We start from the raw sequence: 57487 nt of genomic DNA, 5'->3' as shown, positions 1-57487 counted from the left end.
CTCTTGGGTCCCGACTACGACGTGGAAATCGTGGAAGCCCATCATCGGTTCAAAAAAGACGCGCCCAGTGGAACGGCCCTGAAACTTGCCGACGCGGTGGCCCAGGCGCGAGGTTGCACATTGGAGGATGTGGGCGTGTATGCACGCCACGGCCTCATTGGAGAAAGACCTCGAGAGGCTATCGGCATACAGACCTTGAGAGGCGGCGATGTGGTGGGGGAGCACACAGTGTTCTTTTATGGTATGGGAGAAAGGATCGAAGTGACCCATCGAGCTCACAGCCGGGATAACTTCGCACGCGGGGCCATCACCGCCGCCAAATGGGTGGTGGGAAAACCGGCCGGATTGTACAGCATGTTGGATGTGTTGGGGATTGCAGACTGAGGCAGCGGAGGCACTCATGAGTGTGGATTTTGCGGATCGAGTCAAGAATCTTCCCCCTTACCTTTTCAAGGAAATCGACCGACTGAAGGCGGAGCTTCTGGCCAAGGGCGTGGACGTGATCAATCTGGGTGTGGGCGATCCGGATCTTCCCACACCGCCGCACATCATTGAACGTCTTCAAAAGGCAGCGCTCGATCCGGCCAACCATCAGTACCCTCTGTATTCGGGAATGAACGCCTTTCGGGATGCGGTGGCTCGTTGGTACAAAAGACGTTTTAACGTGGATCTGGATCCTTCTTCACAGGTCTTGACCCTGATCGGGTCCAAAGAAGGCATCGCCCACCTGCCTTTGGCCTTCATCAATCCCGGGGATCTGGCCCTGGTGCCCAGCCCCGCGTATCCGGTGTATCAGGTCTCGGTCATGTTTGCCGGCGGCACATCCCACATCATGCCCCTGGTTAAAGAAAACGGGTTTCTACCGAATCTGGACGACATTCCCGAGGACACGGCCCGGCACGCCAAGCTGCTTTTTATCAACTATCCCAACAATCCCACGGGCGCTGTGGCCGACGCGGCCTTTTTTGAAAAGGTGGTCGCCTTTGCCAAACGTTACGACATCATCGTGTGCCATGATGCGGCGTATTCGGAAATGGCCTTTGACGGCTACCGCCCCATGAGTTTCCTCCAAGTTCCTGGGGCCATGGACGTGGGCATAGAATTCCATTCCCTGTCCAAGACCTACAACATGACGGGATGGCGCATCGGGTTTGCCGTGGGCAATGCCCACGTCATTTCAGGCCTTGCGCAGATCAAGAGCAACGTGGATTCGGGCGTCTTTAACGCCGTGCAACTGGCCGGCGTGGAAGCTCTAGACGGGGATCAAAACTGCGTTCAGCAAATGCAGGCCATCTATCAGGAACGGCGCGACATTTTGATCCAAGGGCTCCGCCGTGCGGGACTGGATGCTCAGCCGCCCAAGGCCACCTTTTACGTATGGTGCCCGACGCCTCGGGGCATGTCGTCCGCCGATTTCACGGCAAAACTTCTGAAGGAAGCCGGCATCGTTACCACTCCGGGAAGCGGGTTTGGCGAGCCCGGCGAAGGTTACGTGCGCATGGCCCTGACCGTGGACAAGGAACGATTGCAGGAAGCCGTGGAGCGCATTCTCAAGCTTTCCTGGTAGCCCGGATTAAAAAGGGATGAATTTTGGGGCCGAAAAAGCGTTGAAGCCGATGGGTAAAGAATCGGAAATGCTGGAAGACGGTATCCCTGTGCTCATCGGTTTTGGGGCCAATGTGAGCACCCGCGCCGACGGGGTGGAAGGAACGTGCCGGGATGCGGTCAAAGCCCTCTCGCACATGAAAGGTTTTCGCACTTTGGCCGTTTCGTCCTTGTATCAAACGGAACCCATCGGCTTCAAAGATCAACCGTGGTTCATAAACGGCGTGGTGCTCGGAGAGACCATCTTGAGCCCTCAGGAACTGCTGAGGGCCCTTCTGGACTTGGAAACAATGTTTGGACGCGTGCGCTCGATGCGTTGGGGGCCCCGCCCTCTGGATCTGGACATCATTTTTTATGGAGATCGCATCATCCGTACGGATGGGCTCGTTGTTCCGCACCCTCGAGCGCATGAGCGACGCTTTGTTTTGGAACCAACGGCAGAAGTGTGCCCGCACTTTGTGCATCCCGTGCTGGGCATGACCGTGCTGGAACTGCTACAGTGCCCCGAAGTGCAGTCCCAAGACGTGCAGCGCTGGAAACCGCTATGATTCGCCTTCTCCTCCTTGCCCTCATCGTCTATGGCGTTTACCGATGGCTTAAACCTCGGCTGAGTCCTTCATGGCAACGTGACGGCGAGGCCGTGAACGCCCACGAAGCCGAGCTCATTCGGGACCCGGAGTGTGGGGCTTATTTTTTGAGAAATAAAGGGGTTTCCGTGCGCATCGATGGCGAGAGCGTGTTCTTTTGCAGCCCACAGTGCCGCGACACCTACCTTGAAAAACGAAAAAAGGAGTCCAAGAGAGCATGAAATTTTTTATCGATACGGCAAATCTGGATGAAATTCAAAAGGCCCACGCACTCGGCGTTCTGGACGGCGTCACCACCAATCCGTCCCTGATCGCCAAGGAAGGCATTCGTCACCGTGAAGCGTTTCGAGCGCACATCAAAAAGATCTGCGAAATGGTGCAGGCTCCGGTGAGCGCCGAAGCCGTGAGCACCACGGCGGAGGACCTCATCGCCGAAGCTCGAGAACTGGCCGCCATTGATGACCATGTGGTGGTCAAGATTCCCATGACCGAGGAAGGACTCAAGGCGGTCAAGGTTTGCGCCGATGAAGGAATCAAGACCAATGTGACGTTGGTCTTTTCTCCCTTGCAGGCTTTGCTGGCTGCCAAAGCGGGGGCAACGTATGTGAGTCCGTTTGTGGGGCGTTTGGACGACATCGCCGCCTCGGGCATGCAGATTGTTTCGCAAATCGTGGATATTTTTTCCAATTATTTGTTTGATACGGAAATCATCGTGGCCAGCATTCGTCATCCCATGCACGTTTTAGAAGCCGCTCGCATGGGGGCCGATATTGCGACCATTCCCTATGCCGTCATCGCTCAGCTAGTGCGGCACCCTCTGACGGACGTGGGTCTAGAAAAGTTCTTGAAGGATTGGGAAAAGGTGGAAAAGATATAGGCCGGTTCGGCATGAGACTGTGGAGGACAAAGATGGTGGATCGATCTGCGGCACGTTTTCGCCCTTCCCCAACAATCTTTGCCTTCCTGTTTGCCATGGCGCTGCTGCATGGAGCCACGGTGAGCGGCGCTTATCCCGAAGCCATCTACAAGTACGTGGATGAAAAGGGGGTGGTTCACTTCACCAATGTTCCGTCTAGCCGGAAGTTCCAAAAGGTGTCCCTGCCCCCTCTGCCCAAGATGGCGGTGCCTTTCCGAACCATGAGCACACCCTACGATGTGTACATTCACAAGGCCTCGGAAATCCACGGCATCGATTCCCGTTTAATTCGAGCGGTCATCAAGGCCGAATCCAATTTCAATCCGCGGGCAGTGTCTCCCAAAGGCGCCATGGGACTCATGCAACTCATGCCTCAGACCGCCAAGGACATGGGGGTGATCGATCCCTTTGATCCTATGGAAAACATCCTAGGAGGCACGCGATACCTAAAGGAAATGCTGAGACGCTTTGACAACAGTCTGCTGCTGGCGCTGGCGGCCTACAATGCCGGTCCGCAAACCGTGGAATTCTACGGCGGCATTCCGCCCATTCCGGAGACCAACGCCTACCTTCGTACCGTGCTGCGTCATTATAAGCAGTACAAAAGACAATGACACGAGATGATCTTTCCCGAAAGAATCTGACGGCGTTGCCCAACCTTCTGACCTATCTGAGGGTCCTGGCCATTCCCGCCATTATCCTCATTTTGATTCCTCCCACGTCGGGACGCCTGCAAAATGCGGCTTTTGCATTGTATGTCATGGCTTCCCTGACCGATTATCTGGACGGCATTCTGGCACGGCGGCACAACATGGTCACATCGGTGGGAAAGCTCTTGGATCCTTTGGCGGATAAACTCCTCACGTGCGCCGTGCTCATCATGCTCATTGAACTGGGCAAGGTTCATGGCTGGATGGTCTTCCTCATCATCGGCCGCGAATTCATTATCACCGGGCTGCGCTCCATTGCCGCGAGCCAAGGCCTGATTCTGGATGCCAGTCGCATGGGTAAGAACAAGATGGTGTCCCAGACCGTGGCCATCCTGTGCCTTCTTGTTCATGTTGAAGGTTATGAACGACCCCTTTGGCTCACAGGGACGGCTTTCCTCTGGATTTCTCTGGCTTTTGGGTATTGGTCGGCCGGAGCCTATTTCGTGGATTTTTACCGCAAGGCAAAGACCTTGGCACGGGGTGCCGGGGCGAGGGTTGACACAAACTGATTCTTGACACGAGACGTGGTTTGCGTTAAGCAGAAAGCACGCAAGCGGCGGCATACCCAAGTGGTAAGGGAGCGGTCTGCAAAACCGCTATTCACCGGTTCGAATCCGGTTGCCGCCTCCAAGAAAACCACCGAGGCCGATACCTCCAGGATCGGCCTTTTATTTTTCCGCTATAATCCCTGGGTGCTGGGGCTGAAACCGCCCCGCTGTCGAGTGGCTCCAATGGATCAACGGGGTAATCCGTTTTCCACCGCTCCGTTTCTCATCCTCATGACCCAACTTTGGGCATCACGACGGCCCGGTTTTTCCAAGGAAGGATGTCCACAACCATGCCATAGACGCGCTGCACCAGTTCGCTCGACCAGGGCGGCCTCTGAGGATCGGGGATGAGCACTCGGCCTTCGGCGAGGAAAAGAAAGTCGTCTCCATGCCAAAACGCCAGATTTGGGTCATGCACGATGGCCACCACGGTCATCTTAGGACACAGGGAATGTCGAATGAGTTCAAGAAGGCGGTTGGCGTTCACAAAATCCAGGTGTGCAGTGGGTTCGTCCAAGAGAAGCAATCGAGGATTTTGAGCCAGGACCCGCGCAATAAGAACCAATTGCTGTTCCCCGCCAGAAAGATCCGTGTAAGGCTTTTCAGCAGGATGGTCGATGCCCAATTGAGCAAGAGCTTCCATGGCCGCTTCACGGTCCTCAGATTTCGGAATCAAGCCCACATGGGCAGCTCGCCCGGTGAGGACCACATCGCGAACTCGAAACGGAAAGATGGCATGGTGCTGCTGGGGAAGAAATCCCAAAAGGCGCGTTCGATCGCGAAACCCAAGCCCGTGGAGGTCTCGGCCAAATACCCGAATAGATCCCCGCTGAGGTTTCAACAAGCCGACGATCACTCGAAAAAGGGTGGATTTTCCACTGCCGTTTCGCCCCAGGACCACGGTAAAGCGGCCTGGGGATACCCGAAAGCTTACGCCTTGAAGCACCTTAAGACCATCATAGGCAAAAGCCACATCCTGGACCCACAACGCATCGGAGGTCTCCTCTGCGCTTGTGCGTATTTTGGAAATTTTCATGCGTGCCAGCCCAGTTGGGTTCGACGAAGCAGGAAAATGAAAAATGGACCACCCACAAGGGTCGTGAAAATGCCAATGGGCAACTCAAAAGCTGTCAGAGACCGTGCCAAATTGTCCATCAACACAAGAAAGGCGCCTCCGAAAACCATGCACGCCGGGATGCCCAATCGGTTGTCCGGCCCAAGGATCATGCGAACCATGTGGGGCACTACGAGACCCACCATGCCGACGACACCGGCAGCTGCCACGGCCGCCGAGGCCGCCAAGGTTGCCGGAACAATCATTCTAATTTTTTCTCTTTCCGGATGAATCCCTACCGCCCAGCTTTCCTGATCCCCTAGAGCCAAAACATTCATTCGCCAGCGCAGAGCAAACATGCCTGCATATCCCAAACCCAAAAATGGAAGACTGCCTTTCAGACGGTGCCAATCGGCATTATGCATGTTGCCCATGGTCCAGTGCACAATAGACTGCAATTTGAAAGGATCGGTCAAGAATTGCACTAGCGTGAGCAATGCTGTAAAGAAGCCGGACACAATGATGCCGGAGAGCACCAGACTCACCGGGCTCACCGTTTTGCCCACTCGCCCCAGGACGTAACTGCAACCAACGGCAGTTAGGCTAAAGAAAAACGCTGCAGGATAAGCGGGAAAAAGCGATGAGGCCAAGGCTATAGCCGTGCCAAAAGCTGCGCCGGAGGACACTCCCAGCACATAGGGAGACACTAAGGGATTGCGAAAGATGGCCTGCAGTGTGGCACCCGAGGAAGCCAGGGCTCCGCCTACCAAGAAAGCGAGAAGAACACGAGGCACACGGATGTCCCACAAAATGGCACGCACCAGTGGTGCCTTTTCGGGCATGGGGGTTCCCAAGACCCCGGCTTTGGCGGATTCCAGAACGTCCTGAAGTGAAAACACGCCGGAAGGGCCCATCAGCATGGATAGGAGCAAAAGGGGCCACGGCAAGCCGAAAACGATCCAGCGTCGAATCTTAGGGGGCATGATCAGCCACGCGCCCGACGGTGTCAGAGTTATAAAGTCGCTCAAGAAAAAGACGGCGCCTTTGACGGATGTCTTCTTTGAGTGAGGTGTTTGGGTGAAGCCACTGGGCCACCGTCATCACGGCAATGGGATATTTGAGTGTCCACAAATCGCACAGAAAGATGTCCGGCAATTCGTGGACCCGCCCGGTCTGAACGGCTTTCACGGAACGCCATCGCGCGTCGTTGAGAATATGCCAAGGGTCCCGAGTGCTGTTGACCCACATGACCACCACGTCCGGATTGGCCCGAAGCAGGTTTTCCCATCGAACGACAGCGTGTTCGTGAGGCAGATCCTTGAAGGCGTTGCGCCCGCCGGCCGCCTCAATGAGTTCGTTCACGGTGGATGGACCTCCAGAGGTTTCCAAATCCCCCTGAGCCCACATGAAGTAGACCGTGGGCGGCGACTGGGCCTTGGAGTCCTGCAGCGTGCGCTGAACCCACGCCGGTTCTTGGGCCACCATGGCCTTGAGTTCCCGGGCTCTAGCCTCGGTGCCGGTGAGCATCCCCAAGGCTTCGATTTCCCGATGCACGTCCGAAAACCGTTGGATAAACACTCCAAAAACCGGAAGGCCTCGGCTCTCCAGAGCGCGAATCGCTTCCGTCTGATGCGCCCAAAGAATCACGAGGTCCGGTTCTAAGGCCACCACTGATTCCACATTGATAAAGTCCCAATTACCTGGAGCCGGCAAGGTCTTGGATCGAATCCGCGCATCCAACGCCTCATAATAAGGCCGCACACTGCTTTCATAAACATTGGTGGAAACGCCCACCACGCGATCGCCCACCCCAAGCATGTACAGCCCCGAGAGCGCACTTTCGATAAGGCACACGATTCTTTGAGCATGACGAGGCAGGATGACGGAATGCCCTCGAAAATCATAGACTTGCACAACTGTGGCCGAGGCACGCTCCACGATGCTTACGGTGCCTAAAAGACACAGGAGCATGAGGATGAGAACCAGTCCCAGGTGCCCCGACGTGGATCGCGGCTTTTGGCCCTCAAGACAAGTTTTGCCAAGCTTTTCAATCATCTTCGCAAAACGGAAAGGCGCTGCAAAGCGCCTTTCTTCACGTTGTCAGAACACCAACTTAAAGCCCCCCGTGAAGGCAAATCCCGGATCTTGGAATTGCCAGGGCATTTCAAACTCGTTGTCTGTGATGTTATAGAATTGGCCATAAAACGACACGCTGGTGGTGTTTTTCTTCAAAAGGGTTTTTTCCACGTAAGCGTTTAAGACTTCATATGCCGAAAAGCGGTTTCGATCCTTTTTTGATGTGCTGTCGTAAATCTTTCCGGCAAGATGGAGATACACGCTAACCTTAAAATCGTGGGGAAGATCCATATCCACGCCGATATTTGCCATGTTTTTGGGAACAAAAGGCACTTCGGCACCGTCCATATCCGGGTCTTTATTGTTATCGATTTCCGTGTCCGTGTACGTGTAATTAGCGAAACACCGCATCCAGGGGGTAGGCCTGTATTGGACCTCCAGTTCAAAACCCATGGATGTGGTGTCTCCCGCATTGATGTCTTGCGCTTGCGAAGGATTTTGGCTCACCACCACCTGAACAATCTGGTCATTGACCTTGTTGTAGAAGCCTCGAACACTCAAAGCCAAATTTGTCCACGGCTTCCAATCGAGGCCCAGGTCACCCCCAATGCCAGATTCCGGATCCAAATCGGGGTTGGGAAGTCGGCCGTCTTTTCCAGGAACACCTCGGTCGGAAGAACGCAGAGTTCCGCCTACAGAATGGATCGAAGGGGCAACAAAGCTCGATCCCACATTGGCATAGACGGCGAGATGATCCAAAACGTGATGGCGTACGCCAGCACTCCACAGCCACTTATTCCAAGATATGGAATCATCTTCCGGGACCGAACCTCCCAGCCGATCCACGTCGTGTTTTGTGTAGGCGTAGCGGCCTCCCAATCGAAAAATCGTTCGGCCCCACACCAGTTCTTCCTGAGCATAGAGACCGTACTGCAGCGCGTTCGCATCGTTGATCACCGAACGAAGCCCTGGATCCGTGTAAGTTTTGTAAGAGGCGGTCTGAAAATCGGTGCCTACCGTCAACAAGCTGCCTCCCCAATGTTCAAACGCCACCGAAAGATCGGCAGGAATGATTTCCTGTCGCACACCACCCTTCTCACGCAAGGACAGATCCGCGGGGTAATTGTCCTCCTCCCACGAACGGTCGTAGTTGCGGTACCCGATTTTGGCCATGGCCGTGAGCGTTTCGCTGAAGGGGAGTTGGTAGGCAGAATGGATCGTCCAGTAATCATGATCAAAGCCCCTCTTTGGGCGCCCCGCATCGCCGTGATGGTTGGTGCGGTTGACGAAAAAGGACGCCTTGTGTCGCTCGTTGCCGTCAATGAACCATGTGGTCCGGCCGTAAAATTTGGTCTTTTGATATTCGGGATTATCGATCATGTTGAGCCAAGAGTCTTTGGTGCCGTAATTGGTGTAGTCGGAGTCTTCCAGACTGGCGCCAAGGAAGAAATGGACATTTCCAAGCGATTGTTGGTGGAGAAAACGGCCTCCAAAAGTTCTATAGGAACCGTAGTAGGCATCGAGGATGGTCTGAGGCTCGGGAAAAGGCTCCTTAAGAAAGATATTGGTCGTCCCCGTGAGCGGGCTCTGATTGCCGGCAAAATCCATACCCAGGTAGTTGGGATAGAGGACCGCGGCTGGACCACGCTGCACCTCGATGCGATCGACGACCAGCATCTCCAGAGCTTGAGGCTCCACGAAAACATCGATGGGCAGCCCTTCCAGCATGTAAGTGTTATACTTTTTTTGAGAAAGCCCGCCCACGGAACCCCAATTGGCATCGTTGCGCGAAAGAACGCTGGAAAAAAACACCCGGCTGATAAATTAAGTAGTCGGCAAGATTTCGATGACCCGAAACGATGACCGAAAGATCCTTGGATTCCAAAATGTCCACCTTTTGCGTTACATTGCCGGCGGTGCGGGGCACCTTGGACGCCGTGACCACCACGGGTTCAATCACCTCCACAGCCCATGATGTCTTGCAAGACAACCCTGCTACGAGCCCTAGGACCACGACCAAGACCCATGTTCCACGAAAGCCCTTCTTGCCCATGTCTTCCTCCTCAACGACGCAGATATCCCTTTCCTGTCACCCGCATCAAATGAGGCGACCGATCGCGCCAAGAGGCCTTCGTGGCCGAATTATTTTCTCCAGAAAAGGAAAACGGGGAAACGGAAGAGCCCATATTCTTATGGGCACTGCGTGGATGCCACTTACCCGTTAGCGAAGGACTCCAACTATCGGGATAGAGGCTGTACTTCTAGCAAAGACGCCCGTAGGGGTCAAGACGAACATGTTGTGGCGTTGTTTTAAGAAGCTCTCATTCGTGACGCGAGGGGGCGGGAACGATGGCCTCGTCGACGACCGGGCGGACGTCGGCACGACATCATCGCCCGTTGGGTCGGCCGTGGACACACCGGCATCCGCCGGCTTTCTTATCCGAGAGTATTTTATCCAGCATGGTCGACATGCCCTTTTCCCGACCATCGCGCTTGATATTCTCGACCGTGTGCTCAAAGCCATCACAGACACGTTCTTCTATCCAATGGCTTCTGCCCTTTTGCCCTTCTCCTTGCCGGAAAGGATCAAAAACTCCCTGAGAGCCTTTGATCGTCGCCTGGCAAAGCGCTCGACGGCACGATCTGCTGCAAAGTTCCATCCACCACTTCATAAACCTGATCGGCCACGCGCCGAACCTGATCCAGTTCGTGGGAGACGACCACCAAGGTGCATTGATCTTTAAGGCTCGTTAAAAGCTCTTCAATGACCCTCGCCGCGCGTACGTCCAAGGACGATGTGGGCTCATCCAAAAGCAGCACATCCGGTTCCGCCGCAAGAGCTCGCGCGATGCACAGCCGCTGCTGCTGGCCTCCAGACAGGCAACGAGCGTCCTCATGCAGACGATGTTTCACTTCGTTCCACAGATACGCTCGGCAAAGGGCCTTTTGGACCGCTTCCGAGACGACGTCTCTATTCTGAATGCCCATGACGTTTAATGGAAAAGCCACGTTCTTGTAGATGCTCATGGGAAGGGGATTGGGCGTCTGAAACACCAGGGCAACGCGCCGTCGAAGTTCCGTGACGGGAAAAGACGGATCGGAAACCAGTTGTTCCCGATCGTCCAAGCGAATCCACACATGGCCTTGCACTCGAGCTTCTGGAATTTCTTCCCACAATCGGTTGATGGCCAACAAAAATGAGCTTTTGCCTCGCCCCGAAGGCCCGATGACAGCCGTCACCGTACCCTCCATAAAAACGGCATTCACGTCATGCAGCACCCTTCGACTACCGTAGCTAAAGCTCAAGTGCTCTACTCGAATCTTCGCAAGAACATTCATCGCAGATCATGCCCGATAAAGGGCTCGGTATCCCACGGCCCGGCGAATGGCATAAGCCATGGCAAACAACGACAGGCTTGTGGCCAAAAGGATCAAAGCTGCGCCAAATCCCCTTTCCAACTCTTCCGTCGACGCATACTGTGTCGAAACATAGTAGATGAAAAACGGCAGCGCCTCAAAGGGATCTAGCAACGATCGAGGAACACCGGCCGACACCACCGCTCCCGTGAGCAGAATGACGGCCGTGTCCTCGGCGCACCGCCCTATGGCCAAAAGGAGTCCGCTGGCTATGCCCCGAAGGCTATAGGGGATGAGAACCCAGGTTAGGTTTTGAACCCGATCGGCACCAAGACTCAGCGCGATGATTCGCACCTGGACCGGCACGCTTTCCAGGGCCGTCTGGGTAGCTCGAATCACATAGGGAAGGACCAGAATCATAAGAGAAAAAGCGGCCACAACAAGGCATGGCCCAAAGCGGGGCGAGACCATTTTGTGTCCAATGAGGGAGACGCTAAAGCCAAAAAGCCCCACAACGACAGAAGGCACACCGGCAAGGACGTCGAAAAACACGGTGAGCATTTCCTTTAACCGGCCTCGGGCAAACTCGGCCAAGTAAATTCCTGTAGCCAGCCCCAGTGGGGCTGCCAGCGTGACGGCTCCCACCACCAGGGCCAAGGTTCCCACAGTTGCCGGCCATAAGCCGTCGAACACGGGCACCGCGCGAAACAGAGCATCCCAGGGCGAAACGTTGCCAAAAAGGAGCGCCGGGCCGATATGGGATGCTCCTCGCCAGGTCACAAAACCGACCACCACACCCGCTCCCACAACGAGCCAGACGCCGCTGATCCAGCATCCCCAAGAAACCGCCCTCATCCACACAACTTTCACGCCGCATCCTTTCCTATGCCGGTTCGTATTTTCCATGCGTACAGGGCAGCGCACGCGGTTAAAGCATAGAGCACCATCCCGCACAAAAAGATGAAGGCGAATTCGAGGCTTCGAAAATCTGCAGCAATGACCAGAGCGATGTGCGCGGTCAAGGTTCTCGCGGAGTCCAGAAGGGAGGAAGGTATTTGTGCAGCATTACCGGCGAGCATGAGCGCAATGAGCGTATCGCCCAGGGCACGGCCAAAGGCAATAACGGTTCCTGCGACAAGCCCCTTTCCAGCGGAGGGAATAACCACCCAGACGAAGCGTTGGACGGCATCGGCCCCTGAGGCTGCTGCCGCCAAAAGGGTCTCGCGAGGTACGGCCGCAAAAGCATCGCAAAAGAAAAGGGTCATGGTGGGAGTGATCATCAAGGAAAGAGGGATGAGCGCGCTCAAAAGGCACCGTCCGGAACCCGCCTCAAAAACATGGCGGACCGCCGGAACTAACACAAAGACCCCCACAAAACCATAGATGACCGTGGGAAACCCGGTCATGATCTGCACCAGGCGCCTGAGCGGCACCGCCACCGTCCAAGGAGCCAGGCCATAAATCAATCCCGCACAGCCGAGACTCACCGGAAAGGCCACCGCAAGGCTTGTGAACGCCAATGTGAGACTTGCTGTCATCATGGGAAGAATACCGAAGTGGCCACGAATAGGGTCCCAGCTTCCGGTAAGAAGGTCTAGCAGGGGCAAAGTGGTGAAAAGGGGGCGGGCCAATAGGGCCATGAAAATCAAAATGGCCAAAGGAATGGCGGCGGCAACGAAAGTGGCCGCCGCCAGGACTTTTCGAATCCATCGTTCACGACGCGTCATTGGGTGACGGGGATGTATCCCTTGTCCGCAATGACCGCCTGACCTTCAGGGGCATACAAAAGGCCGAGAAAGGCTTTGGCCAGAGGCGACGGATCCCCTTTGGTGTTGCTGTAGAGCCCGCGGGCCACGGGGTAACGCCCGGATTGCACGTTATCGACGTTGGCTTCCACGCCGTCCAAAATCACTGCTCGGACCGACTCGTCCACGTATCCCACCGACATATATCCTATGGCGGCAGGGTCCGTGGCCACCGCCGTTTTCATGGCCCCGTTAGACGGGACCACATCCGCATCCTTTCGAATCGCCCCCTTATCAAGAGCTTTTTTCCAAAACACTTCACGGGTTCCACTGGCCTCATCCCGCGTGAACACGTGGATGGCTCTATCCGGCCCTCCCACGTCTTTCCAGTTCATGATTTTACCGGAAAAGATGTCCTTCACTTGCTGCACGGTTAGAGCGCGCACGGGATTTTGAGGGTGCACGACGGCCGCGACCCCATCCATGGCCCAACGATACAGCTTCAAACCATACGCGGCGATTTCCTCGTCCGTGGGCTTGCGTCCCGAGTTGCCGATGTCCACAAGGCCTTCCCCCACTTGTTTGATCCCCACGCCCGATCCACCTCCGGCAATGGTGATGCGAATAGCGGGATAGCGCCTCATCACCTCCTGGGCCAAGGTTTGCATGACCGGAATGTGGGCCGTACCCCCAGAGATCTTGAGAGTTCCTTCAAGCCCTCTGAAAGCTTCAAAACTGTCCGCACAGGCTCCCGAAGCAGTCGCCAGAACCCACAAGAACACTGAAATGAGGAGATAGCCTCGCCGCACCCGCATGGCCTTCCTCCATCATAAAAAAGAAAATGTGTGGACGGCCCTCTTCAGCGGAGAGATAGGAGAGGGGCCATCCCGCATCTTGTTTTGATGACGGCAAAAAGCACGAAAGCCGTCGGCGCTCCCAGTCGAAACAGACTCCTACTCCAGATCCCCCTCCATGTCCACGCCAAGCCGCTCCCACTGTGCCCGCGCTTCCTCTTCGGCCCGAGCCACCTCTTCATCGCTCCACGGTTCTAATACAAGAGCTTCCGCCACCAGTTGCCAAATGTATTTCACCTCGTACTTCGCGTCTTCCGGATAATATTTGGGCAACCGTCTCATCATCTGATCACGGCAGTTGGAGCAGCCCACGACCACGACATCGGCGCCGCTGTTTTTAATCTGGCGCACCTTGTAGCGCCCGTGAAAGGCCGATTCTTCCTCAAAGGGCGCGGGCCAATTACCGCCGCCGGCACCACAACAATAGTTGCAGCTCCGGTTGGGTTCCATGTCGACGAACTGGTCCACACACTGCTGAATGATCCAGCGGGGTTCTTCGTAGTAACCTTTACCAAAGTTGCGTTCCAACTCGCGGCCGTGTTTACAGGAATCGTGCCAGGTGAAGACCTTGCCTGCCTTGCGGCTCTTATCCAGGCGAATTCGACCCGTCTCTATAATTTCTTTCAAATAATCATACAGATAAATATAGTCGACGCGGTTGGTGGGGTCTTCCATTGAACAGACCTTCATCCCCTTTCGGCAGCCGTAGGATCCTCCGCCGCAATCGGGCATAATCATGCGCTTAACACCAAGGCGTTTCATGTGCTCAATCTTGCGTTTGGCCAAGATCTTGGTGGCTTCATAATTTCCCGTAAACAAGCCCCAGTCCACCGCCTCCCAATTCTCCAGTGGAATGGTCCAGTTTTCCTTGGCAGCATAAAAGATCTTCCACCACCACTTCATGTCTTCATTGTCAGAGAAAACTTCCTTACTGTTGGGAAAAAAGAGGATGTCAGCACCCGGCTTATCCACCGGCACGTAAAAACCGGGACACTCATCGGCGGCCAGTTCGGCACCCAAATCGGCCATCAGAAAAAGATAATCTTCCTGGGGAATGGCCATGTTGTTACCCGTTGCCAACACATTTTCAACGCCCTTGTGCAGAATGCCTGGAACTTGGTCCCGAGGCCGCAGATGCTTCATGTGACCAAGAATCGCCACAATGTCGATGCCCATGGGGCACGCATGGGCACAGCGGCCACATCCTGTGCACACCCATGGGAACTTGGACTGCACCACCTCGTCCAAAAGCCCCAAAGCCAACATGCGGATCACCTTACGCGTATCCCAGCCTTCCATGCCCGGCGTCCCCGTAATAGGGCAACCGTTGGAACAGGTGCCGCAGGTGAGGCAAAGATTGAGATCAAACTGGTTGAGATACTGGCGAACATCGTCTTGAAGCTTACGCGGTGTGAGGGCTTCCATTGAGGCCTCCTCCTTGTGTGCCGTGACTCACCGTGCCGCCCTGCGCGGCTCTCTTGGCATTCCTTAAGGAAATTTTGGTGTCGCACAAGGTGTAGACGTGTTGCTCTTTGAGTGCAAATAGGAAGTTCCGATGTTCGGAAGCCTTGCTTATAGGTCAGCTGTCAGCCAACGCGTGGGGATACCGGACATCCGATGGCAAAGGCAGTGAAAGTGCGGCTCCGTCCTTGATCTTTTTTGAAGCGGCAAAAACCATTCCCCGCTCTTTGGCCCCCAAAATCAGCAAGCGAGGCACCTACGATTCAAGACAAAACCTGCTCAAGCACGCTCGAAGGGGCAGGTCATAAACCTCCCCGCAGGTTTTTTGTCCTGTCTGCATTGCTCCCACATCGACCGGCCCCCTCGAGGCCGGTCATCACAGACTTCCGCCATCACCATGAGCCGGAGATGGACTTTGCTGGGCTGAAACGCACATCACCCTGACGCTCCGATCAAGGCGGCGCCCAAGGCGCCGATCACGTCGGGATTCTCGGCAACGATCATGGCCTCGCCCAGAGATTCGCTCAAAAGCCGGCACACGCAGGGATTGTGCGCCACGCCGCCGGCAAAAACCAAAGGCGACGCCCCGCCCACGCGACGCAGCATGGCCAAAGTGCGGCGCACGACGGCTCGATGCAGCGCCATGGCGATATTCTGAGGTCTTTCTCCGCGAGCCATCAAGGAGGTGGCTTCGGATTCGGCAAAAACGGTACACATGCTGTTGATCTCGACTTGTTTGTCCGCCTGCAAGGCAAAGTGTCCAAAGGCTTCCAAGGGAACCTGAAGGGATGAGGCCATAAACTCCAAGAACTTTCCGGTTCCGGCAGCACATCGATCGTTCATTTCAAATTTGGCGACAGAACCGTGGGCGGACAAGGCAATGACCTTGGTGTCTTGACCTCCGATATCCAAGACGGTTCGAGCCTGCGGATACAGGTGGTGGACGCCTCGAGCGTAAGCCTGAATTTCGGTCACGGTGCGCGCGCAAAGGTGTGGAAACTGTTCCGCCACCAGTCGGCGTCCGTATCCGGTGACCACCACGGAGCATCCATCCACATGGGCCAAAAGCCTTCGACACTGCGCCAAAGGATCAAAGGTGGTGGGGGCTTTCTCCCACGTCCATTTTCCAGAGGATTCCTCCAGAACCACCCGCTCAATGGATCGGCTCCCCACATCAAGGCCAATTATCGCCATGCCAAAAGCCAACCTCCCGCCGCCTCAGCACGGCGTCATCATGGTTTCTGCCGTCCCATGGGCTTCATTTTAACAATGCACCCTCAGCGAACCATTTCCACAAACGCTTCCACTCGCGTTTTTAACTGCTCCACATCTTCCATGCTATAGTCCGTCTCGATGGCCACCATGGGAAAACCCGCTTCTTGAAGGGCCTTTTCCACCTTGAAGCTTTCCATGGCATACGGCTGACAGAACGACAACCCATAGTGAATGACGCCCTTGACGTTGAGTTCCCGTGCCATGTCCACAATGTGCTCCAATCGCTCCGCATTGGGCGTAAAACAGGCGCAGTCGATCTTCATGTACCGATCCACGATGGCGTCCAGCAATTCATCCAAGTTGGAGGCGCTTTCGTCGACCAGGTCTCGCGTGTTACGGGACCCGATACAGGATTCCTCACCGACCACCACAGCCCCTGAGGATTCGATGATATAGGGAAGCTTCCAGTTGGGAATGGCCATGGGGCATCCCGAAAGCATGAGCCGCACGGCCCCGTCGGCAACCCCCTCGCCTCGACGAACCTTGTCCTCCAACTCGTCACAAAGTTCCTCAATTTTTTGGGTGAAACGCTTCGGATCGTCGTAGAAACTCACTTGGTTGATGAGAAGCACATCGCGACCGGAAATAGGCACCGGATGGGCGGCTCGCAAGCGATTCAGGCGCTGCAGCGCCCGCCGGCGCTGGTTGATAAGAACAACTGCTTCCCGCAAGCGTTCTGCGGTGATGGATCGACCTGTGAGATCCTCGACGGCCTGCTTGAACCGAAGGACTTCCGCTTTCCACAAGGCTCGGTCGGCGGCACATTTCATTTGGGGAATTTCCATGACGTACACCGGCGCATAGTCAGAAAAGATCTCATAGGCCTTTTTCTTACCGTCACAGGTGGTTTCTCCCACCACCATATCGCAGGATTCGATAAAAGGGCACAATCGCGCCAGTTTAAAACCCACAAAGGACTTGATGAGGGCACAGGTGTTGCGGGGAAGAATTTTTTCCGCCGCTTCGGTGCCGGCTTCCGCCCCGGCGCAAAGCCCTACCTGAATGGCATCGGCAGCCCACACGATTTCTTCGGGAACAAACACGCAAAAGGTGCCAATGACTTTGCGCCCGTTAGCCCGAGCTTCCTGAAGTTCCTGAATGCGCAGACCATGAATCTCTGAAAGCACGAAATCCAGGTACTCCATACCTCGAAGCCGGCCCTGCTGACTCATGTAAATGTCACCATAAAACTTTCCGAGGACCTCCAATAGCGATGCGTGGGCGTCTAGGTCCAAGTTCAACCGCTCCCACATGGCCTCGTAACGTCCCGTCATGGCTCTCCTCCCTATAGGATTGGGATGCCGCGTCGAGCACTGCCGCGTAGAACACCTCTTTAGGTTTTCCGAGGGCAGGCCTTGCGCCGCGTGCTTCAAATAGATGTTTAGCGCATTCACAAATGCTCTGTGTTTCTATGGCATGATCGCCAGAGGGACAAATAGGAAATGTCCGATTTTCCAATAGATAGAAATCGGTCCTTTCTATAGTTGAAAAGCTTCGTAGAGCCGATGAGCACAGGATACCCGGCTGAAAGAACTCTCAGAAAATCCGTACCTTGCCTTTGATGCATGAGGGATTGGATCATGCCGAAAAGGCCGAACGCAAACTCTCCGACGGCCATCTCACTTGCCAGGCCAAAAGATGATGATCTCACGGCCATGAGCATTCTTTCCGCACGCATTTCCGATAAAAGACCAAAGCTAGATTTTCCGTGACAGAAGAGACATCAGGATCGAATCCGTTGGGTGCAAAATCGCCAGAAAAGAAGGCTACGATGAACATTTGCAGCGGGCAATGCGCAAGGAGGGTTGGGCTTAAGAAATTCGAAGAGCCTCAAGATGAGCTTTAACCCATTGGTTTTATGGCGCGCCTGGGAGGATTCGAACCCCCGACCCGCGGATTAGAAGTCCGCTGCTCTGTCCTCCTGAGCTACAGGCGCCCACGATGGCGGTCGGCCGAAAGGCCGCTCCGACCCAGTGAAAATGTGGGCCCTACTTTACGTAAAGCCCCGGCGCTGTCAATAGCCTTGCCAAGGGCGCCATGGTGGCCCTTGGCACGGTGCGCCGGCGGAACCGATTCACGTTTCCTTTTTCTTTGCTTTGAAAATCAAAACTGGCTTAAGATTTCAAGCGGTCTGAATGCAATGGAAAGTCACTTTTTCGTTTTTGCCTGAATGAGCCGTTACAAACTTCGCGTTTTTGGGAAAAGGGTCGGATAAACACGGTCCATGGTTGGAGTGCAGCACCAAGGGTTTTCCAGGGGGAAGGGATGAGTCGCAGTACAGCGTGGATGTGTTTGGGAGGGGGCGTGATTCTTTTCGGGCTTGGCGTGCAACGGGTTTGGCACCACGGCGATTGGGCGCTTCTCATTTTGAGCGTCCTCATTGGCGCTTTTAGCATCTCGGCCCTCATGAAAGACAAAACCCGCAAATAGGCTCTCTCCACATGGCTCAGCAGGGTCCGTGCTTGACGCCACGGCCCAAATCAACTACGGTTCTCCCGCATTTTTCGGCCGATTGTGCGACTCTTCATCGCTGGAAAAGGAAAGGACACCTACATCTATGGAGGAACTCAGTCAGGTACTTCGGGAGCGCCTTGCCAAAGCGGAACAAATGGAACGGGAAGGCATATGCCTTTACCCGAACGGATACACCGTGGATCATGCCATCGGCTCCATCGTGAACGATTTCGGTCACAAGAGCCAGGAGGAGCTGGAATCTGATCCCCCTGCCCCTTTCCTTGTGGCGGGTCGAATCATGGCGTTGCGTTCTTTCGGCCGGTCCATTTTTATGCACATTCAGGACGGTTCCGGCCGCATTCAGGTTTACTGCCAGCAAAACACGCTGGGCAAGGATGCGTACGCCCTAGTCAAGAAGTTGGATCTGGGAGACATCATCCGCGTTCGCGGCACCCTTTTTCGCACCAAGACCAAGGAACTGACCCTTCTGGCCCAGGACGTCGTGCTTCTAACCAAGAACCTTCGTCCACTTCCCGAAAAATACCACGGCCTCAAAGATGTGGAGACCCGCTACCGCCAGAGGTATGTGGATCTTATTGTGAATCCTTCGGTTCGAGACACCTTTGTCAAGAGGACGCAGATCGTTCAGGCCGTGCGGCAATTTCTTTCCAGTCGAGGCTTTCTGGAAGTGGAAACGCCCATGATGCAGATCATTCCAGGAGGCGCCACGGCCAAGCCCTTCAAGACCTTTCACAACGCTCTCGGCATTGACCTTTATCTTCGCATCGCTCCGGAGCTTTATCTTAAAAGGCTTCTTGTTGGCGGCTTTGAACGTGTTTTTGAACTCAACCGCAATTTTCGAAACGAGGGCATTTCCACGCAGCACAATCCCGAATTCACGATGCTGGAATTCTACCAAGCCTACGCCACCTTTGAGGACCTTATCACCCTCACCGAGCAACTCTTTGTCCACGTGGCGCAACAGGTCAACGGCGGTCGCCTTCAGGTTACCTACCAGGGCGCTACCATAGATCTGACACCTCCCTGGCGCCGCTTTCGTCTGTCGGAAGCGTTGACGGAAATCGGCCAAATTCCGCCGGAAGCCGTGCACGATCCCGACGCCACTGCCAATGTAGCCCGTTCCCTAAACCTGCCAGTGGAAAAATACGAAGGCCATGGCAAGCTTCTCACCAAGATTTTTGACCTCGTGGTGGAGCCCAAACTGGTGCAGCCGACTTTCATAACCCACTATCCCCTTGAGGTGTCGCCGCTGTCCCGAAAAAACGATCGGGAGCCGCACCTGACAGATCGCTTTGAACTCTTCATTGCAGGCCGGGAAATGGCCAATGCCTTTTCGGAACTGAACGACCCTCGGGACCAAAGGGAAAGGTTTCGGCGCCAGCTGGAAGCGCGAGAAGCCGGAGATGAGGAAGCGCACCTGATGGATGAGGATTACATTCGAGCTCTCGAATACGGAATGCCTCCGGCCGCCGGAGAAGGAATCGGCATCGACCGCATGGTCATGCTTTTTACCGATTCGCCGAGCATTCGCGATGTGATCTTGTTTCCACATCTTCGTCCCGAAAAGAAGCAGTAGCGAAGCCCCTATGCAGTTTGAGCTTTTTGTCAGTCTCCGCTACCTGATGGCCAAAAGAAGGCATGCCTTCATCTCCCTGATCACCTTGATTTCGGTGGCCGGCGTGGCCGTTGGGGTCATGGCTCTGATAGTCGTTTTGGCCGTCATGAACGGTTTTCAGCACGATTTGAGGGACCGCATCTTGGGCATCACATCCCATGCCGTCATCGGTCATTTTCAAGGCATCTTTGACGGGTATGCTCATCTGGTGCAAGAAATTGAACGGGAAGACGGGGTTGAGGCGGCGACACCCTTCGTGCTCACCCAAGTCATGGTGAATTCCGGCAAGTTCATCTCCGGGGCCATTCTGCGGGGCATCGACCCGAAAACGGCCCCCAGGGTGACGCGGCTGGAACAAAGCCTTCTTCAAGGCACCCTCGCCTCCCTTTTATCGTCCCGTGAAGACGCATCGTTCACAGAGCGTCCTGCGCCGAGCATCATTGTTGGCGTCGAACTGGCGGCCCGCCTGGGCGTTCAGACCAACGACTATGTGACCCTGATTTCCCCCACGGGGCAGACCACGCCTGCAGGGCGCGTTCCCAAGAGTCGGCTTTATCGGGTGGTTGGTCTTTTTAAATCAGGCATGTATGAATACGATAACACTCTGGCCTATGTCCATATCAGGGATGCCCAGAAGCTTTTGGGAATCGGCGATGCTGTGAGCGGCATCGAAGTCAAGGTGAAGGATATTTATGCGGCCGCCTCCGTCTCTAATAAGCTGCAAAAAAAACTTGGCTATCCCTATTGGGTTCGAGACTGGATGCAGATGAACCACAATCTATTCTCGGCACTCAAGCTGGAAAAGGTCGTCATGTTTATCATACTCACTTTGATCATCTTGGTTGCCGCCTTTAACATTGTCAGTTCTTTAATCATGATGGTCATGGAAAAAACCAAAGACATCGCCATTCTCAAAGCCATGGGCGCCACCACGCATAAGGTTCGGCGCATCTTCGTTTTGGAAGGGTTACTCATCGGCGTGGTGGGCACCGTCCTGGGACTCGTGGGTGGCTTTACCCTATGCGAACTACTCAAGCGCTACCAGTTCATCGAGCTTCCCAGGGACGTGTATTACATATCCACCCTGCCGGTTCGCACGGAACCGCTGGACGTGGTCCTCATTGCCTGTGCGGCGGTTGCGATTTGTCTTGTGGCGACGTTTTATCCGTCAAAGCAGGCCGCCAAGCTTCATCCTGCGGAGGCGCTGCGTTATGAATGAGCGACCGCAGGGTCTGCAGATTCATGCCGTGGGCATTTCCAAAGTGTTCAACAACGGGCCGCAGCGGGTGGAACTTTTTCGAGATTTAGAACTGACCGTCTCTCGAGGCGAAATGGTCGCCGTGGTGGGCGCGTCTGGGGTGGGCAAATCCACCCTCCTGCACATTCTCGGTACCCTGGATCGGCCCACGGCCGGCAAGGTGCTTTTTGGAGGCAACGATGTCTTTTTGTGGCCGGAGGACACGCTGGCCGAATTTCGCAATCGTCATATCGGGTTTGTTTTTCAGTTTCATTACTTGTTGCCGGAATTTACGGCCCTGGAAAACGTCATGATGCCCGGTATGATCGCGGGCCTTTCCAAAAAAGCCGTTCGAGCACGGGCGGAAGATCTTTTGGATAAACTGGAGCTAAGCCACCGCCGTCACCACAGGCCGGCGGAACTTTCCGGCGGTGAACAACAGCGCGTGGCCATCGCTCGAGCCTTGGTTCTGGGACCTTCGATCCTGCTGGCCGATGAGCCGACGGGAAATCTGGACACAAAGACGGCCCGGCGGTTCCACGAGTTGCTGGTCGCTTTGAATAAAGAGTTGGGCCTCACCATGGTCGTGGTGACCCATAATCAGGAATTGGCCGCCGTCATGCATCGCACGTTGCAACTTTCGGACGGGCAACTTCGCCCGGTGGCGGCTGTCCACTGAGGGTCAGGAGGCGAAGGGGCTTTGGTAGAACACCCATGAGGAGAATCATGATGGCCAGAAAGCTCGGCTATGCTTTGGGGGTTTTGCTGCTGTGGGCTTTGAGCGCGCAGGGACAGGAAATGGCACCGGCTGAGCACCCACGGGTTGCCGTCGCCCCTTTTGCCGTCCACACGGCCCAGCCTCAACCTCAGTTAAGCACCGGAGTCCAAGAACTGATTGCTCAAAGCCTGCTCAACCTGGGTGTGGAACTGGTGCCGTTGCCCGAGGTGCGGCGCGCGGCAGGAAACCAACCCGTGGCAAGTGAGTCGCAAGCCCTGGACTTGGCACGGCGCCTCAAGGCCCGCTACGTCATCTGGGGAAGCCTCACACAACTGGGGGACAAGGCAAGTGTGGACGGACGACTCGTGGACGCGGAAAGGCCGGCGGCCCCACAAGTCCTCTTTGTGGAAGGGGATTGGGCCAACCTGGTCGATGCCGCTCAACAAATGGCTCAACAGGTCACCGTTCATGTTCTAGCCAAAGCCGTGGTGGCGGATGTTAGCGTGCGAGGCACCGAGCGCATCGAGCCGGACGCCATCTTGGTGCAGGTGAAAACAAAGAAAGGCGAACTGCTTAGCCAGGAAACCCTGCAGGAAGACCTTCGCACCATCTACAAAATGGGCTTTTTTGAAACCGTGGCCGTCGACGTTACGGATACCGATAAGGGAAAGCAGGTGACGTTCGTGGTGCGGGAAAAGCCTTCCGTGGTGGACGTCAAGATTAAAGGCAATGACAAGATCAAAGACAAGGATATTCTTGCGGCCATTTCCACCAAACCATTTACCGTACTGCGCATGAACGTGGTCAATGACGATGCCAACCGCATCGTCAAGCTCTACCATCAAAAGGCCTTTTTCCATGCAGAAGTCTCCCCGTCTGTCGAATTTCCACAGGATCCTCGAAAGGCGGTGGTCACCTTTCGCATCAAAGAAGGCAAAAAGGTTTACGTGAAGCGTGTAACGTTTACGGGCAACAAACATTTTTCCGACCGTAAGCTTCGAGGAATCATGGAAACCAAGGCACGCGGCTTCTTTTCCTGGGTTTCCGACAAAGGGGTACTGGATCGGGAAGTGTTGGATACAGATTTGGACCGGCTGACCGCTTTTTACCATGATCGGGGCTTCATGGACGCTCGAGCGGGCACGCCCTCGGTGGAAATGAAAGACGATGGTTTTCATGTGACCATTCCCGTGATGGAGGGGGAGCGGTACCGAGTCTCTTCCGTACAAGTTCAAGGCGACCTTCTGGAAACCACCCCGAAAGTGGCCGAAAAACTGGAACTTAAGGAAAAACAGTATTTCAGCCGTGAAAAACTCCGCAAAGACCTGGACACCCTCACCAAACACCTCATGGATGCGGGACACGCCTACGCTGAGGTGGACCCCATGGTGACGAAAAACCAGGAAAGCCATACCGCCACCGTGGTCTATCAACTACGCAAAGGACCCGTGGTGCACATCGAAAAGATTACCATCACGGGAAATACGCGAACGCGGGATAACGTGATTCGACGAGAAATTCAGCTGGCCGAAGGCGACCGCTTCAGCGTTTCGGCCTTGGAACGCAGTCAGCTGAATCTTCGGCGCGTGGACTATTTTGAAGAAGTCGACATTCAAAGTTCCCAGAGCTCCAGCTCGGAAGCCATGAACCTCAACGTCAAGGTGAAAGAAAAGCCGACAGGAGCGCTTAGTGTGGGAGGCGGCTATTCGTCGGAAGACGGGGTTTTTGTCGGAGGCAACATTATGGAGCGAAACTTGTTCGGCCGTGGCCAATACCTCGCTCTCAAGGCCTATCTGGGCGGGCAAACCTCGCGGTACTCGATCAGTTTCACCGAACCGTGGTTGTTCGACATACCCCTTTCCGCCGGATTCGACCTTTATGATTGGTATCGAGAATACAACGACTTCGACAAAGACGCTACAGGGGGCAAGCTTCGAATCAGCCATCCCTTTGGCACGTGGAGCCGGTGGCATTTGGCGTATGTTTTTGAAAGCGCTAAGGTGTCTAATGTGGCCGAAGATGCGGCGCTTATCATCAAAGACCAGGAGGGGCGCCAAATTAAAAGCAGCCTCATAGGGTCCATCGAACGGGACAGCACCGACCATCCCTTTCTACCCACGCGAGGATCTACGGTAAAGGTTTCGTTGGAATATTCCATTCCCTATCTAGGAAGTGATTCGGATTTCGTGAGTGTCGTTTGTGGAGTCGGCCGGTATGTGCCCTTGTGGTGGAAGTTTGTTGGCTTTGCGCACGTGAAGGGCGGCTACATCTTTGAGTTGGACGCGGACAAGCCGGCCCCCATCTATGAACGCTTCTTTCTTGGAGGCATCAATTCCATTCGGGCCTTTAGATGGGGCGACGTGGGACCCAAGGATCCGGAAACGGGGGATAGCATCGGCGGCATCAAGTTCGGCCAGGTAAACCTGGAACTGCTCTTTCCTCTGGTGGAAAAAATCGGCATGCGAGGCGTCCTCTTCTTTGATGCCGGCAACGCTTTTGCAAAGGGCGAAGATTTTCGCCTAAATGATTTTCGAAAGGCAGGTGGGATGGGTTTGCGTTGGAATTCTCCCTTGGGGCCACTGCGCATCGAATGGGGCTACAATTTGGATCGAAAATCCGGCGAAGATACAAGCAATTGGCAATTTTCCATGGGCGTATTTTTCTAGCCAAACGAGCGTGTTGCCCAAACTTAGACATGGGAGGTTAAGACACTCATGAAGTATCGTCTATTTTCCGTCGTTCTGTGCCTGGTGAGCCTTTGTGTGTGGAATCCATCTGCCCGGGGTGCTGATGTTAAAATCGGCTACTTTGATCTTCAAGCCGTTCTTGACCGCTCCCAATGGGGCCAGGAAGTAAAAAAAGAATTCAACACCAAGAAAGCGCAACTGGAAGCCGACGTGCAAGCCAAGGCCAAAGAATTTCAGGAAGTTAAGGAATCTTTTGAAAAACAACTCAAGATGATGGATGAAAAATCCAAGAAGCAAAAAGCTCAAGAGCTGCGACAGATGCAGATGGAAGGCGAAAAGCTTCTTATGGAAAGCAATGCGGAACTCAACAGATTGTCGCAGCAGTTGACCAAACCCCTGATCGATAAAATCATGGACATCGTGCAGACCATCGGCAAGAAGGGAAAATACGATTTTATCTTTGAAGCTCAAAAAGCCGGTTTGGCGTATGCCAACGAAAAGAGTGACTTAACCCAGACCATCATCAAGGAACTGGACAAAGTCAAGCGATAAGACTTGAGGAAAGGCTGTGCGGCGTGGAAAAAAAGCGTTATCGCCTTTCGGAACTGGCCCAATTGCTTGATGTGACCTTGAAGGGAAACCCCAATCTGATCGTTGAAGGGGTCGGGCCCCTGGAAACGGCAGGCCCCACACAGATCACTTTTCTAGCCAACCCCAAGTACAAAGCGAAACTGGAAAGGTGCCGCGCGGCGGCGGTGATCGGGGATGCCAGTTTGGAGGATGTGGGGCTGCCTGTTCTGGTCTCTTCGAATCCGTATTGGACCATGGCCAAAGCCGCCCAGCTCTTCTATTCCCCTCCGGTGTTAAATCCAGGCATTCACGCCAGCGCTCTCATATCCCCTGAGGCCTTCGTGGCCGAGGATGCCTCCGTGGGTCCGTGGGTCCATGTGGGTCCCGGTGCCTCCATCGGATCCGGCACGCGCCTCTACGGCCATGTGTACGTAGGGGCTGGCGTGACCATTGGCGCTCAGTGCCTGATTTATCCGCATGTCACCATTCTGGACGGATGCCGGTTGGGAAATCGCGTGATCATCCACTCGGGAACGGTCATTGGAAGTGACGGCTTTGGATTTGCCCAGGACGCTGAAGGTCGTTCCACGAAGATTCCTCAGACGGGCATCGTTCAAATCGACGACGACGTGGAAATCGGCGCCAATTGCACCGTTGACCGAGCCACTTTCGGGCGGACCTGGATTCAGGAAGGGGTCAAAATCGACAACCTGGTCCACATTGCGCACAATGTGACCATTGGTCGCCACAGCCTTCTTGTGGCGCAAGTGGGCATTGCCGGCAGTGTTACTTTGGGAAATCATGTGGTCCTGGGAGGCCAAGTGGGCATTGCGGGCCATGTGACGGTGGGCGATCGCGTGCGCATCGGGGCTAAGTCCGCCATTTCCCATTCGGTGGAACCCGGCCAAGATCTGTTGGGCATTCCGGCCATGCCTCAAAAGCAGTGGCTGCGCCACTACGCTGCTTGGCTGAGGCTTCCTCGATGGCAGCAGGAATTGGCGGCCCTTCGAGACCGTGTGCGCTCTTTGGAGGAGGCCTTGGGCAGGACCTCGAAACCATGCAAGGATGCGGGCCATGGAAATGAATGCTGAAGAAATCCTCAGAAGACTGCCTCATCGCTACCCTTTTCTCCTGGTGGATCGCATTCTGGAAATGAAAGAAGAAGAAATCACGGGGTTAAAAAACGTCACCCTGAACGAGCCTTTTTTTCAAGGACACTTTCCAGCCCATCCCGTCATGCCCGGTGTGCTCATCATGGAAGCGCTAGCCCAAACGGGTGGTGTTCTGGCTTTCGCTCTTCGCGAAACGGATTCTCAGGGCGTGGTCTATTTTATGGGCATGGACAAGGTGCGTTTTCGACGCCCTGTGCGTCCCGGCGACCAGCTCATCCTGAAATTGAAGCTTTTGCGCCGCAAAGGGCCCGTCTTCAAAATGAAGGGGGAAGCGTATGTGGGGGATGAACTGGCTGCCGAAGGCGAACTTCTGGCAACCATCGAACCTTAACCGCTCAAAGGAGGATGGAAACTTCACATGGATATTCATCCCACGGCCATTGTGGATCCCAAGGCGGAACTGGCCGACGATGTGGTCGTCGGCCCCTACGCCGTCATCGGCCCTCATGTGCGGATCGGCTCGGGAACATCCATCGGCTCTCATACGGTCATCGAGGGTTGGACCGAAATTGGTGCCAACAACCGCATCAGTTCTTTTGTCTCCATCGGCTTCCCTCCCCAGGATCTGAAATACAAGGGGAGCCCTACCCGGCTCGTCATCGGCAACGGAAACACCATTCGAGAATACGCCACCATTCATCGAGGAACGGAACACGGCGGTGGGGAAACACGCATCGGCCATCATAATTTGATCATGGCCTATGTTCACGTGGCCCATGATTGCATTTTGCACAATCGTGTGATCATGGCTAACGCCGCTATGCTGGCGGGGCATGTGGTCATCGAAGACGACGCGGTCATCGGCGGCTTTGTCGCCATTCATCAATTCTCGCGAATCGGGACCCATGCCTATATCGGAGCGAAAGCCGGCATTAAAAAGGATATACCTCCGTATATGCTCGCCACCGGTTACCCCGCAAAACTCTACGGACCTAACCTTGTGGGCTTAAGAAGAAAGGGTTTTTCCACCGAAGCCATCCAAGGACTGAAAAAAGCTTATCGTATCATTTTCCGCAGTGGCCAAACCTTGTCGAAAGCCATTGAGGAAGTGCGCCGAGAGGTGGGAAATGTGGCGGAGGTGGAAACCTTGCTGCGGTTCATTGATGGCACGCAAAGGGGCATCACCCGCTGAGGTGTCCAAGCCACGCGCTGAACACGATTCGCTCAAGAGACTTATCACGCCATGGTGAAGGGGACTTTGATCGGACTTATCGCCGGGGGCGGACAATTTCCGCTCCTTTTTGCTGAAGCCGCCAAGGAAGCGGGCTACCAGGTGGTGGCCGTAGGCTTTGACGGGGAAACGGACCTAGCCCTTGCTTCCCATGTGCACGCCTTTCATCTGCTCAAGCTGGGACAGCTCAATAAGCTCATTCGCATTTTTCATAAAGCCGGCATCACGCGGGTGGCCATGGCCGGGTCTATCAACAAGACGCGCCTTTACGCGAAAATTCGACCGGACTGGAGGGCCTTTCGGCTGCTGGCCTCCCTGCGCAACAAGAAAGACGATCATCTGTTGCGATCTTTGGCGGGGGAATTGGAAAAGGACGGCATTCGCGTCGAGCCGTCTACCCTGTTTCTGCCCGGGCTTTTGGCCCCGGAAGGCCTTCTAACGCGACGGCATCTCAACGCTCGGGAACAGCGCGACGTCCTTTTTGGCTGGGACATGGCCAAGGCCGTTGGCCATCTGGACATCGGCCAGTGCCTGGTGGTCAAGGACCAGGCGGTGCTGGCGGTGGAAGGGATGGATGGAACGGATGAAACCATTGTGCGAGGCGGGCGTTTGTGCCGACAAGGGGCTGTGGTCATCAAAGTGAGCAAGCCCATTCAGGATTTGCGCTTTGATGTTCCGGCGGTGGGTTTGCAAACCATTGAGACCATGCGCACCGTCAAGGCCCGGGTTCTCGTGGTGGAAGCCGGCAAGACGCTGATCTTTGATCGCGAAAAGGTTGTAGAAGCCGCCGATCGCTATGGCATGACCATTGTGGCCATGGCGGACCCTCCATCGGGGACCGAAACCAAAAGTCCTGAGAAAAATCTTCTCGGCTCTAGTTCGGCCGAAGCGACTTTAACCCCCAAACCTGTTCCGGTCATTCGTGCGGCCCAACCCGGCGCGTTGCGCACCGCCGTGATCGGTGTGGGATACCTCGGCACGTTTCATGCCGAAAAATATGCCCGCCTCGAGGAAGCGCAACTCGTGGGCGTTGTGGACATTGACCCCGCAAGGGCTGAGCGGTTGGCGCGGCGGCTGGGTTGTTTAGCCTACACGGACCACCGGGATCTCATGGGAGTGGTCGATGCTGTGAGCGTCGTCACCCCAACACAGCACCATTTTGCCATCGCTCGAGATTTCCTGGAAGCCGGCGTCCATGTGCTGGTGGAAAAACCCCTGACGAAGTCTCTGGAAGAGGCGCAGGAACTGGTGCGGCTCGCCGAAGCCAAGGGCATGGTCCTGCAAGTGGGGCACCTGGAACGCTTCAATCCCGCCTTCAAGGCGCTCGAACCTTATGTCCGCAACCCTCTTTTTCTCGAAGCACACCGGCTGGCTCCGTTCAACGAAAGAGGTCTGGAAGTGGACGTCATCTTGGATCTTATGATCCACGATTTGGACGTGGTACTGCATTTAGTTCGTTCCCCGGTGGTAACTTTTTCGGCCTCCGGCGTGCCGGTCCTCAGTCGGCTTCCGGACATTGCCAATGTGCGGTTGGAGTTTCGTAACGGGGCTGTGGCCAACCTTACGGCCAGCCGAATCTCCATGAAAAACATGAGACGGCTGCGCATTTTTCAGGAAAACCGATACCTGGTTGCAGACTTCAGCAATCGACGTGCCTACTCCTTCTTAAAAGAGGACGAGCTGGACGAAAGCGGCTATCCCGAAATTACCATGGAAGAACTTGATGTGGACAACCGGGATCCTCTAGAAGAAGAAATTCGATCCTTTCTTGAGTCCGTGCGAACGGGATCCGCTCCCGTTGTCAACGGCCGCCAAGGGATGGAAGCGGTGCGGCTGGCCTTGGCCATTTCCCAAAAGATTCATGCCCGGATTCAGTCACTTCAGGGCAAGGGCGCGGAATGAAAAGGCTGAGGATTTTTGTCAGTGCCGGAGAAGCGTCGGGAGACTTGCACGGCTCGCGCTTGGTGACGGCCCTTCGAAAGAAAAATCCTTGGACGCACATCGACGCCATGGGCGGCCCTCAGTTGCGGGAGGCCGGGGCGCATCTTTTGGTCGACTACCGCGACCTGGCCCTGATCGGTGTCCTGGAAGTCTTTTCCAAAGCCCGTCTTTTGTACCGGGCCTTGAGGAACGTTCGCCACTATCTTCGGCAGGCGCGTCCGGATCTTGTCATTCTCATCGATTTTCCCGACTTCAACTTCCGTGTCGGGCGCACGGCCCGTTCCCTGGGCCTGAAGGTTTTTTACTACATCAGCCCTCAAGTGTGGGCCTGGAGGTCCGGACGGATTCGATCCCTCAAGCGCTTCGTCGACGCCATGGCCGTCATTTTGCCTTTCGAAGAAGCCTTTTATCAACAGCGGGGCATGACCGTGCGTTTCGTGGGTCATCCCCTGGTGGATGAAGTTCGTGGCGTGGAAGATGCCGCCACGTGCCGGCGCCTCTTGGGTCTACACTCAGAACCCGTGATTTGCCTTCTTCCGGGAAGCCGATCAGGAGAAATCAGAACCTTTCTGCCGATACTTGTGAACGCGGCCGAGCGGGTGCGTCAAGCCTTTCCTTCCGCTGAAGTCATCCTCCCTGTTGCGCCCGGTCTGGATCGAACCCAGGTCTTGGCCATGCTGGAAAAAAGTTCTGTGCCGGTGCGATGTATTCATCAGGACACCCATCGCGCCATCCGCGCCTCCCATGTGGCCCTGGCTGTCTCTGGAACGGTCACCTTGGAATCGGCCCTTCTGGGCACGCCCTTAGTGGTCGTTTACAAGGTTTCGGCGCTGGAATATCATGTGGCTCGGCACGTTCTGCGCGTGCCCCATATTGCGCTGCCCAATGTCATTCTAGGGCGCCGCGTCTGTCCAGAACTTCTTCAGCATGAAGCGTGTCCGAAACGCCTTGCTGAGGAAGCCATGCTTTTGTTGAAAGATTCGGAACGCGCTGCCGATCAGCGCCGCTGGTTTGAACGTCTTGCCGACGTGTTGGGAGAACCCGGCGCGGCGGAACGCGCAGCATCCATGGCCTTGGACTTATGCTGAAAAAGGATTCTCAAACCCGTATGGCTTTGCGTCACATGGTGAGCCTTCTGCGGCCCCATTGGCGCCGCTTGGCATTGGCCGCCTTTTGCATGCTCCTGGTCTCCGGATCCACAGGCGTCACGGCTTACCTCATCAAACCGGCCATGGACGAAATCTTCATCAACAAAGACAGGTTCATGCTGAGCCTGTTGCCTGCGGTGTTTCTTTTGGTTTCGCTGGTCAAGGCGATCAGTGACTGGGGAAGCACGTATTTTTTGCAATCTGTTGGGCTTCGCGTGGTCGCCGGGTTGAGACAAGAGCTCTTTGAACATATCCAGGGTCTGTCTCTGTCCTTTTTTGACAAGGCCAGCACCGGCACCCTCATGAGCCGCATCACCAATGATATCAAAGAAATTCAGGTGACCGTGCATCAGGCGGTGTCGGGATTAATTCGTGACACCGTGACCATCATTGGCCTGATTTTCGTAGTCTTTTATCAAAATTGGAAACTGGCCAGCATTGCCGTGGCGGTACTTCCCCTGGCCTTTTTCCCTCTGGTTCACTTTGGCAAGAAACTGCGCAGGCTGGCTCGCCGAGGCCAAGAAAAGACGGCGCATCTCAGTGTGGTGCTTCATGAGTCCTTTACAGGCGTACGCACCGTCAAGGCCTTTGGCATGGAAGATCACGAAAAGGAGCGTTTTGCGCGACAAAACCGGTCAGTTCTGCAAAATCAACTCAAAACCCTGCGTATTGACGCCCTTTCCAGTCCTTTGATGGAATTCATTGGAGCCATCGCTATTTCCATCATCATTGCCTATGGCGGGTTTCAGGTAATTGGAGGAACCTCCACACCGGGCACCTTCTTTTCCTTTCTCGGAGCCCTCATCATGCTCTACAAACCGGTTAAGAGCCTGAATAAGCTCAACAGCACGTTGCAAAAAGGCATCGCCTCGATTGTACGCGTTCAGGAAGTCCTCTCGCAAAAGAGCGACATCGTCGATCGGCCCGGTGCCGTGGAACTTGCTCGAGTGCGCGGCGCCGTGGAATTTCGCCATGTGTCTTTTGCCTATGACTCCGTGCCCGTGCTCCATGACATCTGCCTCAAGGTGAACCCCGGGGAAGTGGTCGCTCTGGTGGGCAGTAGCGGGGGAGGCAAAACTACTCTGGTTCACCTCATTCCACGCTTCTACGACGTGACGCACGGTGCTATTCTCATCGATGGAATCGACGTGCGGGATGTGACCGTGCGTTCCTTGAGGCGCCATATCGCCATGGTGACGCAGCACAGCTTTCTTTTTAATGACACGGTGCGCAACAACATCGCCTACGGTGACCCGTCTAAATCGGAAGAGGACCTCCTTGCCGCAGCCAAAGCCGCCTATGCCTACGACTTCATCTGCCAATTGCCTCATGGCTTTGACACCGTGGTCGGAGAGCAAGGGGTGATGTTGTCTGGAGGCCAAAGACAGAGGATTTGCATTGCGCGGGCTCTTCTCAAGGACGCTCCCATTCTTATTCTGGACGAAGCCACGTCCGCTCTGGACAGCGAAGCGGAACTGGAAGTTCAGAAGGCTCTGGAAAACCTCATGCAGGGCCGCACCACCTTTGTCATCGCGCACAGGCTGTCAACGGTCAAGATCGCCCATCGCATCCTCGTGTTGCGTCACGGGCGCATCATCGAAGAAGGCTCGCACCACAGCCTGATGGAACGCCATGGCGAATACCGGCGACTTTACGACATTCAGTTTCAGCAAGCCGATTGAGAGAATTGCGCAAAGGCCTTTTATGGAACCATGGCGCTTTGTTTACAATGTGGCGCTGAGCGCTTCGTGGCCCCTTTTGTGGCTCTATTATCGCCTGCGTCAGGCAACGTCAGGTAAGTACGCCTCGTCCCACCGATATCGGCTCGGACTTGAGCTTCCACAAAACTTGGACACGCCTTCTTCACCGGTCTGGATTCACGCCCTCTCGGTGGGCGAAGTTCTTTCCGCCGCGCCCCTCGTGCACCAGATTCGATCCAGGCGCCCGCAAGGGTCCATCGTCTTTTCGGCGGCCACGGAAAAGGGCTTCGCCGTGGCTCAAAGGGAATTAGGCCCGCTGGTGACCACAGTGTTCTATCTCCCCCACGATCATATCTGGAACATGATCCGGTTGGTTCGCCGGGTGTGCCCGGCTGCTTTCATTCTTGTTGAGACGGACCTGTGGCCCAATCTTCTCAGGACCCTCAAGAAAAGGCATGTGCCTGTCCTCATGGTCAATGCGCGGCTCTCTTTGCGATCCTTTGCCCGTCACCGGCGCTTTCGACTGCTCAGCCGTTCACTAATGGCATTTTTCGATCGAATCTATGTACAGTCCACAGACGACGCCCGCCGATTTGCCGCGCTCGGCGTTCCAGAGCCGCGACTGCGCGTGGCCGGGAATCTGAAGTTCGATCTTGCTGTGTTGCAAAAACAGAAATATGCCCAAAGCGCTTTCAGACCAGCCTTGATTCTTAAAGAAGGCCGACCTTTGTGGATTGCAGGAAGCACTCACGACGGCGAAGAAACCACGTTGCTCAGAGCACACCGAAGCCTTTTGCGCCACCATCCAAGGGCTCTTCTGCTTCTGGCACCGCGCCATATTGAAAGAGGTGCGCGCCTGGCGGCGCTTTGCGACGCGCTGGGCTTGCGCTGGGCTCTGAGAAGTCGCGGGAATGGGGTCGATGCCGCCCAGGTCTTAATTCTGGATTCCATCGGGGAACTGGCTTCCCTGTATCCTTTGGCGCAGGGCGCCTTTATCGGCGGCAGCCTAGTGCCTTTTGGAGGGCACAATCCGTTGGAAGCCGCCGTTCACGGTGTGCCCTGCTGTTGGGGGCCGCATCTTGACAATTTTCGAGAGATTGAAAGCTTTCTTCTTCATCGGGGATGCGGACGACGCGTTGAAGGGGAAGGGGGCCTTTTGGGCTTTCTTCTCGAAGTGCTGGACTATGGAGTGTGGTCTCTGAGTCGGCGCAACCTATGCGCGCTCAGCGTGTGCAATCAGGCCGGAGCGGCCTCCGTGATCGCTCGAGATGTGATAGCGCTTACGGCCGAAGGCGGCGTCACCGTTGACGCGGTCAAGCCTTTGTGCTAAGAAGCACTCGTAGTTTCAAGACAATTCACGGCAACACATGGAGGCGCTTTGGAATTCGGTGGCCGAAGTCGAACAGGATTTCATCGTTCCCAACCGATTGGGTTTTCATGCGCGGGTTGCAGCCAAGATTGTAAGGGTGACCACCCAGTTCCAAGCCGACGTCTTGATCGTGAAGGATCATACGGCCGTGAATGGCAAGAGTATTCTTGACATTCTGAGTTTGGAATGCCCAAGAGGGACCAGGGTCAAGATCATTTGTCGAGGCGACGACGCCGAAGAGGCCCTTCGAGCGCTCGCGCATTTGTTCCAGTGTCATTTTGGGGAAACCTAGCACTTCAATTGATCCCCACGGGACGGCCCACCCATGAGTTTGACCGAGATGACCGAAGGCCGGGGCGCACTTAAAAAGCCCCAGCGGTCCACTCGGTTTTTTCTTGTGCGCGGGAACTCAGGGGAAGAGCTTGTGAGGATTTGGGCATAAGCATGGACAAAGAACCCATCCATTTAAGGGGATTTGGGGTAAGTCAGGGAATTGCCATCGGCAAGGCGTTCCTTGCCGAAGAAAACCACATTTCCCTTCCCCTTTATACCCTCACCGGCGACGAAGACGTGGAGCAGGAATGCCTTTTGTTTCAAGAGGCCGTCGCCAAGGTGGAACAGGACCTTGAAAAGACAAAGCAATCCATTCACGGCGAATTAAAGGAGCACGCCCACATCTTGGATGCGCATCAACTCATTTTGCGGGACCCTTTCTTTTACAACCAGACCCTAGAAACTATCCGTAAGGAACGCCTCAATGCCATGCTGGCTTTGAAGCGCTCCATAAGAAAAATTTCCGACCTCTTTGCGGCCATGGACGACGATTATTTGAAAGGTCGTGTGGCCGATGTGAAGAGCCTGGGAGACCGCGTACTGCGTCACCTGGCGGGCCAAAAATCCAGCGGTTTTGATGACATTCGAGAGCGTGTGGTGATCGTGGCCCGGGACATTTCGCCGGCAGACGCCATCCGCATTCAGCTGGAAAAGACTTTGGGATTTATCACGGATACCGGGGGCCGCACGTCGCATACGGCCATCATTGCGCGAGCCCTGGGCATTCCGGCCGTTGTGGGCGCGGAAAAAGCCACCAGGACCATCGGCACGGGCGATCTCGTCATTGTTGACGGTGCCAGCGGACGCATCATCGTTCACCCCACCGATCAGCAAATCGCTTTTTATTACGAACTCCAAGATGCCCTAGAAACGTACCTCAAGAATATTACCCGCAAGGCCCATTTGCCCGCGGTGACCTTGGACGGCCGAAAGATTCGCGTGGAAGCGAATATCGAACTGGTGGAAGAAGTGGTGTCCGCCAAGGATCACGGCGCCGAGGGGATTGGCCTTTATCGCACGGAATTCGCCTACTTGAATCGGGAACGTCCGCCGGAAGAGGAAGAGCTCTTTTTGGAATACAAGGAACTGGCCGAACTCATGGCCCCGGCTTTTGTGACAATTCGCAGCTTGGACTTGGGGGCGGAAAAACTGGGCGCGTGGATGCCGCCCATTGAACAGGAAAACCCCGCGTTGGGCCTTCGAGGCATTCGCTTGTGCCTGCAGCATAGGGAATTCTTTAAGACACAGCTTCGAGCCATTCTGAGGGCTGGAGCCGTTTCGCGAAATATTCGCCTCATGTTTCCTCTGGTTTCAGGCATGGGTGAGCTGCTTCAGGCTAAGGCCGTCTTAGAGGATGCCAAGAAGGAATTGCGCCGGGAAGGCAAGGCCTTTGACGAGGCCATGGCCCTTGGGGTGATGATCGAGGTGCCATCCGCCGTGGCGGTGGCCGATGATCTGGCTCAAGAAGTGGACTTTTTCAGCATCGGCACCAACGACCTCATTCAGTATACTCTGGGCATCGACCGCGTCAATCCGCACGTAGCCCACCTTTATGACCCGCTGCATCCGGCGGTGCTGCGGCTCATTCGGCACGTGGTGAGCACCGCTCATGATGCTGGCATCCCCGTCACCATTTGTGGTGAAATGGCGGGAGAACCCCTGTACATTCCTCTACTTTTGGGGCTTGAACTGGATAGCCTCAGCATGAATCCTCAGGCCATTCCTCGCGTCAAGAACCTGGTGCGACGATCCACCCTGGAAGAATGCCGTCGGTTCGTGCAACAGACTTTGACCCTTACCACGGCCGGCCATATTCGAGACACATTGCAGGAGTTGGTGCTGAGGGTTTTCCCAGAAGAGTTCAAGTTCTTTGATCCTCAGGCTGTGAGGCCCAATTCGCGGGCTGCCTGAGGAGCGGCATACAAGGTTTGGTCATGAAAAAGGCATTAAATGCCTCCAAGAGCGGCATCAAAATCGTTTGCCAAAACAAGAAAGCTTTCCATGATTATGAAATCATCGAAAGCCTGGAAGCCGGTATGGTGCTCACGGGTACCGAAGTCAAATCGCTACGCGAAGGCCGAGCTAATCTCAAGGATAGCTACGCTCGTATCAAGGGAGGCGAGATCTGGCTTCATGATTTTCACATCAGCCCATACCCTCACGCCTCCTACAACAACCATGAGCCCGAAAGAACGCGAAAGCTTCTTTTGCACCGCCGTGAAATTCGCCGCCTTGCCGGCAAGACTCAGGAAAAGGGGCTCACCCTCGTGCCCCTAAAGGTCTATTTTTCCAAGGGAAAGGCCAAAGTGGAAATAGCTTTGGCTCGCGGCAAGAAAGAATACGACAAGCGCGAGCGAATCAAGGCAAAAGAAGAAGCTCGAGAAATGGACCGACTTCGGAAAAAGTACAACATCGGGTCTTGACCCGGTACCTATCCCCCACCGACCCTATTATAGGTCCTTTTTGGGCTCGTTTTGTGAAAGCGCCGCACGGCGCAAAGCTTCTTGTCGGCTCGCGGAGATCCTCCATTTCCCTTTCTCTCAACTCTGTTCTCCACCTCATGGACGCCGACCGGATCACGGCCCCGGGACTTTTCCTTGACAGCATCAGGCTCCATTTCTTAATATGCTGTCGCCTCGCCGGAGTGGTGAAACTGGTAGACGCGCTGGACTCAAAATCCAGTGGGCCTCGCGCCCGTGAGAGTTCGAGTCTCTCCTCCGGCACCAGAAACTCCGAGGGAAGTGGGTATCCCCACTTTCCCTCTCGAATTTCCCCCACCAAAGCTGCGAACTCTTCAATAACAATCCGCCGTATTAAATCGTTTCGCTACGGGATTGTCTTTTTACCCTCCCCCAAGTGCGAATTATGGTGACCTCGAACTGGCTTAACCGCTCTTTCTTCCATCACACACCCCCTTTTGCTGACCAAATCGACTGCTTATGGCTGGTCCAGTCCAGGGTCACGATACCTTGACCTTCGATTTTCAGAACGGAGTGCTCGCACAAAAAAGTGCACCGTCCCGTGACGAAGAACAATTTTGTTTCACTTTCATCCAATCAGTGGAAATTAAAATCACACGACGATCCCTTCTTAGTATGTAACTTCGATAGCTTACGAGAATCTTGGCGATCATGGCAAGGGTTTTGCCCTGAAACTGGGCCACACGCTCACCAAAAGGGGAGGTTGCAGCCATGATCAAGATTGAAGCCATCATCAAGCCGTTCAAGTTGGGTGACGTGCAGCAGGCCCTGTTGGCTTTGGGCGTCCAGGGCATGACGCTCATGGAAGTCAAGGGCTTTGGGCGACAGAAGGGCCATGTGGAGCTGTACCGGGGTGCCGAATATCACGTGGATTTTATCCCCAAGCTGCTTCTGACCGTCGTGGTCGCCGACGAGCTCGCCCCGTCCGCGGTGGAGGCCATTCGGGAAGCGGGTCGTACGGGAAAGATTGGCGACGGCAAGATCTTCATCAGCACGATTCACGATGCCATTCGCATCCGCACGGGAGAAAACGGAATTCAGGCTATTTAATGGTTTGGGCAGAGCGTCTTTCATTGCTGAAGGAGAACACCATGTTGATCAAAGCTTTATTTTTTGCCGTATGGCTTGTCGCCTCAGTCACGGTCGAACCCGTTCTGGCCGATGAGCCCACGGCCGCCGATGTGCAGACCCATTTGAACTACGTGTGGACCTTAATAGCCGCGACCCTGGTCTTTTTTATGCAAGCGGGCTTTGCGCTGGTGGAAGCGGGCTTTACGCGGGCCAAGAACTCAGTGAACATCATGATGAAAAACCTTATGGATTTTGCCCTTGGCACCCTGGGCTTTTGGGCCGTCGGCTTTGGCCTCATGTTTGGACGCAGTCTGGGCGGCTGGATCGGCACCTCCGGCTTCTTCCTTTCCGATTACAGCCCGGGCGGTGATCCTTGGGTGCTGGCGTTTTGGATGTTCCAGGTGGTCTTTTGCGCGACATCAGCCACCATCGTCTCGGGAGCCATGGCGGAGCGCACCAAATTTGTCGCTTACCTGATCTACTCTTTCGTCATCAGTGCCTTTATCTATCCCATCTTTGGAAGCTGGGCATGGGGAGGCCTTTTAAACGGCAAAGGCTGGTTGGAGAATCTGGGCTTCATCGATTTTGCCGGATCCACCGTGGTCCATTCCGTGGGTGGCTGGGCGGCCTTGGCCGGCACCCTGGCAATCGGGCCGCGCATCGGCAAGTACGACGCGCAGGGACGCCCTCGAGCCATTCCCGGCCACAATCTTCCTCTGGCCACTCTGGGGGTCTTCATCCTGTGGATTGGCTGGTTCGGTTTCAATCCCGGATCCACCACTGCGGGCATCCCAGACGTCGCGTGGATCTTCGCCAACACCAATTTGGCCGCAGCTGCCGGCGTGGTGGGTGCGCTCCTCACTATCTGGTCCATCGCCAAAAAGCCCGACCTCACCATGACCCTGAACGGCGCCCTGGCGGGCCTCGTGGGCATCACGGCCGCGTGCAACAACGTGAATCCGGCCAGCGCCGTGTTGATCGGCTTGATTGCGGGTATACTGGTGGTTGTCTCCGTTTTGTTCTTCGATAGAATTCGCATCGATGACCCAGTGGGCGCCATTTCAGTTCACGGTGTGTGCGGCGTGTGGGGAACTATGGCCGCGGCCATTTTCCATATCGAAGGATTTTCGTTGGGGCAGTTGGGAGTGCAGGCTCTGGGAGCAGCGAGCGCCTTTTTGTGGACCTTTCCCACGGCTTACCTCACTTTTCAAATGATCCGTGCCACGGTGGGTCTGCGCGTAAGCCCCGAAGAGGAAATGGACGGTTTGGATGTGGGTGAACACGGGGAAAGCGCCTATCCTGATTTCGCCTTGGCGACCGGCATTTCGGCGGGCTTCATGCCCAAAGGCGCCCCAGGCGGCACGGTCTACGCCCCAGCGTCCACGCCGGTTCATGCCAAGGGCTGATCGCCCTGTCAAATGACCATGGCCGTTGATGACGAGGAGCTCAACGGCCATGGTTCGCACACCGGTGCGACCTTGCAAAAAATGCCACGAAATGGCCAGAAGACAACCGAGCTGCCCGTCACGCGGGCCGGTGAACTGAAGTTTTTCGGCCCGATCCTGACATGTCCTGATAGAGAATCAGCAGAGGGCTTGCGACAAAGATGGATGAGTAGGTGCCGATCAGAATACCGATCAGTAAGGCAAAAGCAAAATCATGAATGACGTTTCCGCCGAGAACAAAAAGGAAAAAGACCACGAAAAGCGTGGTGCTGGAAGTGAGCAGTGTGCGGCTGAGGGTTTGGTTGATGCTGCGATTGACTAACGCTTTGAAGTCAACCTTTCGGGATGCTCGACGATTTTCCCGAATGCGGTCGTAGACGATAATCGTGTCATTCAAGGAATAGCCCACGATGGTCAGAAGGGCAGCCACAATGGTGAGGTCAAATTCCTTGTTGAGCAGGGCAAAAACGCCCACGGTAATGAACACATCGTGAATCAGAGCAACCAGCGCGCCCAAGGCATACGAAAGCTTGAGGACCCAGCAGAGCACCAAGGTAATCATCAGGGCACCGATGATCAAATATGTCATGGACAGACCCGTCAGTCCCAGAAGATTGACCCCGAGCAGCAAGACCGCGGCCATGACCCCGCTGGTGCCCCATTTCAATTCAAAACGGCCGGAAATGTAGAGGGCAATAAAGAGCAAGGCATAATAGATGGCGAGCAAAGCCTTCTGCCGCAGGTCCTGTCCCACTTTGGGGCCCACCATTTCCACCCGTAAAATGGTCGCCTTGCCCGGGCCAAAGACTTGGTCCAGGCGGCTTTGGACGTCGTCACTGACCCTTTTAGCCTTTTCTTCACTGATATCCGAGCGAATGATGAATTCGTTGTCGGTTGCCGTCCCTACCCGCTGAATGGCGCTTTTGCCGATGCCCAAATCCTTCAGGGCGTCTCGTATGGCATTCGGTGTCGTCCTTTCCGAGAACTTAACTTGAATAAGGGTGCCTCCCGCAAAATCAACCCCCATATTCAACCCGCCACGCGCCACAATGGCGGCCAGTCCCAAAAAGATCAGAAGGCCGGAAAAAATCATAGCCTTCATTCGCATGCCTACAAAATTGATGTTGATGTCCGGTCGAATGAATTCCATAGGCGGTCGAGCCCCTCGCTAGATACTCAGTGTCCTCATGCGTTTTTCAATGAACAGATAGTCGAACAGGAGCCGTGTCACGACAATGGCCGTAAAGAGACTGGCCACGATTCCAATGCTCAGGGTCACGGCAAAACCTTTCACCGGACCCGTCCCGAACTGGAACATGACCAAGGCGGCAATGAGGGTCGTGATGTTGGCATCCAAAATGGTCAGAGTCGCCCTGGCATAGCCCGCATCCAAAGCCGCTTTGGGCGTCTTGCCCAGCCTCATCTCCTCGCGAATGCGTTCAAAAATGAGCACGTTGGCGTCCACCGCCATGCCGATGGTCAAGATGATGCCGGCGATGCCGGGCAACGTCAGCGTAGCCTGAAAAGCAGCCAATCCAGCCAAAATGAGCAAGACATTGAGCAGCAGAGCCACATCGGCCACAACTCCGGACAGTCGATAGTAAAGAATCATGAAAAGCACAACCACCACGGCGCCCACGAGCATGGAAAGGAATCCTTTGCGAATGGAGTCCGCTCCCAGCGAGGGTCCCACGGTTCGTTCTTCCAGAATGACTACGGGCGCGGGTAGTGCACCGGCTCGAAGCACGATGGCCAGATCTCTCGCTTCTTCCATGGTAAAGGATCCAGTGATGCTGGCCCTTCCTCCGGAAATTCTTTCTTGAATCACCGGCGCCGAATACACGACGCCGTCCAAAACGATGGCCAGTTGTTTCTTGACGTTTTCCCCTGTGATGCGCTCAAAGATGCGCGCGCCCTGAGGGTCAAATTCCAGCGCCACATACGGCGTGTTGTACTGGCTGTCGATGCGCACATTGGCGTTGGTGATGTATTCGCCGGTGAGCAATGTTCGATCCTTCAGGGCAACCTTGCCTTCCACCGTACGGCCCGTGTTGGTATCCACGCGCCGCATGGGATAGACTTTCACCCCCGCTGGCAGGGTCGTAGGATCGGCGTGGGGATCCACCCCTTCGGCCACCAGCTTGAACTCCAACACCGCCGTTTTGCCAATGAGTTCCAAGGCGCGCTGGGGATCTTTGATGCCCGGTAGCTGGACCAAAATGCGGTTTTTCCCCTGAGGCCGAATGTCGGGTTCGCTCACCCCGAATTGATCGATGCGGTTGCGGATCGTTTCCAAAGCCTGCCGCACGGCCAGTTGGCGAATGTGTTCCGCATCCTTCTCCTTCACTCGACACAGGACTCGAAACCCTTCAGGTGTCTCTGAGGCTTGCATCCATTCCAGTATGGGAAATTCCTTGTCCATCAATGCCCGCAGGCGGTCTCTGTGGCTTGCGTCTGCAAGCTGCACCGCCACATGCCCATCCTGGGTTCGCTCTATGGCACGAAAGCCGACCTTTTCCTTGCGAAGCAGTACTTTGATTTCATCACTCAAACGGTCCAGCGTTGTCTTGACCGCTTCCTCCGCTTGAACTTCCAGGACCAGATGCATGCCTCCCTGCAGGTCCAACCCAAGATGTATCTTGTCATTGGGCAGTACGCCATGCCACCACCGAGGCAATGAAACGGGCAGGGACGGCAAGAGATAGACAATGGACGCACCAAGCACCAGAGCCACCAGAACGGCTCGCCATTTCAGGCCTTTCAACCCGTATCCTCCTGCGCTGGAAAATGCCTGAAAATATGTGAAGCAAATAAGACCGATTCGGGGACGATCCTAGGCCTTATCCTCGCCTTTTTCCTGGGCTTCACCGCGGGACAGCAGGCCGGCAATGTAGCCTCGCTGCACCTTCACGCGCACCTTGTCAGCGATTTCCAGCGTGACCACGGAATCGGTCAGCCCCGTGATGCGGCCATGAATGCCCCCCTGCGTCATGACCACGTCGCCCCTGCGAAGATTTTGCAGCATCATTCGATGCTCTTTTTGGCGTTTTTGCTGAGGCCGAATGAGAAGAAAATAAAAGATCACCACCATCAGGATCAATGGAAGAAAAGCCGTGAGACCCCCTCCGGCCCCTTGGCCTCCTGCAGTTTGCTGCCCTGCTGTTCCCATCGCATGGGCCATGCTCACCCAGTTCATCGACTCCTCCGTTTCCGTTGCCGATTAACAAAAAAAGACCCCCTTGAGACAATCGAGCCTTTAAACGATATTTTGGGCTCAATGTCAATCGGCTATCGGTTCTTCAACACAGCGCCGTGCATAAAATTGCCTGCGAAATTCCTCAAAACTGCCCCGCATCACGGCATCTCGAATGGATTCCATGAGGGTCAAAAAGTAATGCAGGTTGTGCAGTGAGAGGAGCCGATACACCAGGAGTTCTTTGGCCATAAAGAGATGCCTCAAATAGGCGCGGGAAAAGGTGCGGCAGGTGTAGCAGGTACATGCCGCCTCGATGGGTTCTGGATCGTCGGCGTATCGGCTGTGCTTGATTTGAAGGGCTCCCCGGGATGTGAAGACCATGCCGTTTCGAGCATTGCGGGTGGGCACCACGCAGTCGAACATGTCAATGCCGCGCCACACCCCCTCCACCAAGTCTTCCGGCATGCCCACGCCCATGAGGTAGCGCGGTTTGTCGTGAGGCAGATCGGGGACCACCGTCTCCAACACGTCCAGCATGACCTCCTTAGGTTCCCCCACCGCCAGGCTGCCCACGGCATATCCGGGAAAATCCATGGCCGTGAGCGCCTCCACGCAGGCGCGCCGCAAGTCCGGAAAAACCCCGCCTTGGACGATGGCAAAGAGCAACTGGTCCTCTCGTGTGTGTGCGTTCCGGCATCGTCGCGCCCAGCGCACCGTTCTTTCCATGGACGCCTTGGCATAGTCCCGAGTCACGGGGTACGGCGTGCATTCGTCAAAACACATGGCGATGTCGGATCCGAGAAGCTCCTGAATTTCTATACAGCTCTCCGGAGTGATGCGGTGTCTCGACCCATCAATGTGCGACTGAAATGTGACACCATCCTCATCAATGGTGCGAATGGTGGCGAGACTGAAGACTTGAAAACCTCCACTGTCCGTCAAGATCGCCCCAGGCCACGCCATAAAGGCATGCAAACCACCCAGCCGGGCGATCCGTTGGGCTCCCGGCCGCAATGATAGATGATACGTGTTTCCTAGGATAATGCGCGCCCCCAAGGCATGCACCTCATCCGGAGACAGGGCCTTGATGGTGGCTTGCGTTCCCACGGGCATAAACACGGGAGTTTCCACGGGGCCATGTGACGTGAGCAGACGCCCGCGGCGCGCTCGGCTCTTGGAATCGACAGCCAAAATTTCAAACGGGTTCATCGACGTTTCCTTACACAATGAGCATGGCGTCCCCATAGCTGAAGAAGCGGTATTGCCTTCGAATGGCTTCCTTGTAGGCGGCCAGTATCTTTTCGCGCCCAGCAAATGCCGAGACAAGGATAAGAAGAGAGGTTTTCGGCAGATGAAAATTGGTGATCATGCCGTCCACAACACGAAAACTGTATCCGGGATAGATGTAGTGGTCGCAGGAGCCTGAGACGGGCGTGACCGCGCCGTAGCGGCAGGCGGTCCATTCCAGCGTGCGCACCACGGTCGTGCCCACAGCCAGTACCCGCCGCCCTTGCTGCTTGGCCGTCTGAATTCTCGCGGCCGCTTCCTCGCTCACGTGAACCACCTCCGAATGCATGCCGTGGTCTCGAATATCTTCCGTGCGCACCGGGGCAAAGGTTCCGAAACCCACATGCAAGGTGATGCACACCAGTTCCACGCCGAAGGTTTTCAGAGCCTCAAGAAGTTCCTCGGTGAAATGCAAGCCTGCCGTCGGCGCCGCCACCGCGCCGGGCTCCTGCGCGTACACCGTTTGATAGTCCGTGCGGTCTTCCTCTCTTTCTTCAGTTCCGGCTCTTCGAATGTAGGGCGGCAGGGGCACTCTGCCCTTTGCTTCTAGAAATTCCAACAGGTTGTCATGATCAAAGGAAACCAGGACTTGGCCGTTTTCAAAACGTTGGACCACCTGAGCCGTCACGTGGCCTTCCACGAGAAGCCGCAGCCCCTCCTTGGCGGGCTTCGACGACTTCACCAGGCATCGATAACCCTTGGCCCGTCCTTCTTCCGGAGGCTTATGGGGATCCAGTACGAGCAGTTCCACGCGGCCACCGGTTTCCTTGACCCCGAGAAGACGCGCGGGAACCACTCGGGTGTCGTTCATGACCAGCACGTCGCCCGGCCGAAAATAGGAGGGAAGATCAACGAAACGGCGATGTTCTATCATTCCGGTAATCCGATGCAGCACCATCAGCGCGCACCGGTCCCGTTGAGGGCTTGGCTTCTGCGCCACCAGGTGTTCCGGAAGGTCATAGTCGTAGTCTTCCAGCCTGTAGCTCATTCACGGACCTCCATGGCGCCGGCCCAGGTGCACCAGAATCAGGCCAAGAATCATGGCAGCAGCACCTACAGTCCTGAGTTTTCCCGAAGGAAGCTTGAGGATTTCCTCGATCCATCGTTTCATGCGATCCGGAAACGCCAAGTACGGCAGCCCTTCTAAGAAGAAAAGAAGCCCTAGTGCCGTCAGAAGACTCTCCATGTCGAAAACTCCCCCCGCACGAGAGAAACATCCCGTGAGAATATCTTGGCACAAAAGCCTGGATCGCCTATCATGCTTAGTAGTTTCTGTAAAGAGGCTGAGCCGTGAGGGGCATAGTGGGGATTTCCTGGTGGGTCCATGGCGTTGAACTGGGTGGAAATCGATCTGGCGGCCTTGAGGCACAATTTCGCGCAGGTGCAACATTGCGTCGGTTCTCGTACCGCAATCCTCGCGGTAGTCAAGTCCGATGCCTACGGCCATGGCATGATTCCCGTGGCCAGAGAATTGGCTAAAGCGGGTGCGCATTTTTTTGGGGTGAGCAAATGCTGGGAAGCCCTGAAACTGCGTTCAGCGGGCATTCGGCAGCCCATTGTGGTTCTGGCCGGCATGGAAGCCGAAGATGCCCCCACCGTCATCGCTTATGACCTTCGCCCCGCCGTCTACCGGCTCGATCACTGCCGCCTGCTTGACGAGGCGGCTCAGCATGCCGGTAAGGTGGCCCGCATTCACCTCAAGCTGGATACCGGCATGGGACGGCTAGGGGTTCCCGTCCGGGATCTGGAACCTTTTCTCGATCAGATGGCCAGCCTGAAGCATGTGCACGTGGAAGGGGTCTTTTCCCATCTGGCCACAGCCGATGAGGCCGACAAGACATTCAGCAAGGAACAAATGGCTCGGTTCCGAGGCGCGCTTCAAAGGCTTCACGATCGCTCCATTACCTTTGAATATGCCCATATTGCCAACAGCGGCGCCGTGCTTGACATTCCCGAAGCCCACGGACAACTGGTGCGCGCGGGCATTATGCTTTATGGGTCGCCGCCTTCCGAAGACATTCAGTCGCCGGTACACCTTCGGCCCGTCATGGCGTTGAAGACGAAAATCCTTCAGGTTAAATGGGTGCCATCAGGCCATAGTATCGGCTACGGGCGCACTTTCGTGTGTTCCCGACCCACACGCATCGCCACCATCGCCGTAGGCTACGACGATGGGTATCCCCGCGCGCTGTCTAACCGAGGAGAAGCCCTGGTGCATGGGGTCCGTGTGCCCATTGTGGGGCGAGTGTCCATGAATCTCATCACTTTGGATGTCACCCATGTTCCCGGGGCCGCCCCGGACGACGAGGTCGTCCTTTTGGGAACTCAGGGAACCGAACGCATTAGCGCCGAAGAAATCGCCCAAAAAGCCCACACCATCAGCTACGAAATCTATTGCGCCATAGGAAAAAATCCGCAGCGCCTCTTTCTCAACAGTTCAGGTCATCTTGCATGAGGCGCCGCAGCGCATTATAAAGGCACGCCTCGGTTGGAAAGAACCATGTTTCCTTTTGAAGGAGGACATCGCTCATGTATCTTGTTCGATCCCGGCTCCAGGCCATGATCCACCATGCGGTTCAGTCGCTTTTAATCCAATATGGCTTGAATCATGATAAAGATCTCGCGCCGGAACTGGAAATTCCCAAGATTCCCGAACACGGCGATTACGCCACCAACGCCGCCATGACCCTGACCCGAGTGCTTAGAAAAAATCCCAGAACCATCGCTCAGGATCTGGTGGACCGCATGGAAGGCCGCGAAGACCTCGTGGCCAGAACAGAAATTGCCGGACCCGGATTCATCAACTTTTTTATTCGCCCCGACGCATGGGCCGGCATCTTGCAGGCCGTTCATGAGGCCAAAGAAGACTTTGGCCGCCAGGATTTCGGCCGAGGCACACGGATTCAAGTGGAATTTGTCAGCGCCAACCCCACAGGCCCTCTTCATATCGGCCACGGTCGAGGAGCCGCCGTCGGGGACGTTCTGGCCAACATTCTCAAGACCTGCGGTTACGCGGTGGACAAAGAGTATTACATCAACGACACGGGCAAGCAGATGGACACGCTGGGCCGCAGTCTCTACCTGCGCTACTTGGAAAGCCTGGGAAAACCCGTGGACTTTCCCGAAGACCACTACAAGGGCAATTACATGAAGGAGCTGGCCCTGGAAGTGGTGGAACGGTTCGGCGATCGGTATGCCTCGGTTCCCGAAGACGAGGCGCTGCCGTTCTTTTCGCAATACGCCGGAGAACGCATTTTGCAAGGGATTCGAGAGGACCTGGAGGCTTTTGGCGTTGTCCATGACGTGTGGTTCAGCGAACGGACGCTCCATGAAAACGGTGCCTTGCAGCGGACCATCGAAGCCTTGGAACGCAACGGTATGATCTACGAACAGGACGGGGCCAAGTGGTTTCGCAGCACGGCCTACGGCGATGAAAAGGACCGCGTGGTGGTTCGGGCCAACGGCATCACCACCTACTTCGCTGCGGACTTGGCCTATCACCAAAACAAGTTCGAGCGAAACTACGACGTGGTCATCGACATTTGGGGCGCCGACCATCACGGGTATGTGCCCCGAATGATGGCGGGAGTGCAAGCCCTGGGGCGCCAAGCTTCGGACCTTCGCATTATCCTCGTCCAACTGGTCAATTTGCTTCGTGGTGGAAAACCCGTGGCCATGTCCACGCGAGCCGGAGAATTCGTGACGCTGCGCGAAGTGGTGGACGAGGTCGGCAAGGACGCCGCTCGGTTCCTGTTCCTCATGCGCCGATCTGACAGCCCGCTAGATTTTGATCTGGAAACGGCCAAAAAACATAGCAACGAAAACCCCGTCTATTACGTTCAGTACGCCCACGCGCGACTGTGCAGTGTGTTTGACGTAGCTAAAGAAAGAGGTGTTCCCACGTCGTGGCCAACCCCTCCAAACCTTCAGCGCCTGACCGAACCCGCAGAATGGGAGCTTATGAAGCAATTGGGCGAGTTTCCCCATGTTCTGGAGATGGCGGCTCGAAACCTGGAGCCCCACCGCATCCCCTATTACCTTTTGGAGCTGGTGGCCGCTTTTCATAGCTATTACAATCATAATCGAATTATCGGCGAGGACCAGGAACTGACACAAGCTCGGCTTTACTTGGCCGACGCCGTGAGAATGGTCCTTCGAAACGGGCTTGCCGTGCTAGGAGTTTCCGCACCAGAAAAGATGTAACAGGTCAAGGACACCGGCTTGCGAACGCGGGGACGTGAGGAGTGCCGCCCATGAGCCGCCTCAAGGATCGCACCCGACAGTACGAGGAAGAAAACGATCCTCGCTGGATACGTATCCACCTCACGGGGTTCCAAGCCTTTCTCTGCGTGGTGGTTTTTTTTCTGTCTCTGAGCTGTGTGTTTGTCGCCGGGGTCCTAACCGGTCGAGGGGTTTCCAAAGAATCACGGGAGGCCCTGACCGTCACGGGAACCTTTTATCGCCTGCTGGGGTTGAAATCGGCTGAGGATGAACCCGTGGACAACGCTTCTGAAACCTGGATCCCCCCCGAAAAGATTCTTGCCTCCCTGGAATCTGAAAAAGAATTGATCTCCAGCCAGAAACCCGCACGCAGCGCGCCGCTTCGACTCCCCGCGGCCCCTGAATCCTCCCAGGTGTCTTCTCCCCCCATGGTCAAACCCAACCTGACAGAGCACCCCGTGCCGCCCTTGACGGCCCATGAGGGGCCTTCGGATTCCGGCCCAAAGGCTTCCACGTCCACCGAAGCCTACACGCTCATGGTGGCTTCCATGCGCCGTGAAGAAAACGCGACGGCCCTAGTGGAGCGTCTCAAGAAGAAAGGCCACAAGGCGGCCGTGGAAAAGATTGCCCTGAGTGACCAAGACGTGTGGTACCGAGTGATTCTGGGGAGCTTTGATTCCCGGCAAAAGGCTCTGGAATACGCCGCGCGCCTCAACAAGGAAGAAAACCTTCAGGCTATCGTCATTCGCCGGGAAGGTACCAGTTCCGGGGGCAATTGAGAAGCTGTTTCCAAAGTGGTCCCATGGGGTCATCGCCTCAATGCGCCACGGGGGCGCACTTACGTTTCGCGCCGCCCCGTAACTTCACCTGCGACATCTTAAAAGCCTCACCGAATCTATCGCCCCTGACTTTTGGGCTCTTCCTCATAGCGACCCAAAATGGAATAGGCCGTTTGGATCTGTTCTTCCCCGTAGAACTTGATGTAATGCTGCACAGTGGTGCTTTCAAAACCCCGATACGTTTTATGTTCCCCTCCAAAGCCGGGATCAAATGTTTCTATGCCATGGCTTATGGCATATCGAATGGGTTCGTAATAGCACACGGCAAAGTGAAGAAATGGAACCTGATCGTAACTGCCCCAGTATCGGCCGTAGAGGTGTTTTCCCTTGTGATAAAAGACCGCCATGGCCAAAAGATCTCTGCCTTTGTGGGCAACGCAAAAGAGGAGGCGGTGTCGATACAACCGGCCCAGCAGGTGAAAGAAACGGCGATTGAGGAAAGGCCGAACATCATGGCCCATGTGCTTTTCCCAGGTCAGGCTATACAAGTCGAACATGATGTCGTAATAGTCTTCGGGGACGTCCTCTCCAGGCACCATGGCCAAGCGAATCCCTTGCGCCTCGATATCCCGAATTTCACGTCGTATCTTGTGCCGCCGTGGCGCTCGAAATGTGGCCAAAAAATCATCAAAGTTTTTGTAGCCCTTATTTTGCCACAGGCAGTAATCACTTCGAAGTCCCACAAATCCTCTGCGAAGCAGCATTTCGTGAAGGCCCGGCGCGGCATCCGCAAAAAAATAGATGCGCCACGTGGCAAACCCTCGAGTCTCACACACAAAATCCACGTATTTCGCCATCATGGCATAGACGTGTGCTGCATCGTGCGCCGAGCCGTAAAGAAACTGATACGCCGGCACGGGAGTGAGAGGTACCGTGGCCATGAGGCCCACGTGGTAAGGAAAGCCGGTCAATTCGACGAGAAAGCGCAGCAACCCTCCATCGCCGAATTCCACCCAAGGCCGCGTTCTTTCATACAAGGGAGCGATGGCCATCAGGCGGCCGTCGACGTAGGCCAAAATGTGCCGAGGCACAAAACCCCGGTCCGGGCTCAACACGCCGGATCGTTCCAGGCTATAGAGGTATTCCCATTCCATCATGGGAGCCGCCTGTCGGCTCAGGTGGTTCCACACTGCCGGATCCACCCTTTCCACGCCGGAGACCATTTCAAATCGCACAGTCATGGCGCAACGCCCCTTGCTTTCCATTGGTGGTGCCCGATCCTATTCCAGGACTGCGGTCAGGTCAACGCACAGGAAGACGCTTTGCCAAGCTGCCAAAAGGTTGTATGGTGCGCTACGGCCGAATCGGGCCCAAGAAATCCCCCTGCGTTCATAAGGAGCGACGCCAATGGCTTTGACGGATGTTTTTGGCAAGATCGACACCAATCTGGATCGGTACGTGAGGGAGCTCAAAGAGCTCCTAGCCATTCCCAGTGTCAGCACCTACTCCCGCCATCGCGGCGACGTGCGCCGAGCCGCCGAATGGGTGCTCAACCACTGCAAGCGCATGGGCCTGGAGGCTCAGTTGCACGACACGGCCGGACACCCCGTGGTCACGGCTTCCCGGTGCCCTCATCCCCATCGACCGACTCTTCTCATCTACGGCCACTATGACGTGCAACCTGCGGAACCCGAAGAAGAGTGGAACACACCACCCTTTCAACCCACGGTGCGCGACGAGTTTATCTATGCCCGCGGCGCCAGCGACGATAAGGGACAGTTCTTCACGTATCTTAAAGCCCTGGAAGTCGTGCTGGCCGCTCGAGGTGATCTGCCCATCAATGTGAAACTCCTCGTAGAAGGCGAAGAGGAAATCGGGAGCCCTCATCTCGGCGCCTTCTTGAAAAAGCATCGCGGCCAACTGAAAGCCGACGCCATCGCCATTTCCGACGGCGCCCAGTTTTCCGACAACGTGCCCGCCATCACTTACGGGTTGCGCGGCCTTGCTTACATGGAACTCAATGTTCAGGCATCACGAACGGACCTTCACTCGGGAAGCTTCGGAGGCATCGCCCCCAATCCCATTCATGCGCTGGTGACCTTATTGGCTCGGCTGAAAAACCCAGACGGCACCATCGCCATACCCGGATTTTACGATACCGTGGCGCCCCTGGAACTCTGGGAACGAGAGGCCATGGGGGCCCTGCCCTTTGACGAAGAGAAACTCAAGGCCTATCTCGGCCTGTCCTATCTGTGTGAAGAACCGGGCTACAACGCTCTGGAATCCAAAACGGCACGCCCCACTCTCGACATCAACGGCATTTGGGGTGGGTTTTCCGGGGAAGGAGCCAAGACCGTGATTCCGGCTAAGGCGGGCGCCAAGGTGAGCATGCGGTTGGTGCCGCATCAAAAACCACAGCAGATCGCCGAACTGTTCACCCGCTACGTGACGGATCTTTGCCCTAAAGAAGTGCAGCTTCAGGTGAAGGCTCTGCACGGCGCCGAACCCGTTCTCGTGTCTCGCGACCTGCCTCAGATGCAGGCAGCGGCGCGAGCCATCGAAACCGGCTTCGGCGTGGCCCCCGTGTTCATTCGTGAAGGCGGCTCGATTCCGATCGTGAATCTTTTTAAGAAAGTTTTGGGGTTGGAAGCCATCCTTCTTCTGGGATGGGGTCGCCCGGACGATGGCGCTCATGCCCCCAACGAACGGTTTGCTCTGAGCGACTTCAAAAACGGGATTCGATCTGCTGCTGCGCTCCTTTTTGAAATGGAGACCTGTTACGATGGATAAGGCTTAGTGGTGGTCGCCGGCGTAGAGCACCGGGGGCTGCTGATCTCCGTAAGCAGCGCGTATTTCTTTGAGCAGTTGGTTTGTGGCCTTCTCAATGCGGATCACATCCTGCTCACTGACACGGTCTTCGGAAAGGTTTTGTAGCGATTCTTTCAAGCGTAGGAATTGCTTGATAATTTCAGGGCGAATCTTGCCTTCCCCCAAGTGGTTGTTCAGGTCCAAAATGGTATTCACACAGCTTTCCACCCGCGCTCGAAAATGCTTGGAGCGCTGCGTTTTTCCGCTTCGGCGAAACATGCGAGTCAAGGTTTTCCCGATCAGATCTGCCCCCTTTCTTCCAGAGCCTCCTTGAAGATGCGATAAAAACTACGGGCCTTTTTCACCTCGCTCTGCAAAACGGGCTGCATCCTTGCCAAATTCCCGGCATGAATGATCAGATCCACTTCTTTTCGAAAAGCGGCCATGGAATCCATGGTGCGGTCCTCTGCACTGATTAGGCATACAAAGAGGGTTCGGCGCTGGTCCATGGGCAAGGCTTTCAAGAAATCCACAATCACCTGGCGTCGATCCGTGGGGGCCAGAGGTTCTTCAAGAACCAGCACCTCGTAGCCCCCTTGGCGCAATCGACGCACGGTGCGATCGGGATCTTCTTCCACATAGGGCTGAAAACCCGCTTCTTTCAAGCTTTCAGTGACCAGAGCCCTTCGATGGGAATCGTCAATGCACACAAGGGCCGCCTTGCCCCCCTCTTGCAGAATATCCTGAAAAACATCGTCTTCGATGGTTTCCGAAACAGGAAGCCTTTCTTGGTGAGGCGCCGCGGGGCCGGAGATTTCATCCGTGGCACAGCGCACGGCAATGGTGTGCCGGCATCGAGGACACTGCACTCGAAAAGACTTTCCCTGAGGTATCTTTTCCTCAGGCACATTGAAAGACGCCTGGCATTGCTCGCAGGTGATTTTCACGGGCAGGGCCCCTCTTCTGTCCAGTCCGTTGACCTCTTTTTCCGCACATCCTCTTGGTGTTTTTACGCGATCCCAAACCTCAAGGTCAACCCGCAAGACACCCCCCCTCGCCGAAAGGCAGGCTCAAAACCCCCAGGCGTCCATGGGGGCTTGCCCTTTTGAGGGATCGATCTCTGGGCATGGGGCAAAAAAAGGGTCCACGCTTTCGCGGGAATGACGACCTCGAGGGGCACCCTCATGGCTTCTGGCCCTTTGGATCCCCGTTTTCCATTGGTTCGCAGGTCGCGCGAGGCAACTTGTTCTTATATCCGTGCTCCTTCCCCTTCCGCGGCGATACGCTGGACTCAAGCACAATGCTACGGCTTTCGAGACCAAGCTCCGTCTTTACGCAAAGACAAGCATATAGCCCCACCGATACCTTCTGTTCGCCCGGCAAGGTCCCTGCTCCTAAGGGATGAATGTCCGCGGGGCATGACCGCCTCGGGCCGCCTAAGGCATACACACTTTGTGTTTTTACAAAACCTCCTGGCTCCTTAAGTTGTTATGTTCAGATAAAAACCCGATTTTTCAAGAAATGGCGTTCTGGGACCTCCGTCTCTCGGGGATCCATCTTTTCCACCGTCAAACCCGGCCATGGGAACGGGAGGCCATGCGCACCTGCACGGACCGAGCGTGCGCATCCAGCCGCTCCAGGGACGCCAAGGCCATGACGGCCGCCGCATCCCGTTCAAAAGCTTTTTCACTGTAGGCCAGAAGTGTGGTTTTCTTAAGAAAAGTTTCCACGCTCAAAGCCGAAGCAAACCGTGCCGTGCCGCTGGTGGGTAGCACGTGATTGGGTCCCGCAAAGTAGTCCCCTAGAGCCTCCGGTGTGTGCGCGCCCATGAACACCGCTCCGGCATGGCGCACCGAAGGCAAAAGAGCCCATGGATCTTCAACGAGCAATTCCAGGTGTTCCGGTGCCAGGCGGTTGGCCACGACCATGGCTTCTTCGAGGGTGCTGGTTTGAACGATGGCGCCGTATCGAGCCAGCGCTCGGCGAGCGATGTCCTGCCGCGCCAGCTCGGCCGTTTGGGTTTCCAAGGCGGCCAGAACCTTTTCGGCCATGTGCGTATCATCGGTGATACATACGGCGCTCGCCATGGGATCATGTTCCGCCTGGCTCAAAAGGTCGGCCGCCACGAAGTTTGGATCGGCGGAATGGTCGGCCACCACGACCACTTCGCTGGGCCCGGCCAGGCCGTCAAGGCCCACACGACCCGCCACAAGCTTTTTGGCCACAGACACATAAATGTTTCCGGGTCCCACCAGAACGTCCACAGCACGCACACTTTGGGTGCCGAAAGCTAAAGCGGCCACCGCCCAGGCACTACCGATGGGGTGAATGCGGTGAACGCCGGCTTCGCGCGCCGCCACCAGCAAATAGGGATTGAGAGAGCCGTCGCGACGTGGAGGCGATACCATGGCAATATCGGAGACTCCGGCCACCACCGCAGGCACAGCGGTCATCAGCACGGTGGAAACCAGAGGGGTTTCACCACCCTGCCCACCGGGCACATACAATCCGGCGGCGGCGACGGGCTGTACGAGCTGCCCCATGTAACAGCCGTTCGAGCGGGTTATAAACCAGGAGGACTGTTTCTGGTGTTCATGAAAGGCAAAGATATTGTCTCGAGCTCGGCGAATGACGTCCACCAAGGATGGATCAGCCACCGCGTAGGCCCGATCGATCTCTTCAGGAGGCACCGTCATCTGATGGGAGCTAAAATCGGGCGCATCAAATCGCCGCGTGAAGCGAACCAGTGCGTCATCCCCTTCACGGCGCACAGCTTCCAGGATTTCCTGAACCCCTTTTTCCACTTCCGGATCCACAGCCACCTGTCGACCCGTCACCACGCTGAAAAACCGCTCGGCTTCCGCAGACGGATAGCTCAATACCGGCACCATCTCATTGCCCCTCCAGTGCGATCACAAAAGCGTCGCGATACCCCTGACGCTGAAAGGTTTCCATGGACTGCAGCGCTCGATCCAGATCCGTAAAATGGCCCACCTGAACTCTGTAAAAAACACTCCCCGCCACCCAAGCGGTTCTCACGGCAACCTCACCGTAACGCTTGGCCATTTTCTTTTTCAGCCACTGCGCGTTGTCGGCATTTTGAAAGGAACCCACTTGAACGGCAAAGGGTCCCTGACGATACGGCCGCACAGGTTCCACTTGCCATGAAGGGCTGGACCCGGCCACCAGCACAGGGGTGGTTACGCGCACCGCTTCCACCACCACGGGAGCAATCCCATCATTAAGGATGCCGAGGGCTCGAGCTGCTCCATAGGATAGATCGATCACGCGACCGGGCACAAAGGGCCCTCGATCATTGATGCGCACAATAATGGAACGTCCCGTGCGCCTGTCCGTCACCTTCACATGGGTTCCCAATGGCAAGATCTTATGGGCTGCCGTCATGGCGTACATGTCAAAGGGTTCACCGCTGGCCGTGGACCGGCCGTGAAAGTCTCGACCGTACCAACTGGCATAGCCTTCTTCGCGAAACCCTTCAGCGCTGGGAATCGGGTAATACCACACGCCGTTGATTTGGTAGGGTTTTTGAGTGCCAATGGGCGGTGGTGTGCCGGGAGGGAGGGCACCGGGGGCTGGCGGCTTTTTGGGGGCACAGCCCGAACCGATCAAGGCCGCAATGACTAACGAGACCCCTAAAGCTCTTAATGCCCCGAGCATTGTCACACGCTCCGCGAGCGTCCGTTCTTTTCCATCTCTTCCATTTTGGCCAGGGCTTCAAAGCGAATGTCGATGCCCAGAATCCCCACGATCTCTTCGTGTTCATTGCGTATGGGCGCCGACACGGTGATGCACAAGGCCCCGGTGTAGCGTGAAGTGTAAAAGTCCGTGACGTGCACCTTGCCGTTCCGCATGGGCTCAATGAACCAGGGGCGATCCGAGAGGTCTTCGCCCACCTGGGCGGCTTCGTACTTGGCCCGGTCCACGATATGGACGATGTTTCTCGTAATCTTTCGCCCTTCGGCATCCGTGACATACACGTACTGAATGAAGGGATTGAGTTCCAAAAGCGTCTGCAAGACGGGTTCTTGCATAGACGGATCCATGCTCTTAATGGCGGCGTTTTCCACCACCTCGGCCACCAAATGAGCGGCCAGGGACCGAGCGCGCTCCTTGAGGCGATCGAATTCGCTGACAAAGTATTCGGGCAGGTACCGGCGGGCCCATCGTTCCAATTCCTCATTGGATATGGACGTGGTGCGCCCGGCTGCGTATTCTTCCGTGACCCTCTTGTGAATCTTGACGATGCCCGGGTGGCGTTTGTCCAACTTCTGGTCACCTCGAAGCCGTAGCCGATTGTTTACCCAATAGGCAATGCCGGCCAGGCCCGACTTGTCGGTGATGATGACACTGACGGGACGCTTGAGAAGCCGTTGCGTATCAAAAATGTTGTAGATTTCTTCGTTCTTGACCAGTCCGTCCGCATGAATGCCCGCCTTGGTGGCGTTGAAATCTTCCCCCACAAAAGGGTAATTGGGCGGAATGCGATAGCCCAATTCTTTTTCAAAATATTCCGCAGCATCCGTGATGGCTGTGGTGTCAATGCCGTCCATGGAACCGCGAAGCCCGATGTATTCCATGAGTAGGCCTTCGATGGGCGCGTTGCCCGTCCGTTCTCCAAAGCCCAATAGAGTCCCGTTGGCCCCACTACAGCCGTAAAGCCATGCCGTGGCGGCACAAACCAAAACCTTGTGAAAGTCGTTGTGCCCGTGCCACTCCAAAAGATGCCCAGGCACCCCTGCCTCATCAATGAAGGCCCGCACGAGTTTCGGGACACTTCGCGGCAGAGCGGCCCCTGGATACGTCACGCCAAAACCCATGGTGTCACAGAGGCGAATCTTGATGTCGATGCCGCTCTCTTCCCTGAGCTTCATGAGTTCTATGGCAAAAGGAACACAGAATCCATAGGTGTCGGCTCGAGTTATATCTTCAAAGTGGCACCGAGGCCGAATGCCCTTGTCCAGGGCGGCCTTGACGATGGCAAGGTATTTTTCCAGGGCTTCCTTGCGGGTGATTTTCATTTTGAGAAAGATGTGGTAGTCGGAAACGGAGGTGAGAATCCCCGTCTCCTTCAAACCCATATCCACCACGAGCTGAAGGTCGGCCGCCACGGCCCGCACCCACCCCGTGATTTCTGGATAGGTGTATCCTTTGGCCAGGCAGGCTTCCAGGGCACGACGGTCCTTATCCGTGTAAAGAAAAAACTCCGATTGTCGAATCACCCCATTGGGGCCCGACATGCGATGCAGGAACTCAAAGATCCGCTCTATCTGTTCCACCGTATAGGGCGGTCGCGCCTGTTGTCCGTCTCGAAAGGTGGTGTCCGTAATGAAAATATCTTCCGCTGGATCGATGGGCAGCAGTTTATGATCGAAATCGATCCTCGGCACTTCCACGTACGGAAAAACATTGCGCATGAGGTTGGGTTCCGAGACATCCACCAGGCGATGATGCCAAAACCCTGTATGCTCGTGGTCCAGAACGCGTTTCTTTTCGTTCCATCGGGCCATGGAGACTTATCTCCCCTCTTTGTCCACCCTGATACATAATTCCAACAACTGGTTCACATCCGGCTCCGACGGCGCTCCGCTCATGAGACACGTGGCTTTCTGCGTCTTAGGAAACGCAATGACGTCCCGAATGGAGGTGGCGCCCGTCATGAGCATGATCAGGCGGTCGAAACCAAACGCGATGCCGCCGTGAGGGGGCGCGCCGTACTGCAGAGCATCTAAAAGAAAACCGAATTTGTCGCGAGCTTCCTGATCCCCAATGCCGAGAACGCCAAAGATCTTTTTCTGCACATCTTCCCGGTGAATGCGAATGCTGCCTCCGCCGATTTCCGTGCCGTTGAGGACCAG

54 protein-coding genes and 3 tRNA genes (2 of these 57 running past the window's edge) are annotated in these 57487 nt (G+C 55.7%); 31 read left to right on the top strand and 26 right to left on the bottom strand.

The annotated features are described in order from the left end of the window. From dapB to EDC27_RS09725, 8 genes are all read left to right on the top strand, one after another. Nucleotides 1-384 carry the end of a 4-hydroxy-tetrahydrodipicolinate reductase gene (dapB, locus tag EDC27_RS09760; protein WP_123290421.1) on the top strand. Its footprint begins 423 nt before the window's first position, so the window shows 384 of its 807 coding nt (coding positions 424-807); the start codon falls outside the window, past its left edge; it ends in the stop codon at nt 382-384. A 16-nt stretch (nt 385-400) separates the two neighbouring features. Next, nucleotides 401-1567, top strand: coding sequence for an LL-diaminopimelate aminotransferase (locus EDC27_RS09755; RefSeq protein ID WP_123290420.1), 1167 nt, complete (start codon nt 401-403; stop codon nt 1565-1567). A gap of 16 nt (nt 1568-1583) precedes the next feature. Continuing rightward, the gene (gene folK / locus EDC27_RS09750) at nt 1584-2153 is read left to right on the top strand and encodes a 2-amino-4-hydroxy-6-hydroxymethyldihydropteridine diphosphokinase (RefSeq protein ID WP_211334855.1); all 570 of its coding nucleotides are present in this window, start codon (nt 1584-1586) and stop codon (nt 2151-2153) included. Next, nucleotides 2150-2413, top strand: a complete 264-nt coding sequence (locus tag EDC27_RS09745) for a transcriptional regulator (protein ID WP_123290419.1) — start codon at nt 2150-2152, stop codon at nt 2411-2413. The genes folK and EDC27_RS09745 overlap by 4 nt, the downstream gene beginning before the upstream one ends. Continuing rightward, nucleotides 2410-3069: a fructose-6-phosphate aldolase gene (gene fsa, locus EDC27_RS09740; RefSeq protein ID WP_123290418.1), complete on the top strand. Its 660-nt coding sequence runs from the start codon at nt 2410-2412 to the stop codon at nt 3067-3069. The genes EDC27_RS09745 and fsa overlap by 4 nt, the downstream gene beginning before the upstream one ends. A 32-nt stretch (nt 3070-3101) precedes the next feature. Next, entirely contained in the window at nt 3102-3722 is a 621-nt protein-coding gene (locus EDC27_RS09735; RefSeq protein ID WP_170161737.1) for a lytic transglycosylase domain-containing protein, read from the top strand. Next, a complete protein-coding gene (gene pgsA, locus EDC27_RS09730) occupies nt 3719-4327 on the top strand; it encodes a CDP-diacylglycerol--glycerol-3-phosphate 3-phosphatidyltransferase (RefSeq protein ID WP_123290416.1) in 609 nt (202 codons plus the stop codon). The genes EDC27_RS09735 and pgsA overlap by 4 nt, the downstream gene beginning before the upstream one ends. Nucleotides 4328-4373: 46 nt before the next feature. Further along, nucleotides 4374-4448, top strand: a tRNA-Cys gene (locus tag EDC27_RS09725). A gap of 147 nt (nt 4449-4595) precedes the next feature. On the opposite strand, the gene EDC27_RS09720 is transcribed toward EDC27_RS09725, so the two are convergent. The 13 genes from EDC27_RS09720 to EDC27_RS09655 all read right to left on the bottom strand — a co-directional run bounded on the left by EDC27_RS09720 (nt 4596) and on the right by EDC27_RS09655 (nt 18124). Then, nucleotides 4596-5402 carry an ABC transporter ATP-binding protein gene (locus EDC27_RS09720; protein WP_123290415.1) on the bottom strand — a complete coding sequence of 269 codons (807 nt, stop codon included), beginning with the start codon at nt 5400-5402 and terminating at the stop codon, nt 4596-4598. After that, nucleotides 5399-6448: a FecCD family ABC transporter permease gene (locus EDC27_RS09715; RefSeq protein ID WP_211334854.1), complete on the bottom strand. Its 1050-nt coding sequence runs from the start codon at nt 6446-6448 to the stop codon at nt 5399-5401. Before EDC27_RS09715 ends, EDC27_RS09720 begins: the two co-directional genes overlap by 4 nt. Beyond that, the gene (locus EDC27_RS09710; protein ID WP_123290413.1) at nt 6393-7475 is read right to left on the bottom strand and encodes an ABC transporter substrate-binding protein; all 1083 of its coding nucleotides are present in this window, start codon (nt 7473-7475) and stop codon (nt 6393-6395) included. Before EDC27_RS09710 ends, EDC27_RS09715 begins: the two co-directional genes overlap by 56 nt. A gap of 45 nt (nt 7476-7520) precedes the next feature. Further along, entirely contained in the window at nt 7521-9224 is a 1704-nt protein-coding gene (locus EDC27_RS09705) for a TonB-dependent receptor (protein ID WP_123290412.1), read from the bottom strand. Between the two features lie 7 nt (nt 9225-9231). Then, the gene (locus tag EDC27_RS09700; RefSeq protein WP_123290411.1) at nt 9232-9549 is read right to left on the bottom strand and encodes a hypothetical protein; all 318 of its coding nucleotides are present in this window, start codon (nt 9547-9549) and stop codon (nt 9232-9234) included. 533 nt (nt 9550-10082) lie between these two features. Then, a complete protein-coding gene (locus tag EDC27_RS09695) occupies nt 10083-10835 on the bottom strand; it encodes a phosphate ABC transporter ATP-binding protein (RefSeq protein ID WP_123290410.1) in 753 nt (250 codons plus the stop codon). 6 nt (nt 10836-10841) lie between these two features. After that, entirely contained in the window at nt 10842-11723 is an 882-nt protein-coding gene (locus EDC27_RS09690; RefSeq protein WP_211334853.1) for a PstA family ABC transporter permease, read from the bottom strand. Continuing rightward, nucleotides 11720-12580, bottom strand: coding sequence for a PstC family ABC transporter permease (locus EDC27_RS09685; RefSeq protein ID WP_123290409.1), 861 nt, complete (start codon nt 12578-12580; stop codon nt 11720-11722). Before EDC27_RS09685 ends, EDC27_RS09690 begins: the two co-directional genes overlap by 4 nt. After that, a complete protein-coding gene (locus tag EDC27_RS09680) occupies nt 12577-13413 on the bottom strand; it encodes a phosphate ABC transporter substrate-binding protein (RefSeq protein WP_123290408.1) in 837 nt (278 codons plus the stop codon). Before EDC27_RS09680 ends, EDC27_RS09685 begins: the two co-directional genes overlap by 4 nt. 138 nt (nt 13414-13551) lie before the next feature. Then, nucleotides 13552-14877, bottom strand: a complete 1326-nt coding sequence (locus EDC27_RS09675; RefSeq protein WP_123290407.1) for a (Fe-S)-binding protein — start codon at nt 14875-14877, stop codon at nt 13552-13554. 471 nt (nt 14878-15348) lie between these two features. Continuing rightward, nucleotides 15349-16107: an acyl-CoA dehydratase activase gene (locus EDC27_RS09670; protein WP_123290551.1), complete on the bottom strand. Its 759-nt coding sequence runs from the start codon at nt 16105-16107 to the stop codon at nt 15349-15351. Between the two features lie 83 nt (nt 16108-16190). Further along, the gene (locus EDC27_RS09665; protein ID WP_123290406.1) at nt 16191-17462 is read right to left on the bottom strand and encodes a double-cubane-cluster-containing anaerobic reductase; all 1272 of its coding nucleotides are present in this window, start codon (nt 17460-17462) and stop codon (nt 16191-16193) included. Between the two features lie 585 nt (nt 17463-18047). Beyond that, nucleotides 18048-18124: transfer RNA gene (locus tag EDC27_RS09655), tRNA-Arg, on the bottom strand. A gap of 329 nt (nt 18125-18453) precedes the next feature. On the opposite strand from EDC27_RS09655, the gene EDC27_RS16020 reads away from it, so the two are divergent. The 19 genes from EDC27_RS16020 (at nt 18454) to EDC27_RS09565 (ending at nt 39281) form a co-directional block, all read left to right on the top strand. Then, entirely contained in the window at nt 18454-18618 is a 165-nt protein-coding gene (locus tag EDC27_RS16020; protein WP_170161736.1) for a hypothetical protein, read from the top strand. Between the two features lie 127 nt (nt 18619-18745). After that, the gene (lysS, locus tag EDC27_RS09650; protein ID WP_123290404.1) at nt 18746-20239 is read left to right on the top strand and encodes a lysine--tRNA ligase; all 1494 of its coding nucleotides are present in this window, start codon (nt 18746-18748) and stop codon (nt 20237-20239) included. Between the two features lie 10 nt (nt 20240-20249). Continuing rightward, the gene (locus tag EDC27_RS09645; protein ID WP_123290403.1) at nt 20250-21497 is read left to right on the top strand and encodes a lipoprotein-releasing ABC transporter permease subunit; all 1248 of its coding nucleotides are present in this window, start codon (nt 20250-20252) and stop codon (nt 21495-21497) included. After that, a complete protein-coding gene (locus EDC27_RS09640; RefSeq protein ID WP_123290402.1) occupies nt 21490-22194 on the top strand; it encodes an ABC transporter ATP-binding protein in 705 nt (234 codons plus the stop codon). The genes EDC27_RS09645 and EDC27_RS09640 overlap by 8 nt, the downstream gene beginning before the upstream one ends. 47 nt (nt 22195-22241) lie before the next feature. Beyond that, nucleotides 22242-24899 (top strand): outer membrane protein assembly factor BamA, encoded by a 2658-nt coding sequence (gene bamA, locus EDC27_RS09635; protein WP_170161735.1) that lies wholly within the window; start codon nt 22242-22244, stop codon nt 24897-24899. Nucleotides 24900-24947: 48 nt separating this feature from the next. Then, the gene (locus tag EDC27_RS09630) at nt 24948-25472 is read left to right on the top strand and encodes an OmpH family outer membrane protein (RefSeq protein ID WP_123290400.1); all 525 of its coding nucleotides are present in this window, start codon (nt 24948-24950) and stop codon (nt 25470-25472) included. Nucleotides 25473-25495: 23 nt separating this feature from the next. Next, nucleotides 25496-26581: a UDP-3-O-(3-hydroxymyristoyl)glucosamine N-acyltransferase gene (gene lpxD / locus EDC27_RS09625; protein WP_170161734.1), complete on the top strand. Its 1086-nt coding sequence runs from the start codon at nt 25496-25498 to the stop codon at nt 26579-26581. Next, nucleotides 26565-26993 carry a 3-hydroxyacyl-ACP dehydratase FabZ gene (gene fabZ, locus EDC27_RS09620; RefSeq protein ID WP_211334851.1) on the top strand — a complete coding sequence of 143 codons (429 nt, stop codon included), beginning with the start codon at nt 26565-26567 and terminating at the stop codon, nt 26991-26993. Before lpxD ends, fabZ begins: the two co-directional genes overlap by 17 nt. A 27-nt stretch (nt 26994-27020) precedes the next feature. Continuing rightward, entirely contained in the window at nt 27021-27794 is a 774-nt protein-coding gene (lpxA, locus tag EDC27_RS09615; RefSeq protein ID WP_123290398.1) for an acyl-ACP--UDP-N-acetylglucosamine O-acyltransferase, read from the top strand. 51 nt (nt 27795-27845) lie between these two features. Continuing rightward, nucleotides 27846-29735: a UDP-2,3-diacylglucosamine diphosphatase LpxI domain-containing protein gene (gene lpxI, locus EDC27_RS16535; RefSeq protein ID WP_245994427.1), complete on the top strand. Its 1890-nt coding sequence runs from the start codon at nt 27846-27848 to the stop codon at nt 29733-29735. Next, nucleotides 29732-30862, top strand: a complete 1131-nt coding sequence (gene lpxB / locus EDC27_RS09605) for a lipid-A-disaccharide synthase (RefSeq protein ID WP_123290397.1) — start codon at nt 29732-29734, stop codon at nt 30860-30862. The genes lpxI and lpxB overlap by 4 nt, the downstream gene beginning before the upstream one ends. Before the next feature lie 20 nt (nt 30863-30882). Further along, nucleotides 30883-32604: a lipid A export permease/ATP-binding protein MsbA gene (gene msbA, locus EDC27_RS09600; protein WP_211334850.1), complete on the top strand. Its 1722-nt coding sequence runs from the start codon at nt 30883-30885 to the stop codon at nt 32602-32604. Further along, nucleotides 32555-33952 carry a 3-deoxy-D-manno-octulosonic acid transferase gene (locus EDC27_RS09595; protein WP_123290395.1) on the top strand — a complete coding sequence of 466 codons (1398 nt, stop codon included), beginning with the start codon at nt 32555-32557 and terminating at the stop codon, nt 33950-33952. Before msbA ends, EDC27_RS09595 begins: the two co-directional genes overlap by 50 nt. 58 nt (nt 33953-34010) lie before the next feature. Continuing rightward, a complete protein-coding gene (locus EDC27_RS09590) occupies nt 34011-34283 on the top strand; it encodes an HPr family phosphocarrier protein (RefSeq protein WP_245994425.1) in 273 nt (90 codons plus the stop codon). A gap of 152 nt (nt 34284-34435) precedes the next feature. Further along, complete coding sequence (gene ptsP / locus EDC27_RS09585) at nt 34436-36235, top strand: phosphoenolpyruvate--protein phosphotransferase (protein WP_123290393.1); 1800 nt, start codon at nt 34436-34438, stop codon at nt 36233-36235. A gap of 23 nt (nt 36236-36258) precedes the next feature. Next, the gene (smpB, locus tag EDC27_RS09580) at nt 36259-36747 is read left to right on the top strand and encodes an SsrA-binding protein SmpB (RefSeq protein ID WP_123290392.1); all 489 of its coding nucleotides are present in this window, start codon (nt 36259-36261) and stop codon (nt 36745-36747) included. Nucleotides 36748-36962: 215 nt separating this feature from the next. Next, a tRNA-Leu gene (locus EDC27_RS09575) sits at nt 36963-37050 on the top strand. 465 nt (nt 37051-37515) lie between these two features. Beyond that, the gene (locus tag EDC27_RS09570; RefSeq protein WP_123290391.1) at nt 37516-37854 is read left to right on the top strand and encodes a P-II family nitrogen regulator; all 339 of its coding nucleotides are present in this window, start codon (nt 37516-37518) and stop codon (nt 37852-37854) included. A gap of 41 nt (nt 37855-37895) precedes the next feature. Beyond that, nucleotides 37896-39281 carry an ammonium transporter gene (locus EDC27_RS09565; RefSeq protein ID WP_211334849.1) on the top strand — a complete coding sequence of 462 codons (1386 nt, stop codon included), beginning with the start codon at nt 37896-37898 and terminating at the stop codon, nt 39279-39281. 118 nt (nt 39282-39399) lie between these two features. On the opposite strand, the gene secF is transcribed toward EDC27_RS09565, so the two are convergent. The 6 genes from secF to EDC27_RS09535 form a co-directional block, all read right to left on the bottom strand. Continuing rightward, nucleotides 39400-40470, bottom strand: a complete 1071-nt coding sequence (gene secF, locus EDC27_RS09560) for a protein translocase subunit SecF (RefSeq protein ID WP_123290389.1) — start codon at nt 40468-40470, stop codon at nt 39400-39402. Between the two features lie 18 nt (nt 40471-40488). Next, nucleotides 40489-42084 (bottom strand): protein translocase subunit SecD, encoded by a 1596-nt coding sequence (gene secD / locus EDC27_RS09555; RefSeq protein WP_123290388.1) that lies wholly within the window; start codon nt 42082-42084, stop codon nt 40489-40491. Nucleotides 42085-42153: 69 nt separating this feature from the next. After that, a complete protein-coding gene (yajC, locus tag EDC27_RS09550) occupies nt 42154-42516 on the bottom strand; it encodes a preprotein translocase subunit YajC (protein ID WP_123290387.1) in 363 nt (120 codons plus the stop codon). Between the two features lie 84 nt (nt 42517-42600). Beyond that, nucleotides 42601-43725 (bottom strand): tRNA guanosine(34) transglycosylase Tgt, encoded by a 1125-nt coding sequence (tgt, locus tag EDC27_RS09545; protein WP_123290386.1) that lies wholly within the window; start codon nt 43723-43725, stop codon nt 42601-42603. A 10-nt stretch (nt 43726-43735) separates the two neighbouring features. Beyond that, complete coding sequence (queA, locus tag EDC27_RS09540; protein ID WP_123290385.1) at nt 43736-44791, bottom strand: tRNA preQ1(34) S-adenosylmethionine ribosyltransferase-isomerase QueA; 1056 nt, start codon at nt 44789-44791, stop codon at nt 43736-43738. Next, nucleotides 44792-44989: a DUF2065 domain-containing protein gene (locus EDC27_RS09535; RefSeq protein ID WP_123290384.1), complete on the bottom strand. Its 198-nt coding sequence runs from the start codon at nt 44987-44989 to the stop codon at nt 44792-44794. A gap of 138 nt (nt 44990-45127) precedes the next feature. On the opposite strand from EDC27_RS09535, the gene alr reads away from it, so the two are divergent. From alr to EDC27_RS09520, 3 genes are all read left to right on the top strand, one after another. Beyond that, nucleotides 45128-46258 (top strand): alanine racemase, encoded by a 1131-nt coding sequence (alr, locus tag EDC27_RS09530; protein ID WP_123290383.1) that lies wholly within the window; start codon nt 45128-45130, stop codon nt 46256-46258. 74 nt (nt 46259-46332) lie between these two features. After that, the gene (gene argS, locus EDC27_RS09525) at nt 46333-48006 is read left to right on the top strand and encodes an arginine--tRNA ligase (RefSeq protein WP_123290382.1); all 1674 of its coding nucleotides are present in this window, start codon (nt 46333-46335) and stop codon (nt 48004-48006) included. 50 nt (nt 48007-48056) lie between these two features. After that, nucleotides 48057-48803 (top strand): SPOR domain-containing protein, encoded by a 747-nt coding sequence (locus EDC27_RS09520; RefSeq protein ID WP_123290381.1) that lies wholly within the window; start codon nt 48057-48059, stop codon nt 48801-48803. Nucleotides 48804-48919: 116 nt separating this feature from the next. Here the strand turns inward: EDC27_RS09520 and EDC27_RS09515 are convergent, their stop codons facing one another. Further along, nucleotides 48920-50044: a GNAT family N-acetyltransferase gene (locus EDC27_RS09515; RefSeq protein ID WP_170161732.1), complete on the bottom strand. Its 1125-nt coding sequence runs from the start codon at nt 50042-50044 to the stop codon at nt 48920-48922. Between the two features lie 166 nt (nt 50045-50210). Here EDC27_RS09515 and EDC27_RS09510 point away from each other — a divergent pair, with 166 nt between their 5' ends. Further along, a complete protein-coding gene (locus tag EDC27_RS09510; RefSeq protein ID WP_123290379.1) occupies nt 50211-51593 on the top strand; it encodes a dipeptidase in 1383 nt (460 codons plus the stop codon). Between the two features lie 3 nt (nt 51594-51596). On the opposite strand, the gene EDC27_RS09505 is transcribed toward EDC27_RS09510, so the two are convergent. From EDC27_RS09505 to aspS, 6 genes are all read right to left on the bottom strand, one after another. Beyond that, nucleotides 51597-51890: a hypothetical protein gene (locus EDC27_RS09505; RefSeq protein WP_123290378.1), complete on the bottom strand. Its 294-nt coding sequence runs from the start codon at nt 51888-51890 to the stop codon at nt 51597-51599. A gap of 20 nt (nt 51891-51910) precedes the next feature. Next, nucleotides 51911-52558, bottom strand: coding sequence for a zinc-ribbon domain-containing protein (locus EDC27_RS09500; protein WP_170161731.1), 648 nt, complete (start codon nt 52556-52558; stop codon nt 51911-51913). A gap of 621 nt (nt 52559-53179) precedes the next feature. Beyond that, entirely contained in the window at nt 53180-54502 is a 1323-nt protein-coding gene (gene hisD / locus EDC27_RS09495) for a histidinol dehydrogenase (protein ID WP_123290376.1), read from the bottom strand. A 1-nt stretch (nt 54503) separates the two neighbouring features. Further along, nucleotides 54504-55289 (bottom strand): septal ring lytic transglycosylase RlpA family protein, encoded by a 786-nt coding sequence (locus EDC27_RS09490; RefSeq protein WP_123290375.1) that lies wholly within the window; start codon nt 55287-55289, stop codon nt 54504-54506. A 2-nt stretch (nt 55290-55291) separates the two neighbouring features. Beyond that, complete coding sequence (locus EDC27_RS09485) at nt 55292-57139, bottom strand: triose-phosphate isomerase (RefSeq protein ID WP_123290374.1); 1848 nt, start codon at nt 57137-57139, stop codon at nt 55292-55294. 6 nt (nt 57140-57145) lie between these two features. Further along, nucleotides 57146-57487, bottom strand: the end of a protein-coding gene (gene aspS, locus EDC27_RS09480) for an aspartate--tRNA ligase (RefSeq protein ID WP_123290373.1). It continues 1509 nt past the right edge of the window; 342 of the gene's 1851 nt are visible here — the last part of the coding sequence; the start codon falls outside the window, past its right edge; the stop codon is at nt 57146-57148.

This window comes from Desulfosoma caldarium, from assembly GCF_003751385.1.
GTDB classification, from domain to species: Bacteria; Desulfobacterota; Syntrophobacteria; order Syntrophobacterales; family DSM-9756; genus Desulfosoma; species Desulfosoma caldarium.
The sequence above is the reverse complement of the archived record's forward strand: the minus strand, read 5'-3'. Positions and strand labels throughout refer to the sequence as shown.

What these genes read in the sequence shown, in the direction of transcription:
- EDC27_RS09755 (WP_123290420.1), top strand. Translation starts at nt 401, where the DNA reads ATGAGTGTGGATTTTGCGGATCGAGTCAAGAATCTTCCCCCTTACCTT.
- folK (WP_211334855.1), top strand. Translation starts at nt 1,584, where the DNA reads ATGAATTTTGGGGCCGAAAAAGCGTTGAAGCCGATGGGTAAAGAATCG.
- EDC27_RS09745 (WP_123290419.1), top strand. Translation starts at nt 2,150, where the DNA reads ATGATTCGCCTTCTCCTCCTTGCCCTCATCGTCTATGGCGTTTACCGA.
- fsa (WP_123290418.1), top strand. Translation starts at nt 2,410, where the DNA reads ATGAAATTTTTTATCGATACGGCAAATCTGGATGAAATTCAAAAGGCC.
- EDC27_RS09735 (WP_170161737.1), top strand. Translation starts at nt 3,102, where the DNA reads ATGGTGGATCGATCTGCGGCACGTTTTCGCCCTTCCCCAACAATCTTT.
- pgsA (WP_123290416.1), top strand. Translation starts at nt 3,719, where the DNA reads ATGACACGAGATGATCTTTCCCGAAAGAATCTGACGGCGTTGCCCAAC.
- EDC27_RS09720 (WP_123290415.1), bottom strand. Translation starts at nt 5,402, where the DNA reads ATGAAAATTTCCAAAATACGCACAAGCGCAGAGGAGACCTCCGATGCG.
- EDC27_RS09710 (WP_123290413.1), bottom strand. Translation starts at nt 7,475, where the DNA reads ATGATTGAAAAGCTTGGCAAAACTTGTCTTGAGGGCCAAAAGCCGCGA.
- EDC27_RS09705 (WP_123290412.1), bottom strand. Translation starts at nt 9,224, where the DNA reads ATGCTGGAAGGGCTGCCCATCGATGTTTTCGTGGAGCCTCAAGCTCTG.
- EDC27_RS09700 (WP_123290411.1), bottom strand. Translation starts at nt 9,549, where the DNA reads ATGGGCAAGAAGGGCTTTCGTGGAACATGGGTCTTGGTCGTGGTCCTA.
- EDC27_RS09695 (WP_123290410.1), bottom strand. Translation starts at nt 10,835, where the DNA reads ATGAATGTTCTTGCGAAGATTCGAGTAGAGCACTTGAGCTTTAGCTAC.
- EDC27_RS09685 (WP_123290409.1), bottom strand. Translation starts at nt 12,580, where the DNA reads ATGACGCGTCGTGAACGATGGATTCGAAAAGTCCTGGCGGCGGCCACT.
- EDC27_RS09680 (WP_123290408.1), bottom strand. Translation starts at nt 13,413, where the DNA reads ATGCGGGTGCGGCGAGGCTATCTCCTCATTTCAGTGTTCTTGTGGGTT.
- EDC27_RS09675 (WP_123290407.1), bottom strand. Translation starts at nt 14,877, where the DNA reads ATGGAAGCCCTCACACCGCGTAAGCTTCAAGACGATGTTCGCCAGTAT.
- EDC27_RS09670 (WP_123290551.1), bottom strand. Translation starts at nt 16,107, where the DNA reads ATGGCGATAATTGGCCTTGATGTGGGGAGCCGATCCATTGAGCGGGTG.
- EDC27_RS09665 (WP_123290406.1), bottom strand. Translation starts at nt 17,462, where the DNA reads ATGACGGGACGTTACGAGGCCATGTGGGAGCGGTTGAACTTGGACCTA.
- EDC27_RS16020 (WP_170161736.1), top strand. Translation starts at nt 18,454, where the DNA reads ATGAGTCGCAGTACAGCGTGGATGTGTTTGGGAGGGGGCGTGATTCTT.
- lysS (WP_123290404.1), top strand. Translation starts at nt 18,746, where the DNA reads ATGGAGGAACTCAGTCAGGTACTTCGGGAGCGCCTTGCCAAAGCGGAA.
- EDC27_RS09645 (WP_123290403.1), top strand. Translation starts at nt 20,250, where the DNA reads ATGCAGTTTGAGCTTTTTGTCAGTCTCCGCTACCTGATGGCCAAAAGA.
- EDC27_RS09640 (WP_123290402.1), top strand. Translation starts at nt 21,490, where the DNA reads ATGAATGAGCGACCGCAGGGTCTGCAGATTCATGCCGTGGGCATTTCC.
- bamA (WP_170161735.1), top strand. Translation starts at nt 22,242, where the DNA reads ATGATGGCCAGAAAGCTCGGCTATGCTTTGGGGGTTTTGCTGCTGTGG.
- EDC27_RS09630 (WP_123290400.1), top strand. Translation starts at nt 24,948, where the DNA reads ATGAAGTATCGTCTATTTTCCGTCGTTCTGTGCCTGGTGAGCCTTTGT.
- fabZ (WP_211334851.1), top strand. Translation starts at nt 26,565, where the DNA reads ATGGAAATGAATGCTGAAGAAATCCTCAGAAGACTGCCTCATCGCTAC.
- lpxA (WP_123290398.1), top strand. Translation starts at nt 27,021, where the DNA reads ATGGATATTCATCCCACGGCCATTGTGGATCCCAAGGCGGAACTGGCC.
- lpxI (WP_245994427.1), top strand. Translation starts at nt 27,846, where the DNA reads ATGGTGAAGGGGACTTTGATCGGACTTATCGCCGGGGGCGGACAATTT.
- lpxB (WP_123290397.1), top strand. Translation starts at nt 29,732, where the DNA reads ATGAAAAGGCTGAGGATTTTTGTCAGTGCCGGAGAAGCGTCGGGAGAC.
- msbA (WP_211334850.1), top strand. Translation starts at nt 30,883, where the DNA reads ATGGCTTTGCGTCACATGGTGAGCCTTCTGCGGCCCCATTGGCGCCGC.
- EDC27_RS09595 (WP_123290395.1), top strand. Translation starts at nt 32,555, where the DNA reads ATGGCGAATACCGGCGACTTTACGACATTCAGTTTCAGCAAGCCGATT.
- ptsP (WP_123290393.1), top strand. Translation starts at nt 34,436, where the DNA reads ATGGACAAAGAACCCATCCATTTAAGGGGATTTGGGGTAAGTCAGGGA.
- smpB (WP_123290392.1), top strand. Translation starts at nt 36,259, where the DNA reads ATGAAAAAGGCATTAAATGCCTCCAAGAGCGGCATCAAAATCGTTTGC.
- EDC27_RS09570 (WP_123290391.1), top strand. Translation starts at nt 37,516, where the DNA reads ATGATCAAGATTGAAGCCATCATCAAGCCGTTCAAGTTGGGTGACGTG.
- EDC27_RS09565 (WP_211334849.1), top strand. Translation starts at nt 37,896, where the DNA reads ATGTTGATCAAAGCTTTATTTTTTGCCGTATGGCTTGTCGCCTCAGTC.
- secF (WP_123290389.1), bottom strand. Translation starts at nt 40,470, where the DNA reads ATGGAATTCATTCGACCGGACATCAACATCAATTTTGTAGGCATGCGA.
- yajC (WP_123290387.1), bottom strand. Translation starts at nt 42,516, where the DNA reads ATGAACTGGGTGAGCATGGCCCATGCGATGGGAACAGCAGGGCAGCAA.
- tgt (WP_123290386.1), bottom strand. Translation starts at nt 43,725, where the DNA reads ATGAACCCGTTTGAAATTTTGGCTGTCGATTCCAAGAGCCGAGCGCGC.
- queA (WP_123290385.1), bottom strand. Translation starts at nt 44,791, where the DNA reads ATGAGCTACAGGCTGGAAGACTACGACTATGACCTTCCGGAACACCTG.
- EDC27_RS09535 (WP_123290384.1), bottom strand. Translation starts at nt 44,989, where the DNA reads ATGGAGAGTCTTCTGACGGCACTAGGGCTTCTTTTCTTCTTAGAAGGG.
- alr (WP_123290383.1), top strand. Translation starts at nt 45,128, where the DNA reads ATGGCGTTGAACTGGGTGGAAATCGATCTGGCGGCCTTGAGGCACAAT.
- argS (WP_123290382.1), top strand. Translation starts at nt 46,333, where the DNA reads ATGTATCTTGTTCGATCCCGGCTCCAGGCCATGATCCACCATGCGGTT.
- EDC27_RS09520 (WP_123290381.1), top strand. Translation starts at nt 48,057, where the DNA reads ATGAGCCGCCTCAAGGATCGCACCCGACAGTACGAGGAAGAAAACGAT.
- EDC27_RS09515 (WP_170161732.1), bottom strand. Translation starts at nt 50,044, where the DNA reads ATGACTGTGCGATTTGAAATGGTCTCCGGCGTGGAAAGGGTGGATCCG.
- EDC27_RS09510 (WP_123290379.1), top strand. Translation starts at nt 50,211, where the DNA reads ATGGCTTTGACGGATGTTTTTGGCAAGATCGACACCAATCTGGATCGG.
- EDC27_RS09505 (WP_123290378.1), bottom strand. Translation starts at nt 51,890, where the DNA reads ATGTTTCGCCGAAGCGGAAAAACGCAGCGCTCCAAGCATTTTCGAGCG.
- hisD (WP_123290376.1), bottom strand. Translation starts at nt 54,502, where the DNA reads ATGGTGCCGGTATTGAGCTATCCGTCTGCGGAAGCCGAGCGGTTTTTC.
- EDC27_RS09490 (WP_123290375.1), bottom strand. Translation starts at nt 55,289, where the DNA reads ATGCTCGGGGCATTAAGAGCTTTAGGGGTCTCGTTAGTCATTGCGGCC.
- EDC27_RS09485 (WP_123290374.1), bottom strand. Translation starts at nt 57,139, where the DNA reads ATGGCCCGATGGAACGAAAAGAAACGCGTTCTGGACCACGAGCATACA.